The organism is Haloferula sp. BvORR071 (genome assembly GCF_000739615.1).
Lineage (GTDB): Bacteria > Verrucomicrobiota > Verrucomicrobiia > Verrucomicrobiales > Akkermansiaceae > Haloferula.
Window position 1 is genome coordinate 57,672 of record NZ_BATP01000056.1, and the last position, 57,196, is coordinate 114,867.

Below are 57,196 nucleotides of genomic sequence, written 5' to 3' on the forward strand. Positions count from 1 at the left end.
TCGCTCGCGGCCTGATCGGGGTCGCCCGCTTGCTCGAGTTCCTTTGCGAGTCGCAGCCATGCCATCACCATGCTGGGATGGACGGGCCCCATCCCTGCCTGCCGCAAGGCCTTGAAGTCGTCGAGCCGGGCCTGCAAGCGGGCTTTGGCCGCCTCGTCGGCGTCGCGCCCATATTGCTCCATCGTCAGCTCGGCCCTCGCCATCAGGTTGTTGCGCAAGCCCTCCGGATCCAGAGGCGCGGCGTCGCGGTGGGCTTCCAGCGGCGGCCGCTCGGTCTTGCCCGCTGCCTGGCGAGTACTGTCAGGAGCCGCCGCAGCACCTCCCTCCGCCGGAGCGATGGAAGCTGCCGCCGCCCCGCCGCCTGTGCCCTTAGCGCTATTTTTGCCCTGCCAACGGAAGGCCAGAAAGGCTCCGAGGACGATCACCAGCACCAGTGCGGCAGTTTTAGATTTCATCGATTTTGTTAGAGCTAGACCGCCTTGCCCGTCGCCGTCTTTCAACTCTCAAATTCTCCGGGCCGCCATCTACGAATCGTTTCCATTCAAGCAGAAGCCGCACGGATCGCTGCCCACGGGCCACCTGGCTCTTCCCCCGGCATCCGACTAAAGTCGGATACGCTGCCGCATTTTTCGGATGCGCGAAACAAAACCCCGCGCGACGGTCGCTCAACTGATGGAAAAACCATCGTTTGAATTCTTAGAAAACAAGCGCTGCCGATCCACCAACCGACAACGAATAAGACCATGAAAGTCGTCCGTAAGACCCCCAAAGGCGAAACCCGCGAGCTACTGCTCAAGGAGTATTTCCTGAATGCCTACCTCATCGCTGCGCTCAAGGGCATGGGTGAGCAAGTCGCCCGCCACACCCGCGGCGCGCTCTCCACCCGGCAAGCCGTCCGCGTCCGCGCCGGATCCTGATTGGGAGGCAATTGTCCATGACTAGGCACTATTTCGGAACGGATCGGTGTCGCAGGGAGGATTGGCCTCGCCACAGTGGCTGCGCCCTGTGGTTCGTCGCAGATCAGTTTGAGAATTAGTGCTTAGGAACTAGTAAGTTGATTGCTCCAGTAACTCGCCTCGACGCGCCGCGGCCTGCGGACTTCGAGGTGCTACTCCGCCTCTTCACCGAGCCCGCCGTGCGGGCCCACCTCGGTGGTCCCTTGTCGCCAGCGGATGCAGAGCGCCGCGTGAATGGCATCCTCGCCGACCGCACCGGCGAAGTGCAGACAGTCCGCGCCTCGCAGGAGCCTGACGCCGAAGCCATTGGCCTCGTCTGGCTCGCCCCGCATCACGAAGAAGCGGATCTCGAGTTTTCAATCCTCCTGCTCCCCGAATGGCAGGGCAGGGGGCACGGCTTCCGCTCCGGCACCCAGGTGCTGCGGCGCGCCTTCAGGGAATTCCGCCTTCTCCGCGTGGTCGCTGAGACCCGCTCGGCAAATGCGCCCTGCATCGCTCTTCTCGAGCGCCTCGGCATGCGTTTCGACCGCAGCTTCCAGCGCTTCGGTGCGGAACAATCGCTCTACGCCATCTCGAATCCCGCGTTCTGACCCCCACGCTTCCCCCCGATTGGGAAGTGGCGGCTTCTTCTAGGTTGCTACTCCGGCCCTTATCCCCTAGCGTACGGGCAATGGAAGACCTCCGCATTATGAGGTCCGCTCTGGGCTGGCTTGAACTGGGTTTACCAGAGGAAGCCTTGTCTGAACTCACCGGCCTCTCCGCCCGCGACCGCATGCGCAAGCATGCCCTCGAGCTCCGCCTGCTCGCGGAAATGGAATCCCGGCGCTGGAATGCCGCCGCAGACACCGGCCGCCTGCTCTGCATGAAGGAGCCCAAGGAAGCCCGCTTCTTCATCCACGCCGCCTACTGCCTCCACGAGACCGGCGACACCCTCGCCGCCCGCGATTGGCTCCTGCGCGGCCCCGCCACCCTCATCGAGGACCCGCTCTTCCACTACAATATCGCCTGCTACCTCGCCGTCCTCGGCGACCGCAAGCGCGCGGAATCGCACCTCGAGCGCGCCTTCGAAATGGACGCCTCCCTCCGGGTGACCGCCCAGGAAGACACCGATCTGGCGGCGCTGCGGAAGGAGGACTGAAGTAGTCCGCACAGTCCTCTGTGCGGACGAGCGGTCCCCGGCAGCCCGCTCCACGGACGGCCCCTTGGCAGCCCTTATCTCTTCCTGACCTCCCAATCCCTCTTCCTCTCCTCTGCCCTCCGCCTGATCTCGGCATCTGAAATCTCTTCAACCACCGCCTCCCAATCTCCGCCCTTCTTCAGTGTCTCCTGCGCCAGGGCGGCGTATCCCTCATCCCTCTGCCAACTCCCTTCCGGCAGGCTCTCCAGCCATGCCCGGCCCGCTTCGGGATCTTTCGTGAGCTTCGGCAGGATCGCATCCGCGAAATAGCCTCCTACTTCCTCGCGATGCGGCAGCGTCAGCGCCCACTGCGCCAGTTCCTCCGGCTCGCCTTTCATCAACTGCGAGCTGAAGTACTCCGCTCCGCCATTGTCCCGCAGGGTCTGCCACTGGCCTCCCTCGATCGCGCGATCGACCGCGAATCTGATTCCCGGCAATTGCTTGCCCACTTGATTCAGAAGCAAGCGCGCCGCCTGCGCCCGGTCCGCCGTCGGTATCTTCTCCCATTCAGCGCCGATCGTTGCAGGATCTTGGTAGCGCAGGCCACTGGCCCAACCGGTCATCGCATGTAGGCGTTCCGTCCCCGCGGGCAAATCCAGCCAGCCATCGACCCGCACGCGGTCTTCGGGCAACAGCGGTGCACTCAGCCAAGCCTGCCGCAGGTGCATTTCCATCTCCTCCTCGCTGGCGTCGATCCGCAGCACCTTCTCCTTCAGCTTGTTTGCGGCTTCATCGCTGTCCACATCCTCGAACAGGAAGCCCGCCGCATCCCTCCGCAGCCGCGGCGGCATCTCCCCGAGCACCGCTATCATCGCATCGGGATCCTTCAGCGCGACCATCTGTGCCCAGCGTGTGGTCAGCTCCATCGATCCCAGGCCCAGCTTTCTCAGCGCGGTCCACGATTCCCGGGGATTCGCCATGAAGGCCTCGTCGAAGGCCCCGCTCGAATTGAGGAATCCTTCCTCCTTGGCTGCCGTCAGAGCACCTTCGATATCCACCATTGCCCACGCCTTGAGCAGTCGCCACTGGATGTCAGCGCGGCGTGAGGCACTCATCGTCTCCTCGGCGAGGTCGTCCCAAGCCTGGCGATATTCATCGGCCCGGGTCTTCCCGCCGCCTCGCGCGGCGCTGCGGTTAGCGGCCTCTGCTCCGGTATTCGTAGTACTTCGTGCCGGCCCCTTGCCTGGGACTTCCGTCTTCGTTCCGCCGCGCGATGCCAACGCAGCCAAGCCCAGGCCGGCCAGCAAAGCCAGCACGTGGGTGAAAACCCGGGGCAGATGCGAACTCGTCTTCATGGCTGCGAAGGGGAGGGGATTCGTTGCTTCAATTCCGCATCCGTGATCTGCGCGCGCAGGCTCTCAGCCAAGTCCGGATACCTCCCCGCGACCACGCGTGCCAAACTGAACAGGGCCATCTCGCGATCGATCCCCGGTGGCAACGCCTGCACCCAAGTAGTGTAGTTTTCGCGCTCTTCCTCATCGTTCTGCCAACTGCGGCGGTTCCAAGCATCCAGCCGTGCCTCCCGATCCGCCTCTGTATCCGCGGGCACCTGCTGCAGCAGTTCCAGAAAGCGGTCGGGCTCCGCGTGGTCGAACTCCCGGAGCGCGGTGTGCAGTACCCGCGCGTTGCGTTCAGCCGCCGGCAAGTCCGCCAGCAAGATCATCGCTCCGGCGGGATCTTCACCCACCAGCCGCTCGAAGACGCGATCCCGCAGCGCTTCCGGACTGGCCGCCGCCAGCTCCGGCGTGGCCGCCCGCACTGCCTCCAGAACTTCCTGCGCCGTCGCCTCGCCACGGCGGAAGGCGCGCGGCCAATCGTGGTCATTGCCCAGCACCTGATCCACATCATGCCGGCAGATCTCCGCGCGTGACTGCGCGTCGTCCTGCTTGCCGGCATAGGCTAGCCGCTCCTCCAGGCTCAGCGTGGTGTCACTCGCCAAGGTCTCCTGGAGTTTCGGATTGGTCCGGATGCCCTCACGGAATTCAGCGGGTAAACTCTCGTCCGCCATCAGCTCCCGCAACCACTCGGCGCGGGGCTTTCCGGGATTGAAGTAGGTCAGAAGTCCCGGCTTGTTCTCCGCCGCCGCCAGCTTCGCGAACTCGGCGCGACGTTCCGCCGGCCAAGTCTGGTAGAGGCTACCGATAAACTCATTCCAGCTCTCCTTGCTCGCGCTCGACTTCACCTTCGCGATCAAGTCCAGATCCGCTTCAAGCGCCACGACACGGGCGAAGCTGTTCGCCACGCTCCGTCCCATGCCGGTCTTCTCTGCGCTCGCCAGCATCGGCAGCAGCGCGGCGGCGCCTTTTGCTTTCAACTGCAACTCAACCGCTTTCCAAAACTGCTGCCGCACCATCGTGCCGGTCGGGCCGTCCAGCGACTTCGCCCATTGGAAGAACTCCTCCGGATCCTTCCCCAGCCAGTGATAAATCAAGGCCACCGCCTCCGGGGAGTCCGGTCGATCTCCAGCCGGCTCGACCACATATGACAGCGCCAGCGTATCCAGCGCCGCCGCGATGTCCGCCGGGGGGCTCATCGACCCGATCCGCTTCATCGCCTCTGTCCTCGCTTCCTGCTTCAGCCCGGGCACGAAGGTCTCATCCGCCGCAGCCTTCGCCGCAGCCAAAACCTTTGCCGCTCCCGCTGAAAGCTCATTCCTCCGCTCTGCCCCGGAGACTTGCGATTCCGGGGCGGGTTTCCTGTCGCCATCGCTCGTCCCGCCGGCTTGGTAGATCGCCCAACCCGCACCCAGCGCCAGAGCGTGGGTCAAGATGTTACGGAGAGGATGGCTCATCCCAATCCCCTAACAGGCCGCGCGCCGTCCGGGGAAGAGAAGATTGAAGACTTCATCTCTTCTTCACAGACCTGCTCTAAGATTTGCACTTGGTGACTGGTAATTCTCATCACGCCATGTTCGCTCGCTTTCTTTTCCCTTTTCTGGCGCTTCCCCTCTTCGCGGAGGAGGCTGCGCCAGCCCAATCGATCAGCCACTGGCAAAACCCTGCCGGCACCGTCACCGTCACCTGCTCCGACTCGAAGGTCGAAACCCTCATCCAAGACCAAAAGCGCGAGCTCGATCACCAATGCTGGCTCGTCAATGGCCAGCCCGTTGTCTGGAACACCGTTCCCGCTATCGACCGCGAGATGCACTTCATCGGCTTCCCGCTCGCCGCCGGGGACCAGAGCTACTGGCTGGACGACCGCTTCCTCGTCTTCACCACCGCCGCGGCATCGAGCGCTGCCGGGCAGGAAAGCGTCGCCGTCATCGATAGCCAGACCCGCGAGGTCCTCGTCTCCAACTACGTCGCCAGTTGCAGCACCGCTCCCGATCGCAAGAGCTGGGCCGCCATCGCCTACCGCTCCGCGCCCCGCCGGGAAAGCCGCACCGGCAAGGAAATGGACACCCTCTACCTGATCGAGCCCGCCGCCATGGCCCGCGATCTCGCGAAGGTCGTTGCTTACTCGAGCCCCTCGGCCCACATCCCCGCCGTCCAGCTCTACTCCCTGGCGATGACCAAGCCGCTCTGGACGCCCGATGGCAAAAACATCCTGCTCATCCTCTGCAAGCCCGATGGAGCGATGCAAGCGGCCCGCATCGACGTCGCGGCACGCAGCATCGCCAGGCTCATCCCATTGTCCTCGCTCCAGGCCAGCTACGAGGACCGCACCGCCTACGACATCACCGCGGAGATCGACGCCCGCTACCAGCCAGCCCTTCGAGCCGTGCGGGAGCAGCTCCTGCTGCCCGGTCCCGCGCCGCTCATCGAAGAAATTTGGCCGGCGATTTACAATCCCACGGACTCCAGCCCGCGTCGCGACGGAGGACCGCCTGAACCGGAGATCTACGAGGACAGCGCCAAATTCATCGCCCACTTCCACCAGCGCAAGGATCCCGGCTTCATCACCGCGAACGATGCCAGCGCAAACCTGCAATGGCGTGCCGAGCACGTGATTATCATCAATGCGGATCTCGTCTCCGTCTCCATGTCGGAAGGCCACATCGACGTCACCGGCATCTATCAGCGCAACCACAGCGGCAAGTCCTGGGACCTCATCGCCGAGCAAGGCGGCAAATTCCGCGACCGCAGCCTCAAGGATCTCCCGCAGGAAGCCCAGCCAGCCAAGTAGCGAAACTAACCTTCGTGTTGCCCCATGCCCGCGGCGCAGCCGCCTTCGGACTGCTGGGATCATTCACAGCTTTCGAGTGCATCCTCACGGCGCGCTGCTCTATCAGAATGAACCAGCCCCACCGCTCCGGCACCGCCAGCCATTTCGTTTGCTTCTCGCCGGAGTATCACCGCGAATCACACGGCTCCAAGCACCCCAATCTTCTGCCTGTCCACCCGCAACTCAATCCTCCCCTGTGAAAACCAGCCACTCATACTCCTCCTCGGTCATCGCCCAGTAACCTTTGCCATCTTCGCGAATCACGACGAACTCCCGGCATTCGCCAAGGATCGCGAAGATGCTCTTCGCCTTGTCACGAATCCCGAAAACCCCCTTCGGATTTCTGCCGGGAGCATGGATCCAAACGACCTCATCAAGCATGTAGGCATCCAGCGATGCTTCCGCAGTCGAGAAGTCCCTTGGATCCGAGTCCGGAATCCTGAGTAGCGGGACCGCGTCGTAAGGGGTGATCCGATCCCAAACCTCCCGGAACCGGTCCTCAGACGGGGGCTGGTTTTTTGGTCCTCCGATCTCTTCCTCCATCCGCTCTTCAGGAGATTTTCCCGACATCTTGCGCGCAAGCTAACACCCTTCACGCCTCAAACAATCCCATAGGCAAAGCAAGCTCACTTACCCGTCTCTTCAAAATTCGCGCCCATTCGCGGTTAGGAAATCTCCCTACTCCGCCTTCTTCTCTTCTGCTGCCACCACCACCGGCCGCCTCTCCGTGATCGCCACTATGCTGCCGAGTCCCTGCCGCTCATCATTGAACCACAGGAAGCTCCCTTCCACCGTCATCACCCCATTCTCCGCCTTTGAGATCCGCGCCGGATCCGCGAAGGGCGAACTCTCCAGCACCCAGATCGAACGCTTCGAGTTGTCCTTCCCGATGTCTTCCTTGGCCGGCGCGAATTCAGTCCAGACGAAGCTTTCGGCATACCCGCTCAAACGCACCCGCTTGCCATCGTAGCGCGCCGGATTCGCCAGCAGGGTGGGGAAGTCGATCGCTTGTGCCTTCACCGTCTCGCCCTCCATCTCCCGCGTCGCGGTTTTCATTTGCTCCTGCGGCACATGCTGTCTCAGGAACTCCTCCACACAGGCCTGCCATGCCTTCCGTGATGCCTGATCCGCCGACGCTCTGACATCCCGCCGCTGGTCATCCAGGATGATCAAGCCATAGCAGCGGCGCGGCTCCGCACCCACGCTCTCAAGGCCCTCCACCGGGAGCTTCCGCAGCTGTTCGAGGAATGCTGCGACCACATCTTCCGATACCTCACCGCTGTGGGCATGCGTGGTGAAGCGGAAGGAGTCCTGGTGCACCCCGCGGAACTCGTAGCCCGCCGAGTAACTGATCCGCAGCTTCTTCCCCAGCTCGGGGCAACGGATCTCCAAATGCTGGCGATAGTCGTAGTCCAGCGTCGCGCTCTTCGTCTGGTCAGAAAGATCGAGGTAAAGCTCACACAGCCTCCGCTTCGCCTCCCGCTCCCGGCTCTCACGGATCGTTGGGAATTTCATCCCGGGATAGGCCGCGATGTCGGTGATCTTGAAGACATCCGGCGGCAGCGCATCCACATCAAAGCGCTTCTCCAGCCAACGGCCATCCTCGAAGCAGCGGACTGTCACCACCAAGTTCGAATTCTCCGGCAGCTTCTCCGGCTCGGTTAGAGTCTTGAAGATCGCCAGGCACTTGTCCCCATTCTCCTGACCGCCCGGCTGCGTGCCGCCGCCACCCTGGTGCGCCCAGTTGTAGATCTCCCGTTCGTTTCCCGTGCCCTGCTTGGAAAGCCAGAAAGTATACACCGTGTGGAAGTCCTCCGTCTGCGGCCGATCGTCATTCGCGTAGATGACCTCCACCAGCCGCTGGTCGGGCACCTCGGCAGGCGCCGCCTCCTGTGCATCCGCAGCAGCAAGAGCCAAGACCGGCAGCAGGAACAACGACGACGACAGCAAGAGCTTCCTCACACCGCCATTGTGCCCGCAGCCCACCTTGAAGGCAATTCATCACCCGCATCTCAAAAATTCGCGTCCATTCGCGGTTTCAAATCCAAGTCCCTTGAACCTACCTCATGCGTTAGGGAATAATCGAGCCACGCGCGACCAGCTTGCCCGCACGGCAGGCCGGACAAGATTCATCCTCCTCCGGGCGTGGCGTGATCTGCCCCTTGGTGGAGCAGGTGGGGCAAACCAGGTCCGGCAGCACCGTGGCGAGGAATGCCTGATAGACTTCTTCCGACGGATGCGAGGTCCCGGTGAAGGGCGGCAACCACCAGCCCGTCACCCGCCACTTCCCATCGTGGAAGCGGCGGACGCGGAGAGACTCGCCGGGTTCCGGTGCCCACTCCGAGGTCCGGGAGTGAAACATGAGAAACGCGGCACAAGCGCGGCAGTAGGCATAGCTGCCAAAGGCCTGGTGCGACCAACCAGCGACAGTGCTGAAGTCACATGCCGTGCAGCCGTATCGTGGAAGGATGCCGTTCATGCTCCAAGCATCGTCACCACAAAACCCACCGCCACCATCACATGCAGCGCCAGGAAAGCCCGGCACGCCCACAGCATCCCGTGGTCACCCTTCGCCTTCGCGATCTCCCCGGCCTGCTCCCAATCCACCCACATCGTCACCCCCACATTCGCACCCGGCGTGAAGCCCTGCCGGTTGCGAATGCAATACGGCCGGATCCACCCCAGCCAAAGCAGGATGGTGCCGATCAGGTAGATGAAGAAGACTGGGCCCATAAAAGCATGCGCATGCGCTCCAGCTTTGAACCGCCCGGCGCGGTTTATGTCACTCCGGAAATCCGTGGGATCGACATGCATGCCTATCTTCAGCCAAACTCGACTCGTGCGAACCACTCTCCTGACCATCATGGGACTCTTCTCCTTACTCTCCGGCACCCGGGCAAAAGACGAGGAGACACCTGCACCTGCACCGGCCCCAAGCGCAGCACCCGAGCCCGCCGACGCGAAGCCCGAGGATGCCGGGCGCGAGCTGCGGAAGAAGATCCTCTCCCAAACCGCAAAGGACCTCGGCATCGCGCCGAGCCCGGAGTTTCCCCGCATCTACGGGGTGCTCGTGGAGTGGCCCTTGGGCAAGACCACGGCCACCATCCTTTCCATGAGCACGGGTGCGGCGAGCCTCTACACCACCTCCAGCTACGGGATCATCGGCGGCGAGCCCCACGAAAGGGTCGCCGGGGCTGCCAAGGCCGCGGTCCGCGCTGCCGACAAACATTTCGACGCAGCCAAGCCGGTGAAGGAGTTCCCATACCCCGCTGCGGGCCGCGTGAATTTTTACCTCCTGGGATTCGATGGCGTCAGGATGCTTGAGACGGATCTAGCCGGCATCGAGGACGAGAGCAGCCCCTACGTGCATTTGTTCTATCAGGGGCAAAACGTTCTCGGCCAACTCCGGCTCGTGGCGGAGAAGAAGGACCAAGAGCAGGGCAAGAAGTAGTCCTGACTGGCACTCAGCTAGAGTGGTATCGCATGGGCGCCGGGATTTCCTCCTCTTCTCCCGCCTCGATCGGCTGGATGCTCGTGATCCTCACCAGCTCGCCCCGCCACCCGCCCATGTGGCCGCCGCAGCCATTGCAGAAGTCGTAAGTGCCTTCCACCCTGATGGGCGTGTCGCCGAAATCGTATCGCTCGATTTTCTGCTCGGCGTATCGGGACATCCCCCCGAGCCAGACGCAGTTCCCGTCGTGCCAGAACTCGTCCTTGCTCGCGGAGAAGCTGCTGTTCTCGAATCCGTGCTGATAGTAGCCGCTCATGGCGATCCGTTTGCCGTCATAGATCGCGGGGTTTTTCAGCAAGGTCGCAAAGTCGAGCTCGAGTGGCTTCACGCCCTCGCCCTCGATCGTCCGGATGTTTTCCCTCCACTGGTCAGCAGGCGCGTAGGTTTTCAATCCATTGTCGAAGAAGTCCTGCCACTTCCGCCGGGCCTCCCGCTGAGGCCCTGCCGTGATCGGGTGAGATTTTCCGTTGATCCTCAAACAACCCTTGGGCTGGTCCCCGTCTTCTTTACCCACGTCCAGCTCCTTCAGCGGCAGCTCGCAGACTTCCTGCAGCAGGCGCTCGCAGCCATGCTTCGACAGAGCGCCACAGTAGCTCCGGGTCCTCAGGGTCAGGCTTTCCAGCATCAGCCCCCAGATCCAATATCCTGTCGAGTAACACAGGATGCCCTTCTCCTGCACTGGGTAATAGATGAGGCCCAGCGACTGCGTGAATCGGAGCTGCTGGTTCTCCGAGTGCGTATCATCATTGATGCTAATGTGGAAACTGCCTTCGTGCGAGCCCGACTGGGTCGCATGGAACATGGGCACGACGATTGGCCGGGGATTCATCATCCCACCATGACGGTCCCCGCGGGATCTGCAAGCCGCCACGAATTCGTTTGAAAATCAGAGCTTAGAAATTAGTCATTTCTCCCCCGTGTCTCCATCCGCGCTCGGCGAACTGCTCTCTATCTTCGAGGAAAACTTCCGCACCCGCGGCGAGATCGGCGCCTCCGTGAGTGTCTGGTGGCGGGGGGAGGAAATCCTCTCGGAAGGCCATGGCTGGTGCGAAAAGGAGCAGCAGCGGGCATGGACCACGCAGACCCTCGCGCCCGTCTACTCCGCCACCAAGGGCCCCTCCGCCGCCACGCTCCTGCTCGTGCTCGATGAACGCGGCCTCGGCCCGGATACCCTGGTGCGCGAAGTCTGGCCCGCCTTCCCCGTGGCGGAAGCCACCTTCGCCCATCTGCTCTCCCACCAGTGCGGACTCGCAGCCCTGGACCGCAAGGCCTCCGTATGGGATCACGCCGATGTCATCGCCGCCATCGAGGCGCAAACGCCGGCATGGCGCCCCGGCGACGGCCACGGCTACCATCCCCGCACCTTCGGCGCGCTCGTCGATGAACCGGTTCGCCGTCTAACAGGACAAACCCTCGGCCAGGTCTGGCGCGAGAAAATCGCCGCGCCCCTCGGCCTTGAATTCTGGATCGGCCTGCCCGAAAGCGAGCACCACCGCGTCGCCCGCCTCTACCCGGGGAAGGCCGGCGCGGAGGACATGCAGAGTGGCTTCTACAAGGAATTCAATACCGAGGGCAGCATCGTCCGCCGCGCCTTCGGCTCACCGCGCGGCCTTCACTCCGTGCAGGAGATGAATGACCCGAAGGCCTGGTCCGCCGGCTTGCCCGCGATGGGCGGCATCGGCACCGCCAGCGCCCTCGCGAAGTTCTACCAAGCTGCCATCGGTGCCATCGCCTCGCCTCTAACAGACGCGGTCAGGCAGGCCCTCGCCCAAGTCCGTATCAGCGGCGATGACCGCGTGCTCGTCCGCCCCACTGCCTTTTCTTGCGGCTGCCAGCTCGATCCCGTGGACGCAAATGGCCACAAGCTCCGCGAACTCTACGGCCCCTCACCCCAGGCCTTCGGCCACCCCGGTGCCGGCGGCAGCCACGCGCTCGGCGATCCCGATAGCGGCCTCAGCTTCGCCTATCTCATGAACCAGATGGAGCTCAACGTCTTCCCCGGGCCGAAGAGTACCGACATGGTTCGCGCCTTGTTTTCTACCTAGGCTGCCCCTAACATCTCCTCCGATCTCCTCCGATCTCCTCCGATCTCCTCCGATCTCCTCCGATCTCCTCCGATCTCCTCCGATCTCCTCCGATCTCCTCCGATCTCCTCCGATCTCCTCCGATCTCCTCCGATCTCCTCCGATCTCCTCCGATCTCCTCCGATCTCCTCCGATCTCCTCCGATTCCAATCCCGCCGACGCTGAAGACAGAAGCGAAGAGATCCGCTGGATCCGGCAGCAGCACGAGGTGGTGGTGAATTACCTGCAGGCCCAGGGTTGCGAACACGGCGGCGTCGCCACCTGGCCCGCTTTTCACCTCCTCGATCCCCACCTCGCCCTCTGGGCCGTGCAGTCGGTCACGACCGCCGGCAAGATCGGCTGGTGGGCGATCAGCGGCGACCTGCCGACCGACTACATGAGTAGTAGCAGCGGCTACCACCCGCGCGATGCCATGCGCCACTTCAGCCGTGAGTGGCTCGACGTCGCCGCCCACATGCGCGAAGGCAGGGAACACCCGCGCACCAAGATCGGCCGCCCCGAGCTCTGGCCCACCATGGCACCCATTCTCGAAAAGCGGACCGAACTCCTGCAAGAGTGCGCCGACGACGAGGACATGTGGGACGGCTACTGACTCGCCCCAATCCCAGCGCCCTGCGGAGAGCGGACACTTCTGTCAGCACAGAAAAAGAAGAACGGCAAACCTGCCGCCCTCCCATACTGCCCTCAACCCCTTCCTTCCGCGGAGCGCGCGCCACTCGATGATTGGAAGATTAGCGATTGGTGATTTCCTCCGGCATGGGCCTCTTCGACGAATTTATCCCCGATCCCTCGATCGCTTGCCCGAAGTGCGCTGAAGGAGCTCTCGAAGGCTTCCAAGGCAAGCATTCCGGACACGCCCTGTTCGTCTGGCGCCAAGGCATCGCCCACCCGATCCGCCAGATGGTCGACGAGGAGATCCGTTGGAGTGACGAGCAACTTGAGAAGTTCCGCCTTCCCGCCGATGAACCAATCGCGGCTGGTTTCGGCACCTGCGACTCCTGCGGCTATCAGAGCTCCTACTGGGTCGATATCGTTCTCAGCGATGGCATCTGGACCGGCGTCAGCGCAGACGGCCCGCCACTTCCCGCCATCCACCTCAACCATGGCTGGATCCAGTGCCCAGGCTGCACGGCTGCCTACTTTCTAGGCATCCGCGGCCTCTACTTCTGCGAACCCTGCAAGCGCCTCCTCCGCTGACCTGTCAGCGCCCTGCGGAGTGCGGACACTTCTGTCCGCACAAAAAAAGAAGGACGGCACCAAGCCGTCCTTCCCCAAATCACTTGACGATTCCTTCCTCAATCAATCGAGGAAGCGGATCTTCCCCGGGATCTTCGGCAGCTCCCCGCGTGCCATCGCCGCGTGTTGCTCATCGCTGCAGGCCGAGTTCGTCGGCGCATCCGCCTCCGCTTCGCTGGCTTCCAGCAGGCCGTTCTTGATCAGGTAAGCCTCTACCTCATCGCCGGACACATCCGCCAGCATCGTGCCATTCACCTCCACACAGGGGGAGAGGCCTTGGCCGCTGCGCTGCTCCATCTCCCAGCGGAAGGCCGGATTCTTGATGATGTCCTTCTCTTCGAACTGCAGGTCATACTTCCGCATGATCGCGCGCACGCCTTCGCTCCAGCCGCAGAAGGTCTTCAAATAGGCGGTGATTTCCGGTTGGGGCTTGCTCATGGCGCGCAGCATACCCGGATCTCCCGCCCCGGCAAGTGCGGGAATAGCGTAGAAAATCCAGCCTCCACCAAGGCCCCCACAAAACAAACTCCCCAAAACCGCGGCCCTCCTATTCAATCCTCCACCATCAATCTCCAATCTCCATCGTCGTCCCCCGCGACCGTCCCCATCGTCACCCGCGACGATGGCTGGATCTACCTCTGCGCCTGCCTCCTGTCCGTCATGCCGGTGATCTGCCTCACCCTCGAGTGGCTCGCCGCCTGCCTCTGGCTCGGCCATGCCCCCGACCCGAAGCTGCACCGCCCCATGGCGATCTCCGGCCTCTCCTCCATCCTCCACGGCCTCACCCTTCTCGCCGTCACCGCCTTCCTGCCCACCAGCATCGGCGTCACCATCGCCGCCTTCATGGCCTGGGGGAATCGCCCCCGCGCTTGGCGCACCCTCGGCGCCATCGCCTTCCTCACCACCGGCAGCGCCGCCATCTGGATCGCGAATCCCTTCGATGCCGTCCACTGGTGGCTCGCCTGATGCCGCTGTGAGGCCCCGCTCGCCCCATTCCCAAGTCCCAGCCAGATCCAGCGGCTTTCACCACAATTTCACCGATCCTCCCTCACCGCGATATCTGACGCGTGCGAACCTATCCCACCGTCGGCCCTCGCAGTGAAATGAATACCTGGCATCCATCGGATCCTCTTCCCTCGCCGTCCCAGCCTCTGGATGAGGAAATGCTTCCTCAACCCTTCCGCTCGGCCGACTTCATCCGACCGCTCTTCAAGATCGCCCTCTTCGCGGTCGCGCCCTTGCTCATCGCTCTCTTCGAGGCCGCCTTCGAATTCTTGCTTGGACCCGATGGCGTAAAAAGCGAGGTGGGGAAGTTGATGGTCCTTCTCCTTGTTTCCCTGCAGATCTGCGCCGGGTTTTTCATGATCCCCGCCTTCCTAGTGGTGATCATGCAAGCCGTCTATGATCGCTACATCGGCCGCCGTGAGATTCTTGCCTTAGTGATGGTTTCTGTCTTCGTCGTCGCGGGCTACGTTGCCGGCATTATCTTACTCGCAAGTTGGGACACCCCTCCTTGATTCGTCCTCCCTCAGACCATGCTCCCCACGGACACCAGTGACGATCCCGCCCCCGGGCTCCGCTACCGCTCACGTCCCTTCGTCCGGCACCTCATCCTCGCCGCTGTCTTCGCGGCTCTGCCCCTCGCTTTCATCCTGCTCGGATTCGGCATCGTGCGACTGGGCGACGCCTACCCTCAATCCTTCCTCGACGAACTTGGCGTCAAACTCGCCATCGCCGGAGCCTGCCTGATCCCACTCGCCCTCCTCCTCTTGTTGGGGCTTCTCAGCATGGTCGTGGAATTCCAGCAACTCGAGCGCCGCGAACGCTGGATACTCCGCTTTGCCATCCTTTTCCTTACCCTCGGCCTGCTCGTTTCCGCGCCGCTTTCCCTCATGCTCATCCGCTAGCCGGACAGGTTGCATTCGCCCGGCTCCAGTGCTAATGCTGCCAGTCGTAGTCCCCGGACATAACGTGATGTGATATGACCAGCCAACTCATCGCCTCCCATCCCGCCCGGGTTCTCAGCCCGCAGCGCTACCGCTCGCCGGTCTTCGTCCGCTACCTCACCGCCCTGGTTCTTGCCGGCACCTTGCCCGTCGTCTTCCTCTACCTTCGCTTCCTCGCGCAGAATACCCTGGCCACCCGCTGGGCCCAGGCAGGCGAGCTCATCGACGGCGTCCTCGCGGACTGCCACCGCACCTTTTTTGGTGTCGCCTTTCCCTTCGTCTTCATCCTGCTGACCTTGGCCTACAGCCACCCCCGGCTCCAGCGCGCCGAGTGCCACGCCCTCCTCCTCAGCGCCCTCTTCCTTCTCGGTGGCTGCATCAGCTCCGCCGCGTTCATCCGGTTCTGAGTTCCACCTAACAGAACCCGTGCCCCCTTTGCGGCGCAGCCGCTATCGGAGTGCGCACGAGCATCGCCCCTTCTCCGGAATTTCACAGCATCCTCCTTGGACTTCCTGTGAGGCCTCATTAGCGTGATCCAATGCCATCGACTCCCGAGGCACCCGCGATCCCGCAAGAACAAGCGCCGCCACCGCCGCGCTTCCGCTCCCGCGAATTCACCCGCCACCTCGCGGAAGTCATCGCCCTCGGCAGCACCCCGCTGATCCTCGGCGCGATCAACTGGGCCCTCTGCACCTGGCAGGGGATCGATCCCATCCCACCCAGCGGCCCCCTTTGGTTCAGCTTGCTCTGCCTCCTCGTCGTCCTCTCCGCCCTCGCTGGCGCCATCGGCTACCTCATCATCGCCATCCGGGTCTGGCACTCGTCTTTCCTCGATCCCGGTGAACGCCTCGCCATCTGGGCCGCCGAATACTTCTTCATCTCCGGCTACGCCGCCCTGATCATCCTACGGTAAGCATCGTAGCCCGACCTCCGCACTCCGCGCTTCCCTCCGTGTAAAATCAGCGTCAATCGGCCCTCTGTGATCCCGGCCTCCTTGACTCGTCCGCAGCGATCTCCTGTCCTCGATGGCAATTAGGATCGGCCCTTACCATGAAGCCTTCCGCAAAATTCGTCGCTGGCTTGGCTGCCGTGCTCGCGCTCGCGATCTCTGCACTACTCACACTGCGGCCCGCCAAGCGGGAAGACAGGGAACCCAGTCCAGCACCCATCCGTGCCTCCGCCCGGGAGCCTGCCGCAAGCGCCACCACCGCGGGCACCGATCACCACCGGACCGATGCCAAGCTTTCAGCCGCCGAGCGCCAGGCCGCCCTCGATCTGATAGAGCGCATGCGCGGCCCCGCGCAGAAGTTCCCCGTAACGCGGATGGCCGACGAGGGAGAGGCATTTCCCCGCGAGCTGCTGGATGAATTGGCGGCCATGAATGCCTCGCAATTCCAGATCGTGCTGCTCGCCATGGGGAAGGACCAGACGATCCACTTCGGATCCCGGACCACGATCGCGGTCCACGGGATTATCGCCTGGATGAAGGAGCAAAAGCATGCAGGCCGTCAGGAGCTGGAAGTGGTGCTGGGATGCATTGAGGAACTCCTGCCGGAATTTCCACGCGGCCACAGCACGCTCCTGGTGATGAACACGATCAACTCGGGTGCCCGCTGGGATTGTGAAACGATGGGCGACTTCATCCTGAAGCACTCGGATCTCTGCGGCGGGCCAGATAGCCGGGACTTCGACCTCTTGAGGCAGTCCATGCTCAGATACGCCAGTGGTCCCGAGCTGGCGCTGGCGCAAATCAAGCAACTCGGCATGCCCGCCGACCTCCAGGAAGCCGGCAGGCAGATCGCGTATTGTGGCAGTGCCAGCGGCGCCGAACCACAGACCGTGATGGCTGCATTCCAGCAAATCCACGCGGAATACGGCGATGGTCCCCAGACCGCAGGGCTGCGTGCCGGAATCGTGGCCGGCTTGGGCGAGCGCCTCACTGCGTGGTCACCCGCTCAGGTTGATCCCTGGCTACAGGCCTCCGACCTCAGCGATGCGGAGCGGGGGATACTGCTGGAGAGAATCTCCCTGCCACGGAATCCGCAGACCGCACTGGACTGGATCCACTGGATCGAGCCGCGACTCCCATCGGACAAGACTGCACAGCAGATCACCGCGCTGGGAAACCAGTGGGCTTTCGAAGACCAAGCCGCTGCGGAGCGCTGGATCTCCGCACTGCCGGAAGGCCAAACCCGCACCCTGGCCGTGCAGGGCTTCCTGCAAGTGGCCAGGGATCCCGCCGCGCGCGAGCGCGTCGGCGCCCTCGCGGCGGAGTGAGAGACCCCGCCGACTCCTCTGTCATATCCAGTCCCCCCCTTTGCGGCGCAGCCGCTCTTGGAGTGCGCGCGAGCATCGCCGCTTTGCGGGCGGAGCTTCTCATTACGACGCCATCCAAGTTCTCGCTTGGCTCGCCCCGACCGAAATCCCATCTCTTCATCCGTGTAAATCCGTGCCCATCCGTGGTTAGCTGAAATCTTCCCAACCATGAACCGCCTCCTCTTCATTTTTCTCCTCTTCATCTCCAGCGCCCGCGCCTGCTACTGGGATCGCGATACCCTCGCTGAGGAAGCCAAGGGCCAGCTTGATGTTGTCAAAGCCAGCATCGGCTGGTTCGACCGCTACCCGCCGCACTACTACGAAATGCGCCTTGAGCGCGTGACCAAGGAAATCACCGCCGATCCCAAACAGCTCGATCTCTACGATGACGCCGGCGTCGCCTGCAGCCGCCTCGGTCAACACACCAAGGCCATTGCATGGATGACCTTGAAGAAGGCCATTCTCGACACCCTGCCACAGGACGCCAGCACCGCCGAAGCCCGCTACCGCTACCTTTCCAACACCGGCACCTTCCACCTCGTCCGCTGGATGACCGCGCCGGAAGCCGAGCGCAATGCCGACCTAACGGACCTCCGCGAATCCGAAAAGCTCATCGCCGCCGCCCTCGAACTGAACCCCGACGCCCACTTCGGCCGCGAGAAGTTTCAGCACATGCTCATCACCTGGCTGCTGGATCCCGCGCTGGATCACAAGCGGTATCAAAACAGCAACTTTCTCCGCCAGAACACCGCAGGCAACCACGGCGGCGAAGGGCAGGAAAAGCCTCAGGGCGGCGCGGACTACACCTATGCTGAGTCCACCCGTGGCATCACCGGCCTCATCCAGCTTGGCGCTGCTTGGGAGAGTGTGGATACCTTCCGGGCTTTGCAAACCAGCCTCGGCGGCGAACACCGCAACTACCTTGCCAAGCTCGCCGAACTGCGCCTCGAGCAATTGCGGAAGGCGGGCAATACCTCGCTGCATCCCTCCGCAGCGATCCGCGAGCTCGCCGCCGAGGGTTCGGAGAGCGGCATGATCTATGGCGAGAGTACGATTGCTGGCTACTTCCAAGGCGCCCGCGCCGCCGCCACCGAACGCGAGACGGCATGGCTCGCCTATCAGGAAGAATGCTTCGCCAAGGGCGAACATCCCGACACTCACCCGCAATTCTGGTCTGCCTGGAAAGAACCCGTGTTCCCCGAAATACCCGAGCGCGGCTTCAGCGATGAAATCGAGCGCAATCCCATAGGCTTCTTCATTCTCGTCCTCGGTACTATCGGACTGCTGGTCCTCGCCGCGATCGTCAGCCTCATCGTCCGGGCGAAACGAAAGCCCCGTCCCATCCCCACTGCGCAAGAGGCCGACTAACAGAAGGCGCGTGCAATCGGAAGCACGGAGCCCCCAAGGAAGTGTTGTTCTCCAAGCGTCAATTGAGTGTCGCCCTCCGAACGTCATTTCGCGGGCAAGCTTCTTTCAGAAGCGGGACCAAGCCCCACACCCGCTGCGATCTCATCGGTAAGGATCATCCGCAAGCAGCTCCTTGCCCTTGATGCACTTGAGCCCATCGCTCCCCAGCTGAAACTCCATCAGCGCGCGCCCGCCCTTCTCCACCACGAAGACCTCTTCCTCGTGGCCCGTCTTCCAGCCGATCTTCAGATCGCGTTCCCAGGGAATGGAGGTCTGCTGTCTCGCATCCATCCCTTCGTCCTGCTGCACTAACAAGCGCAGGCAGCCATCCAGGGCAGGCGCTTCGCTGCCCTCGTAGCATAGCCCGTATGCAAGGGTTCGCCCGGAAGGGGACCAGGCCTCGACCCGGAAGCGGATCGGCACACAAAAAAGCACCACCGTCCCGATCACCATGGCCACAAGCATCACAACGGCCAGAGCGATCACCAGCGGCTTCTTCATGCTTCACGGAAACGCTTTGGTTTTGGAAAATCAAGGCACCCGTCACCGCAAAGCTGCTTTTTAGGGACAAGGCCCCCCACGCGAACCGGAACCCCCATCCGGTCTCCTCCTCATCATCTTCATCCGTCCTTCTCCCCATCTTCTCTTGGCTCACGCCGCCATCGGGCTAGATTGAATCCCTCTCATCATGCTCCGCCTGCTAGCCATCCTCCTTCTCTGCATCTCCGGCGCCCGCGCCTGCCTCTGGGACCGCGATACCCTCGAGGAGGAGGCCAAGGGCAAGCTCGATACCGTCAATGCCATCGTCGGCTGGTTCGACCGCTACCCGCCGCACTACTATCAGATGCGCCTCGACCGCGTGACCAAAGAGCTCGCCGTCGATCCGCAACTACTAGACCTCTACGATGACGCAGCCGTCGCCTCCAGCCGCCTCGGCCAGCATACCAAAGCCATCGCCTGGATGACCTTGAAGAAAGCCATCCTCGATACCCTCCCGCAGGACAGCACCACTGCCGAAGCCCGCTACCGCTACCTCTCGAATACCGGCACCTTCCACCTCATCCGCTGGATCGGGATGCCGCAGGCGGAGCGCAATGCCGACCTCGCCGATCTCAGGACATCCGAAGACTTCATCGCCCGTGCCCTCGAGATCAACCCCGACGCCCACTTCGGCCGGGAGAAGTTCCAGCTCATGCTGATCCGCTGGTTGCTCAACCCGGATCCCGTGGCGGACGATTATCACGATGCGAATTTCCTCAATTTGGAAACGAGTATCCGCATGCATCTGGGAGTCGATCAGATGCCGAAAGAATTTACCCTGGAGCAAGCGCGCCTGGGGATCACAGGCTTGGTCCAACTCGGCGCCGCTTGGGAAAGCGTTGATGTTTTTCAAACCTTGCAGGTCTGTCTGAGTGCCGAGAAAAACGGGACCTTGGCACGGCTGGCCCGTCTGCGGGTGCAAGAGCTGCTGGCGGAAGGAGCCACTTCGCTTCATCCTTCCAAGGAGGTCGACGGGCAATATCGGGAGCCCTTCAACTTCAAGGACACGGTCGCTGGCGAGAAGCAGATCGACCGCTTTTACCTGCACGCCCGCGCCGCCGCCAAGCAACGCGAAGCAAAATGGATCGCCTATCAGGAAGAACGCTTCGCCAAGGGCATGCATCCCGATACCCAGCCGGACTTCTGGAGTAGCTGGCAGGAACCGCCTTTCCCCGAACTGCCCCTGCGCCAGTGGATGGAAAGGAATCCCGGATTCTCTCTATTGCTAATCTTGGCTGGACCGGCCCTCGGTCTCTGGATACTCGCAAAAGGGAGCAAGCTACTCGCGAAGCGCTCAAGCAGTGGTCCTCAAATGGCCTCATGACCCGCCCCACGATCAGCATCAACTTCGCCATCTCCGCCGATGGCAAGATCTCCAGCGCGGCCAAGCGTCCCTCCGGCTGGACCTCCGCCGCCGACAAGGCCCGGCTCAAGCAACTCCGTGAAGGTGCCGATGCCCTCATCGTCGGCCGCGGCACCCTCGAGGCCGACCGCATGACCATGGCCGCCCCGGCGAATCCCTGGCGCTGCATCGTCTCCCGCAGTGGCCGCCTCGATCCCGCGCACCCGCTCTTCCACAGCCCCGGCGGTCCCATCCATCTCCTCATCACCGATAGCGAGGCCGAGGCACCCTCCATCCCGGGCATCGCCATCCACCGCGGCAGCTTGGGCGACTTTCTAACAGAACTCTCCGCCGCCGGCATCCGCCACCTCCATTGCGAAGGGGGAGGGGAGCTCGTCCGCGAACTCGCCACCCAGGACCTCATCGATGAGATCCACCTCACCTGGGCCGGCCACACCCTCTTCGGCGGCCGCGAGGCACCCACCATCACCGGCATTCCCGCCGACTTCCTACCCGCCTCACGCGGCTACGAGCTCACTCACTTCGAGCCGCAGCCCGATACCGGCGAGTGCTTCCTCAGCTACCGCCGCGTGCCCTAGCAAGCCTAGCGCCCTGTGGAGGGCGGACACTCTTGTCCGCCTGCGAACGGGCACACGCCGCCCATTCTGAATCGTTTCCAAGCCAGCGCCACCTCATGCCACAGGCAGACAGAAGTGTCCGCCCTCCGCAGAGACTGCCACGTGCTTCACAGATCTGCTCAAACAGGCAGTCGCCAAGAAGCTCAGTGCTTCTCCTCGACCTTGTGCTCCGGAGCAGCGTGCTCGCCGCCTTCATGCTTCTCAGCACCTTCTGCATGCTCGGCGCCTTCGGCGTGCTCGCCACCTGCATGGTGACCGCCGTGGCCGTGCTGCTCGTGAAGCTTCTTCACCTCGTCCCAGGAATGCCGCTCGCAGGACACAGAGCAAAGGAAAAGCCCGGTAGCAGCGGCAGCGAAGAGCGTGGTCAATTTCATCCCGCCGCCGGATGTAGGTGCATCCCCCCGCAATGGCAAGCGGCAAGGATTCCCGAAAACAACCAAACGCCCACGCACCGAGGCCGCCATGGCAGCCGGGACTCCGGGATCCACCATCTCCCGTGTATTCCGTGCTTAGCCTCTGCCATCTCCCATTCGCCGCATCCGCCCGATTCGTGGTGCCTCTCCCCGGTCTTTTCCCGCGGTTCCCTGAAAATCAGCACCATCCGCGGCTCACTTATCCCTCCCGGGCCGCGCGAATTTCACCTCCCGCTCCTCTCCTTCCGCCAGCTCCGCCCGCCCAAACTGATCGTTCACCAAGCAGCCCGCCATCTGCCGGAACGCCACCTGGACCTTCCCGACCGGCGCTCCCTCCACCCGGAAACGGCCCTCCCCATCCGTCCAGAACTCCAAGCCATGGAAGGGGTAATCATCCCACCCGAATCCTTCCGTCTGGATAAACCCGCGTGCGAACCTCAGCGGCTCCGTCTTCGAATACTGCTCCAGTGCCCGGCCGAAGAGCACTCCCGTGCCCGCCAGCCGCAGCTCACCCACATCCAGATCCTTATCCGCCTTCACCACTAGCGGCAGCGCCAACGGTGTCGCGTTCTTGCCGCGGACCTTCAGCACGTAAGCTCCCGGTCGCAGATCCGCGATCACCAGCGGCTCCCCGCGCCGCAGCGAGGCTTCCACCAGCGCCAAGCGAAAGCGCGCCCCAAACGGGGCCGGCTTCTCCTCCCCACGGGCAGCCGCCTCCAAGCGCACTTCGAAAGGCCCCGCAGCCCGCTCCGGCACCACCAGCCGCGCGCTGAGCTTCCGCCCCGCAGGCAGCACGATCTTCCCACCATTCCAGCCGGAGCCTCCCTCGACCACCACTTGCTCCCAAGGCGCCGCACCCACCGCGCGGATGCCTAGCCAGTAGCGTCCCGATTCCTCGATGCTCTTCGGCCGGATCACGAAGCTTCCCGCCGCGTCCTTCACCTGCAGTTCCGTGCAATTGACCGCCGCGGGGCTGTCTCCCGGCCCACATCGCACCACGAATTCCGTGACCGGACTACCATCCGCAAAGGCCACCTGCCCGCGCAACTCCGGTAGCGGTGCGAGGCGGATCCAAGCGCCGGCGGACCGGATCGTTTCCTCGTGGAAGCTTCCCGGCGCATAGCCATCTTTGATCGCGGTCAATCGCCAGAGATTGCCTGGATCCCACTTCTTCAAGCCGCGCAGTACAAAGCTACCATCCTCTGCGCTCAGCGTTTCCTTGCCGTTGCCATCCGAGACTTTCGCTCCCGCCAGCGGATCATCATCCGCATCCCGCACGAAGCCGCGCACCGTCTCGCCAGCCTCCAGCTTCACCTCCACCGCATCGGCGAACTGCTGGCCACGAAGGGGCACATCCTTCACCGCGAAGTCCGCATGCTCCACCCTGAAGCTCACCTTTGCCACATCCGAAACTCCCGGCAGCTCGAAGCGGCCCTCCGCATCTGTTAGATGCACCCGCTTCTCATCCGGCACGTAGGTCGGGATCATCAGCTTCATCGCCATCACCTTCGCGCCTACTACCGGCTTGCCGTCCGCTGCGGAGATCACTTGTCCCCGCACCGTCACCCCGCGGGGAATCGTTCCCGTCACCGTCGCTTCGCCCGACTTCCGCACCGCCGTGCCGCCGCTGTCATAGCCGGCAATCACCTCGCGGTGATCCAGGCTGAAGGAAATCACACACGCCGCCGGTGCCTGCACCCGGATGCAGCCATCCTCACTCGGCAATACCTGTCCCTCCGGCGAAGCAAGCCTACCGCCCGCGTGGACCAGTGTGTAGGAATACCCGAAGCGATCGAAGGGCTTCCCATCCTGGTCTTTCACCTCGATCCGCAGCGGCGTCCAACCCGCCTCCTGCGCTCCGGAATCCGCAATCCCGAGCAGCAACATCAAGAGCAAGCAGACGGTCCTCATTCATAGAGGAAAACCACCACCGCCTGCGCTTGTCGCCGACTCACCGGTTCCCATTCGTCGGATTCGCCCGATTCGTGGTGCCTCCCTGCCTTCCTCTCACCCTAACCCCACCACGAAAAAGTCCCGGGCCAGCTCGCTGTCGTGCTCCAGCCGCCGCTCCGCCGGAGGGCGGAACCGGCAGCGCGGCACCGTCCCTTGGCGGCCGAAGGCCACCTCGAATCCCACATCCCACTGACGCCCACCGGGATTGGCCAGCCCACCGCAAATCAGCCAGCCCTCGGCCCGCCACTGATTGGCCCGGCCGCTGACCTCCAGCACGATGAAGCTGTCCACCCACATCGCATCATTCAGCAGCGGATCCCCCGCAGCTCTCAGCACCGGCTCCAGGAACCTTAGAATGCCGTAATAGGCCCCGCGCAGCTCTCCCGGGATCTCGGAGATCCTCGCAAAACGGGCGCTTTCCCCGAAGCTCTCCTGCAGCGCTGCAAGTGCCGCATTCGGATCAAGCCTCTCCACTTCGCTCCGAGGTTCGATGTTTCCTACTGCCGCACCCAGCGCGCGATGGCTGCCGCGGCGCGGTAGTGGGCTCCCGGGCCGCCGAGCTTTCCGGCGGTGGCCAGTAGCTTTTCCCGCGTTTCCTCGCGGTGGCTCTCATCGGTCAAAAACTTCAGCAGCGCCTGCTCCACGTGCAGGGGATCCGCCTCGGACTGGATGAATTCCTCCACCACCTTGCCGCCCGCCAGGATGTTCACCAAGCCGATGTAGTCCAGCTTCACCACCGCCTTCGCCACCATGTAGGTCGGCCACGCCACCTTGTACACCAGGCAGTAAGGTAGGCCGAAGTAGGCCGCCTCCAGCGTCGCTGTGCCGCTCGCCACCACCCCGCAGGTCGCCCGCTGCATCAACTCGTGCGCGCCCCCGTCCCGCACCGTCACTGCGAAATCCATCTTCGCCTGCTCCACCAGCTCGCGCATCCGCAAGGTCAGCTTCGGCGAGGCCCCGCAGCACTCGAATTTCGTCTCCGGCCGCTTGTGGGCCAGGCGCTTGGCCGCCTCCAGCATCATCGGGAAGAGCCGCGCGACCTCGCGCTCCCGGCTTCCGGGCAGCAAGGCGACCAGATTTTCCTCCCGCGACTCATCGCTCCGCTCCTCCTCCAGCTCATCCACCAGCGGATGCCCGACAAAGGTGGTCCGCAGTCCCGCGCCCTCGAAGATCGGCTTCTCGAAGGGGAAGAGGCAGAGCATCTCATCCAGCACCTTCGCCATTTTCGGCAGCCGGCCCTTGTTCCAGGCCCAGACCTGCGGGCTGATGTAGTAAATGATTCTGGTCTCCGGCAGCGCCTCCCGCACCGCCGTGGCAAAGCGCAGGTTGAAGCCGGGGTAGTCGATCAGCACTAGGATCTTCGGCTTCAGCGCCTTGATCTCCGCGAGCATCTCCGCGAAGCGTTCCTTGAACCAGCCGTAGCGCTTCAGCACCTCCCAGAGGCCCATCACCGCGGCGTCCTCGACCCAGTCCCGCAGTCCCGGGCCTGCCACCTCGCGCATTTCCGGGCCGCCGGCGCCGTGGATTTCCAGCTCAGGGTGAATGTCCTTCAGCGCCCGCAGCATCCCCGCGCCATGCGTATCGCCGCTTACTTCTCCGGCGATGACATACAGCGAAACGGCCATGTGCCGCGCACCCTAGGGGCAAGACCTTCAGGCTGAGAAGTGGGAACTTCCACAAAAAGGCAGAGTGCCAGGTGATCCGTGAGCAGTGATCGGTGGAAAAACCAAAATCCCGCGCCACCTTTCCCTCCTTCCCGGCCTGCTCTTCCTGCCTTTCACGGATCACTGCTCACTGATCACCCGGCACCTGCCTTTTCCCGCTTGCCGCCCTTGGATTCCCGCTCCTTAATCCCCGCCCGCCCACAAAACGCGGCACGCACCCGGCTTTCACATGGCTGAAGATTCCCAAGACCTTTCGACGTCGCGACCGCTCGCGGAAATCTCGCACGGCCCTTCCGGCTTTGAGGCATTCCTGGACCGGAATACCAAGGGCCTCGTCGTCGCCGCCATCCTCATGGCGCTCGCCGGCGGTGGCGTGATCGTTTACCGCGGCTTGCAGGAAGCCGCCCGCGAGGAGGCTGGTGCCGATCTCGGCAAGGCCGCCACTGCGGATGAGCTCAAGACGGTGATCACCAAGCATCCGGACAGCCCGGCCGCTGGTAGCGCCCGCATGCTGCTCTCCGACAAGCAGTGGGCCGACCAGGATCAGGACGCTGCGATCCAGACCCTGCGCGATTTCCTTAGCAAGGAGCCGGAGCATCCCGCGATTCCTTCCGCCAAGGCCGCCCTCGCTTCCCGCCTGATCCAGCAGGGCAAGGGCTCCGATGCCGAGTCGCTGCTCAAGGAGCTGATCGATAGCCCGAAGGCCCGCTACCTGGCCCCCTACGCGCTGCTGGCGCTCGGCGATCTGGCCAAGACGGCCGGCAAGGCCGATGAGGCGGACGAGTACTACAAGAAGATCCAGGAAGGCTACCCGCAGAGCCCCTTCAACAATTACGCCGGGGTGCACCGCAAGCTGGTGCGCTTCAAGATGCCGACCGAGATCGACGCACCGCCGGCGACCACCCCGCCCGGTGCTCCCGGAGCTGGCGCCGGCACCCTTAATATCCCGGGTGCTGACAAGCCGGATGCTCCCCCTCCCGCAGGGGAGGGCGCTGGCAGCCCGATGCTGGATATCCTGAAGGGCGGCAACCCCGTCCCGGCCGCTCCGGTCGAGGAAGATCCGAAGGACGCACCGAAGCCGCAGGAAGCACCGCCTGCCCCGCCCGTGGCCCCGCCGCCGGCGGAGTCTCAGCCGCAGCAAGCCCCGCCTCCCTGAGAGGCCCGCGGGGAAGGGGATTCCCCGCAGAAATGCCCGCCCGTGAGGGGGGAATCCAATTGACTTTCAATCAAACTTTAAGCCTATTCCACCAGTCGCTATGAGCAATAGTTTCGGATTTCGCAAGTACACCGGCAACAAGCCGGAAGAGACGCCCGCCGCTCCCACTCCTGCTGCCGCCCCGGCTCCGGCCCCGGCGTATGCCGCTCCTGCTGCCCCGCAGCAGAGCTACGTGGAGCCTGCCGCCGCCTCCGCACCCGTGACCCCAGCCGCCGCGGCCGCCCCGCAGCGCGCCGTCGGTCCGTCCCGCAACGTCCTGAGCTCGGACGTGGAGATCAAGGGCACGGTCAAGTTCACCAATGACCTCGTGGTCGATGGCCGCATCGAGGGCGAGATCCAGTCCGATGGCAACCTGACCGTCGGCGAGAACGCCCGCCTGAAGGCCGAGATCAAGACCGGCACCGTGGTCGTTTACGGCAAGGTCCACGGCAACATCATCGCCGCTGACAAGGTCGAGCTCAAGGCCAGCGCCGAAGTCGTCGGCGACATCAAGGCCAAGACCTTGACCATGGAAGCTGGAGCGATCTTCGTCGGTAAGTCCGCAATCGGCACCCCGAGCACTCCGGCCGGCTCCAGCACGCCCGCTGCCAAGCCCGCCGCCGCTGCTCCTGCCCAGGCCGCCAAGCCCGCCGAGACCAAGAGCGAGCCAAAGGCCGAGCAGCCGAACCTGAGCGGGGTGAACCCGTAAGATTCGGGGCCCGCGACACCTGATTTTTCCCAGCCCGCCCCGGTTCGCCGGAGGCGGGCTTTTTCGTGCCCGGAAGGAAGGGGGGCTTGGGGGTAAAAGGGGGATTTTTGGGGGGAAGTGGAGGGTGCATTGAGGAGAGGGGAGGGTGAGGGCAGGGCTGCTTGGATCGGGCGGTGGGGGTGGATACGCGTTTCACTTCGAGGGCCGATCTTGGGGGAGCCGGCGGGTGAGGCGTCACGGGCGGAAGTTGGGGTTGCACGCACCTGATTTAGGTTCAGGTGCGCCTACCGCGTTGACCCTTGGGGTTGGGATTCCTAGGGTGCGCGCCTCCCCTCGGGCGACGCATCCCTGCATGTTCGAACAAGCCTTCAAAAACATCGACGACGCCCTGCGCAAGGACGCCGGTTGCACCACGGAGCTCGACTACACCGAGCAGACTTCCTGGCTACTATTCCTCAAGTACTTGGATGCGCTTGAGAAGGAGCGCGAGGTGGAGGCCAGCCTGAGCGGCAAGAAGTATTCCTTCATCATCGACTTCCCCTATCGCTGGGAGACTTGGGCCGCGCCGAAGGACAAGGCCGGGAACTTCGATCACAACCGCGCGATCACCGGGGATGACTTGCTGCAGTTCGTCAATGGCCAGCTCTTTCCCTATCTGCAAGGATTCAAGGTGAAGGCCGCGGGGCCGAATACCATCGAATACAAGATCGGGGAGATCTTCGGTGAGATCAAGAACCGGGTCCAGAGCGGCTACACCTTGCGCGATGTCATCGAGCATGTGGATGAACTGCGCTTCGGCACGCAGACGGAAAAGCATGAGCTCTCGCACCTCTACGAGGCGAAGATCCGGAACATGGGCAACGCCGGACGCAATGGCGGTGAATACTACACGCCGCGCCCGTTGATCCGCGCGATGATCAAGGTGCTGAACCCGCAGATCGGTGAGACCATCTACGATGGCGCGGTGGGCTCCGCCGGCTTCCTCTGCGAGGCTTACGAATACCTGCTGCGGGAGAACCCGAAGCGCAGCACCGCGCAGGACCGCATCCTCCAGCAGCACACCTTCCACGGGAAGGAGAAGAAGTCCCTCGCCTACGTGATCGCGATCATGAACATGATCCTGCACGGGATCGAGGCTCCGAACATCATCCACTCGAACACGCTCACGGAGAATCTCGCGGACATCCAGGCGAAGGACCAGTTCGACATCGTCCTCGCCAATCCGCCCTTCGGCGGCAAGGAGCGCCCGGAGGTGCAGCAGAACTTCCCGATCCGCACCGGCGAGACCGCTTCCCTTTTCCTCCAGCACTTCATCCGTATCTTGAAGGCCGGTGGGCGGGCTGCCATTGTGATCAAGAATACCTTTCTCTCGAATACCGACAATGCCTCGGTGGCGTTAAGGAAGAAGCTTCTGACCGAGTGTAATTTGCACACGGTCCTCGATTGTCCACAAGGCACCTTTCAAGGAGCGGGTGTGAAGACGGTGGTGCTTTTCTTCGAGAAAGGTTCTCCGACGCGAAAGGTATGGTACTTCCAACTCGATCCCGGGCGAAGCTTGGGAAAGACGAATCCCCTAAACGACGTGGACTTGGAGGAGTTTGTGGGGTTGCAGAAGGGCTTCGCGGATTCGGACAAAAGTTGGAGCTTGGATGTCTCCGCAATCGATCCGCGGACTTTCGATCTGTCTGCAAAGCATCCAGACGGTGGCGGCGATGTGTCTCATCGCAGTCCCCTGGAGATCATGGATGAGATTGTAGCGCTGGATGCTGATAGCGCGAAAGTTTTTCAAAACATTAAGGCGCTGCTGTGAATATGGAGTGGCGGACGAAACCATTTGAAGACTGCATCGAAGCGGTAAAATATACGCGGAAGATCCCGCGGGCAGATTTTCTTGGAGAAGGTTTGTATCCGGTTGTCTCCCAAGAGGCGGAGTTCGTCAACGGCTACTGGAATGACAAGAACGATGTATTTGAGATTTCAAGTCCTCTCATCATCTTCGGTGACCACACTCAAGTCATTAAATATGTGGACTTCGACTTTGTCCTTGGGGCGGACGGAGTGAAGATTCTGCAGCCCCGCGAATTTCTTCATCCGAGATTCTTCTTTTATCAGCTGCAGGCAGCCGATTTCCCTTCGCTTGGCTACGCGCGGCACTATCGTCTCCTTAAAGAGTTAGCGATTAGGTTTCCCGCGCCTTCCGAGCAGCAGCGCATCGTCGCCATACTCGACGAAGCCTTTGTGGCCATCGCCACCGCCAAAGCCAACGCTGAGAAGAATCTCTAGAATGCCCGAGCTCTCTTTGAAAGCCATCTTCAATCGATCTTTGGCGAACGCAAAGCGGGATGGCTGGATACCACAGTTGGTGAGCAGCTCATGCTTCAGAGGGGCTTCGATATCACGAAAAGTTTGCAAGGGGCTGGAACCGTTCCGGTAGTATCGAGTGGAGGCATCAAGAGCTATCATGATCAAGCTGCCGCGAAAGGTCCGGGTGTTGTGATCGGACGGAAGGGGACACTCGGAAAGGCGTTCTATTTGGATGTCGATTTCTGGCCTCACGATACCACGCTTTGGGTGAAGGATTTCAAGGAGAACAACCCCAAGCTAATCTATTACTTTTTTGTCGGGTTGGACGTGAAGCACCTGAATTCGGGAACCGCGAATCCAGCTTTGAACCGAAATCAGGTGCATCCAATCCGAGTTTCTTGGCCGCCCCGCCAATTGCAGGACGAGATTGTGAAGGGACTGGACGCACTAGCTGAAGCAACCGAACGTCTTGCCGCCATTTACACCCGCAAGCTCGCTGCCTTGGAAGAGCTGAAGAAATCCCTCCTCCACCAAGCCTTCAGCGGGGCGCTGTGAATCCATGAAACGTTCTTTTCGCAGCTCGGCCGCATTCGGAAAGAGGATCGAATTCTATGTGGTTGGCTTGATGCTCAAGGAGGGTTTGGATGTCTATCTGCCCTTGGTGGATGACGATGCCATTGATGCGGTAGTGAAGCGTCCGGACGGACGTTTTGTGGAGGTGCAGATCAAGGCCAGGTCCAAGGATTGCGCTTTCGGAGATGCCGCTCTGTTCGCCGCGATGACGCATGAAATCCGAGCGAATTACTGGTTCGTTTTCTATTCGGAGCGGATGGACACGATTTGGATAATGTCATCGTCCGAGTTCCTCGCGAACTCCCATCAAAACAAGAACGGGAAGAACGCCGGACTTCGCACGATTTGGTTCAACGGCAAGAATACGAAGGCTAACATCGAGCACGTCAAACCTCAGTTCCTGAAGTTCGTAGCCTCGAACTTTAGTCGAATCCGGGATGAGAATCCGGACGCGTAGTCCAATGAAATCGCTCTCCATCAAGAAGACTTCGGTCCATGCCTTTCTCCATGAAGGCAAGACCTCTTGAGCTGGATAGAAAGGGGAGAGTTCGTGAGCGGCAAACCCAAGGAAAGATGACGACGATCGACAAGCGGGACAGGGCGCGGGTGAAGAGGGTTGCCGTGGAGATCGCCGCCAAGCTTGGTCTGTCGGTCAGCCACGGAGATTTGAAAATCCTCAAGCCATCTCAAACTGACTGCGTTACGACCAATAGCAGAGGATGGGCCATTGAGATCGCGCGGCTAGGACGCGGTAAGCCCGATCTGGAAATCTGGATTGATCGCTTCACCGGACATGCCGAACGAAAGCTCTATGCCTGCTTCTACAGCACGAAGCTGGATCAGATCGAAGCTCTCGCCAAACAAGCTCCCAAGGCCTGGAGGATCCGCAAGCTAGATGACGAGGATCTATCGGAAGGCAAGTTCTACGCCATGCGCCGCAGGCTGCCCGCCAAGGATTTCAATCGTCCTCTGCTTGAACTCTATGCCGACGAGGGGCATCACTTCTTCGGGTTTTACGATCCAACTGAAGATGAGGACGAATCCACGGAACAAGGTTTCTGCAACAGCGCGGTGGAGTTCTTCCGGGATGTTTTGAGGAAGCATCCCTCCGATCATTCCGAGGCGCGGGATTACCCGAGGATCGAGAGGAGACTGCTGAAGAAACATCTCCTCCACGAGCGGGACAGCTATCTGGCGGAGGAGTGCAAACGCCGCGACAAGTACCGCTGCCAAGTATGCCGGATGGCGTTTGCCGAGCATTACGGTGCCGAATTGGGAGCTGGCTTCGCGGAAGCGCATCACCGGCGAGCACTGAAGGATCTTCCCGATATCGTGGAGACAGTATTGGAGGATCTCATCACCGTTTGCGCCAATTGCCACCGGATGCTGCATCGCATGGAAGGTCTCGAAGGGGACGTCGCGAGGCTCTCCAAGATTGTTGCTGCTAGCGCGAAGTCGCCCCGCAAGTCATCCAAGGCCTCAGCGAGGTAGCCTCCTTCAAAAAGAAACTGGATGTGTCGAAAAAATGGGGGAATTTCGATATATCGGGCCGATATGTCGATACCATCGACTTGCGCTCAGGACAGCCAGCTTGACTGAAAACTTGACTCATGCTTGACTGGTCGCGGTGGCCTACGAACCGCTATTCACGATTGGTCCGCAGTTGCTGAGACTGGTCGAGGCGGTAGGGGCCTTGCGCGAGCGGATCCAAGGCGCGGCGCTTGAGCCGTCGTGGATCCCGGCATTCGAGAAGGGTAGGGAGACCCGGGATGTCCATGCCTCGACCGCGACCGCGGAGGCCAAAAACTTTCCAAATCAGGAAGTTCCGCGCATTCGCAGGGATCTCCCCCCTTGACCCCCGCCCTGAGCTGTCATATTTATGGATCATGCCGAAAACGCAACAGGACATCCTAATGAAGCCGCGGACACTGCGTGCATTCGTTGGCGTCCGTGGCCGTGTGAAGGCTGCAGTGGCGGCTCAACCGCCCTCGATTTCCTTGTCCGATGCTCTGGCTCAAGTCCGGAAGCCCCGGAAGGGGACCGGAACCAAGTAATCGACTGGTCCAAGCAATGGGAGGCGGGCCGTCTCCTCGAGTGGGTCGAGAGTTGCGAGCATTCCCAGTGGTCGGAGTTCACTTTGCCGCGGCTGGACGAAGGGTCCGAGCATTTGGTGTTGTTCGATGAACAGACCAGCGAGGTCGTGAAGATCACGCTACCCGGGACCTATGGGGACTATTACGAAATCATCGAGGGACGGATCTATCAATTCGACAGCACTCCCAAGGAGTATCTGCTACGCATGGGCTGGTGGGAGAAGCTCTTTTCCGCGGCTCCCGATCCCTTGGGCGTGACGGACAAGGGACGGATTGTTTCGCGACAGCGGTTCATTCAAGGTGATCCGGATCCGCCCCAGGAAGAGGTCGATCAGTTTCTTCTCGATGCGGGGGCAGTGGCAGTCCGGCAGTCGTGCTGGCTGTGGAAAAAAGCGGATCACGAATCGGGAATCGAGATTTGGATCGGGGACGCCCGTTTGGACAATTTCGTGTTGGCGCGGGATGGGATGGTTCCCATCGATATCCGGATCTGGGGTGTGCCCATTCCTGCGGGGGAAGAGCAGGCGGGATGAAAAGGTGGTCTGGCCAAGCTGTTAGTGAAGCGGTAAAAGGCCGAAGTTCATTCCCCTAACTGACCGATGAACGAAGCCGAGACCCGCGCCGACCACATCGATCCTGCCCTGAAGGCGGCGGGCTGGGGTGTCGTCGAGGGGAGCCGGATCCGGCGGGAACATCTGATCACGCTGGGGCGGATCGAAGGGCAGGGGCGGCGTGGCAAGGCGCTCTCCGCTGACTATGTGCTGGAATACCGCAATACCAAGCTGGCGGTGCTTCCCGACGCCGGATGAGCTGTGGAATCTAACATTCGCGCAGCAGAATGCCTGGCGCGACCGCTTCGCGGCCGTACCGCTGGTGGAGAAGGGCAGCGGCTGGAGCGTGCGCTACTATCAGGAGATCGCGATCCAGCGGGTGCTGGAGCGGGTCGCGGATGCGGTGCCGCGGATCCTGCTGACGCTGGCGACGGGGACGGGCAAGACTTCGATCGCCTTTGAGATCGCGTGGAAGCTTTTCAAGGCGCGCTGGAACCTGAGCGGCGAGCCGAAGCGGCAGCCTCGGATCCTCTTTCTCGCGGACCGCAATAATCTGGCGAGCCAGGCGCTGCGGGACTTCACCAGCTTCGCGAGCTTCGAGGACAGCGCGCTGGTGCGGATTGAGCCGGGGGAGATCCAGAAGAAGGGCCGGGTGCCCAAGAATGGCAGCATCTTCTTCACAATCTTCCAGACCTTCATGTCGGGGCCGGGGGATACGCCATACTTCGGGGACTATCCGGAAGACTTCTTCGACCTGATCATCATCGACGAGTGCCATCGCGGCGGCGCGAATGATGAGAGTTCGTGGCGTGAGATCCTGGAATACTTCTCGCCGGCGGTGCAGCTCGGCCTGACGGCCACGCCGAAGCGGAAGGACAACGTGGACACCTATGCCTACTTCGGTGAGCCGGTCTTCATCTACTCCCTGAAGGACGGGATCAACGATGGCTTCCTGACGCCCTTCCGCGTGAAGCAGATCTCCACGACGCTGGATGAGTATATCTATACGCCGGGCGACCGGATTATGGAGGGCGATGTGGAGCTGGGGAAGCGCTACGAGGAAAAGGACTTCAACCGCACACTGGTGATCGATGAGCGGGGAGCGAAAGCGGGTGGACATCTTCATGGGGCAGATCAAGCAGAACGAGAAGACCCTCGTCTTCTGCGCGACCCAAGAGCACGCGGCGGCGGTCCGTGACTACATCAACCAAACGAAGCTCAGCAAGAACCCGGACTATTGCCACCGGGTGACGGCGAACGATGGGGCACTGGGGGAGGTCTATCTCCGCGACTTCCAGGATAACGAGAAGAGCATCCCGACGATCCTGACGACCTCGCAGAAGCTCTCGACCGGCGTGGATGCGCGGAACGTGCGGAACATCGTGCTGATGCGGCCGGTGAACTCGATGATCGAATTCAAGCAGATCATCGGCCGTGGCACCCGGCTCTACGACGGGAAGGACTACTTCACGATCTATGACTTCGTGAAGGCGCACCATCATTTCCAAGATCCGGAGTGGGACGGCGAGCCGGTGGTGGAGGAGGATTGCAAGAAGTGCGGGCAACGTCCCTGCGTGTGTGTGGTCACGCCGCCGAAGCCTTGCAAGGAATGTGGGATGCATCCATGCGAATGTCCCAAGGAGCCCTGCGAGGTTTGCGGCAAGCTGGACTGCGAATGCACGAAGCGGAAGCGGGCGAAGGTGAAGCTGGCCGATGGCAAGGAGCGGAGCATCCAGCACATGACGATGACCAGCTTCTGGCACCCGGACGGCACGCCGATGTCTGCGCAGCAGTTCATGGAGATGCTCTACGGCAAGCTGCCGGACTTCTTCGCCGATGAGGATGAGCTGAGGGAGCTATGGAGCGTGCCGGATACTCGGGCGAACTTGCTCCAGGGTTTGGAGGAGAAGGGCTTTGGTCGTGATCAACTGACAGAGATGCAAAAGATCATCGATGCGGAGAAGAGCGATCTCTTCGATGTGCTGGCGCACGTGGCCTATGCCTTGCCGCCGCTGACGCGTGAGGAGCGGGCGGTGAGGGCAAAGCTGCAGATCAGCAGCTTCTTCAACGACAAGCAGAGGATCTTCTTGGACTTTGTGCTCTCGCACTATGTCAGCGTGGGCGTGGACGAACTGGATCAGTCGAAACTCGCGCCGCTATTGCGGCTGAAGTATCACAATTCGATCAACGACGCGGTGGCCGATCTGGGAGCGGACATCGGGCAGGCGTTCTCGGGATTCCAGAGGTTCCTCTATGAGGAGGTGGCTTAGCGCCTGTAAATCAGTCATTACCACCTCCACAGTTGCCCGGGTCGGAAAGGCGTTCTAGGGTCCCGGCATGCCCGCCGCTGCCCTAGACCTGAAGGAAGCCATTCTCGCGCTGAAGAAGGAGCGCAATGCCGTGATCCTGGCGCACAATTACCAGACGGGGGATATCCAGGATCTGGCGGATTATGTGGGGGATTCGCTGGGGCTGGCCTATCACGCGAAGGAGACGGATGCGGATGTGATCGCCTTCTGCGGGGTGCACTTCATGGCGGAGACGGCGAAGATCGTGAACCCGGGGAAGATCGTGGTGCTGCCGGATGCGGATGCGGGTTGCTCGCTGGAGCAGAGTTGCCCGGGGCCGGAGTTGGAGGCCTTCCTGGAGGCGCACAAGGAGAAGAACTACTACGTCATCGCCTACATCAATTGCTCGGCGCACGTGAAGTCGCTGTGCGATGTGATCTGCACCTCGGGCAATGCGGTGAAGATCGTGAACAAGGCGCCGGCGGATCGGCCGATCCTCTTCGTGCCGGATGCGAATCTGGGCGCCTGGGTGATGGAGCAGACGGGGCGGAAGATGGATCTGTGGCAGGGCTCTTGCTATGTGCACGTGGAGTTCACGCGGAACTCGATCAACAAGATCAAGGAGGAGTATCCGGAGGCACTGGTGGTGGCTCACCCGGAGTGCACGCAGGCGGTCCGTCTGTTAGCCGATGAGGTGTGCTCGACGGAGAAGATGATCACCTTCTGCAAGAATGCGCCGGTGAAGGACATCATCGTGGTGACAGAGAGCGGCATGCTGCACCGGCTGCGGAAGGAGTGCCCGGATAAGAATTTGATCGCTGGGCCGACGGACCGCTGCGCGTGTGCGGATTGCCGCTACATGAAGATGAACACGCTGCAGAAGCTCCACGATTGCCTGGAGAAGCTGGAGCCGCGGGTGGAGATGGAGGAGGGGATGCGGAAGAAAGCGGAGGTGCCTCTTTTGCGGATGCTGGAGCAGTCGCGCTAGGCTGCCTGCCTGACCGGCTGGTCTCCGGTGTGGCGATGTTTGGAGGCGCTCTAACAGAGCCTCCGGTTTCTTGCTCCCCTCCGGTTCCGTGCCTAAGGGCTCACGCTGGGGGCTTTGGCTCCCCGACCGATGAAGCGAGGCAGGAGGCCTCGCGGTCCCAGGGGGCCTGGGTGCGGGGGCTTGTCAGAGCGCGGCGGCTGTTAGGGCGTCGTCATCCCGCGGGAACGAGGCTCTTCCGGCAGGGCGGGAGCATTGGCGATCGGCGATGGGGTTTTTTCGATCACGAATGTTCGGCAGCCGGAAGAACTCCGTTCCCGCGGGATGAGAGTCGGATCGCCGCGGATGGGGGGAGGGGAGGGAGGGGACTGAGCTGTTAGGCGGGCAAGGGCAGGGTGGCGCGGACGCGGTGGAGGCCGGCGAGGGCGGGCATGTGGCGCTCGGCGACGATGATGATGGGGAGGCAAAGAAGGAGGCAGAGGGCGGCCATGCCGGCGATGCCAAGCATCACGCGGGTGTCGTCGGTGACGGGGGCGGGGGCGGCTTCGGGAGGATCGATGTAGATGAGGGCGGGGAGGCTGGTGCTGGCGCTGCTGGGGCCGCTGGAGGCGGCTTCGCGGCAGTGCTGGCGGTAGGCCTCGGCGACGGCGAGGACGGTGCGGCGGGCTTCGTCGGCGCGGTCGCAGCGGGCATCGATCTGGATGAGATTGGCGGCGGGGCCGGGGGCGACGGTGACGCTGGACCAGAGGAGGTAGGAGGCCATGGGATTGCTGGCCTGGCCGGCGCGCTGGCCGAGGGCCTCCGCGGCGCGGGTCATGACGCCCTGGGACTTCAGCTCGAGCGGGGTGCTATCGCTGGGGATCTGGAGCAGGACCTTGCTGTGGTAGCTGGCGGGGGTGGCCCAGACGATGCCGGTGCCGACGAGCCAGAAGAGGAAGGGGATGCAGCCGAGCGCGGCAATGAGGGCTGTGCGCTGCGCGGTCAGCCAGTGGTTCTCCGGTGCTTGCGGCTGACGGTGCTGTCCCGCTTCGCCCGCAACCCGGCTTGCCGTTTTGTTAGAAACCATTTCACCCAGCTCAGACCATGATCATCGGGCTCGGTTCAAAAAATGCACAAAATACCCTTCAGGATTTCCGTTTATTTTGCAAAATTTAAATGAATGGGGGCGAAGCACGTGGGAATTTTTATTAGAATAGGTTAAGGAGATCCGCTGCGGGTCGCGAGCTAAAGGGATTTGGGGCGCTTGCGGATGGCTTCAGAGGCGGGAGTGCGGGGAGAGGGGCGGGAGCGCGATGAAGATTTCGATTTTCCACCTCTGAATTCCTTGACACCCCCGGTCTGCTTAGGCTTGCTTCCCCCCCGCCCGCGCCGCAAGGCAAAGGGCGGAAGCCACCAGGCAAAAGCACCCATAGCTCAATTGGATAGAGCGTCTGACTACGGATCAGAAGGTTAGGAGTTCGAGTCTCTTTGGGTGTGCCACTTTCAAGGCCCCGCAAGTCCCTGACTTGCGGGGCTTTTTGTTGCCCGGGTGCAGGCATTCGAGATCCGCAGTGAGGCACGGGAATGCGGATTCTTGCCTGTTCTATTGCACCGTCCGTTGCGCGGAACTTTCGGGCTCGCGCGTTGGGCGAGGCATTCTCGACCTGCGCTTCCAATCGACGCAGCCAAGCATCGCGACAAGCACCGGTGGCGCGCCCTTCACGGTGACCATCATCGACCCCTACACGGGCTTCCTGCGCATCCCCGCTGAGCGCTGAGTGCGCCGCGATCGCGCCGCGGCCCAAGGAGGCGATGTGAAAGAGGGAGGTCCGGCTCTTGCTTTCGGGCCGTTTTCACCGCGCCCCTCCCGGAAACCTATTCATTCACCTCCGCTGAAGCTGCGCTTTCGGATAGCTTGGATTTTCCGCTGCTAGGAGTTTTCAATTTACAATATATTGTAAATCAAACTGTTTGATGTGATTTTGTGGGTCGTGGGAGGCTGTTTCGGAGCGTGGATCTATCTGTTGGATCGCCAAAGCGGCGGGGAAGGCCTCAAGGTGGGAACCGCAGTCGCGAGGATCCCGTTCTTGCAAAAATACTGTAACCGGCCCTCCCGCTTGTTCGTCCCATTAAGGAACATCCTCATACCAGACCCCCGCACACCCACACACTAACGGATCTGAATGAAGCCCTACCGAGGCCCGGATTCCGGGCTCTGGCGACTTGTTGTCGTATCGTTCACCTGTGTCTTTTTGCCCGGAGCGGCTCTAGCACAGGCGCAGGATGAATCCCTAGCGGACTTGCTGGCCAAGCCGGGCACGGACCTTCGGGACGATGCTTCGCGGAAGGCCGTGGTGGATGCGGTGGCCGCGACCCGCGGGCGGCGGCGGGCCGAGGCGCGCCAGCGGGCGGTTGGTCTGGGCCTGCCTCTGCGGGTGCAGCGCCCGAATGGCAGCCTGCAGGAGATCGAGGACTTCGAAGGCGACCAGCCGGTCTACCACACGACCCACAACGTGAATGCGGCGATTTCCACGGGGGCGAACCTGGTGCGGAGTTCGTATGCGATGGACGGCAGCGGGGTGGTGATCGGCCTCTGGGATGGCGGCTCGGCGCGGGTCACTCACCAGGAATTCGGCGGGCGCGTGGTTTCCAAGGATGGCGCGGGTTCGATCGATCACGCGACGCACGTGGCAGGCACGCTGAGCGCCAGTGGTGTGGATATTTATGCCAAGGGCATGGCTCCGGCGGTGAGCGTGGACAGTTACGACTGGAACGGTGACATCTCGGAAATGACCTCCCGCGCCGCGAGTGGGCCCGCTCAGGCCGGGAAGATCTATCTTTCGAATCACAGCTACGGCTACGTCGCCGGGTGGAACTACGTAGGCAATGGGACGCGGGTCTGGGAGTGGTATGGCGACGGCACCACGGGCAGCAGCGTCGAGCAGGACTTCGGGCGCTACAATAGCTACAGCCGCGACCAGGATGCGCTGGCGGCCAGCGCGCCGTATTATCTGATCTTCCGCAGTGCGGGGAATGACCGGACCGACAATCCGGGCCAGGGGGAAATGGTGGCGCTCTCAGCCGGCGGCACAGCCGTGGTCTATGATCCGGCCATTCATCCGGGCGGGGATGGCGTGTATCACGGTGGCTTCGAGACCATCTCCTACGACGCCTTGGCGAAGAACGTGATGACCGTGGGCTCCGTGGGCGATGCGGTGACGAATGGCACGCGGGATGTCACCCAGGCTGGTATGAGCAGTTACTCATCCTGGGGGCCTACCGATGACGGCCGGATCAAGCCGGACATCGTGGCGAATGGGGAGGGCCTCTATTCATCCCTGAATGGCGGCGATAGTTCCTACGGGACTTATAGTGGCACCAGCATGGCCTCGCCGAATGCGACCGGCTCGGCCGCCTTGCTAGTGCAGTACTATGGCACGGAGTTTCCCGGACAGGCGATGCGGGCCAGCACGCTGAAGGGACTCCTCATTCACACCGCGGATGATCGCGGGAATCCCGGTCCCGACTACAAATACGGCTGGGGCCTCATGAATGCGAAGGCGGCCGCCGACGTGATCACGGACCATCACGACAATCCGCTGAAGCAGCGGATCACGGAGTCGTCCGTGAGCACGAGTGTGGTCACCCGCAGCGTGCCGATCGTGTGGGATGGCAGCTCGCCGATTGTGGCGACCCTCTGCTGGACTGACCCGGCGGGCGTGGCGACGACCACTTCCGACCTGCGCTCAGCGCGGCTGGTCAACAACCTGGATCTGAAGATCACCTCTCCCGGAGGCAGCCAGTATCTGCCCTATGTGATGCCCTTCGTCGGGAATTGGAGCCAGGCGTCGATGGATTCCGCGGCGACCACCGGGATCAACAATACCGACAATATCGAGCAGGTGCGGATCAGCGCGCCGCCGCAGGCAGGCACCTATCAGGTGGTGGTCTCCTTCTCAGGCACCTTGACGAATTCGCTTCAGAATTACTCGCTGCTGATCTCGGGTGCGGCGGCTCAGGAGCCACCGCCGCTGCCACTGAGCGTGACCGCGGTGACGCCGGGCAGCAGCTTGCCGGGAAGCGTGGGCATCGATGTGAGTGGCACGGGCTTCCGCTCTGACTCGACTCTGAAGCTGACCCGCGCGGGGCAGAGCGACATAGTTGCCAGCGGCGTCCAGTTGAATAGCGGCGTGCTGCACGGCGTGGTCAATCTCAGTGCTGCCGCGCCCGGCTTGTGGAATGTCGCCGTGGGGAATCCGGGCGGTGAATCCGCGAGCCTGGCGAATGCCTTCGCCGTGACCGCGGTGCTGTGGAGCGAGAGCTTCGATGGCGCGGCCAGCGGCTGGGCCAGCCAAGCCATCACCGGCAGCAATGCGTGGGCATTGACCACGGCACAGAGCAAGTCGACCGCGAGCTCCTACTTCGCCCCGGCGCCGGATACGAAGTCCACGGTGAATCTGACCTCGCCGCAGGTGAATGTGCCAGCCAATGTCAGCAACCTGCAGTTGCGCTTCTGGCAAAATTACAACCTGCAGCAGGGCCAGGATGGCGGGAAGCTGGAGTTCTCGGTGGACGGCGGCACTTGGTTCGACGTGAGCGCCTCCGGCTCCGGCGCGAGCTTTGCCGCGAACGGCTATAACAGCAGCATCTCCTCAAGCGGCCCGCCGTCGGGGCGCAGTGATTTCGCCGGCCAGAGTGCGTGGTCCGGCAGTAGCAACGGCTTCATCGAAACCGTGGTGAACCTCACCGATACGGCAAAATTTGCCGGTCACTCCCTGCGCATGCGCTGGCGTCTCGCGACGAATGGCAACACGGCCAGCACGGGGTGGTATGTGGACAGCATGATCCTGACCGGGGGGGCGGAGGCGGCCAATCAGGCGCCGACGATCACCACGGCGGCGAATGCCGCGACGGCGGAGACCGTGACGGATCCGGATGGCACGGTCTTCCGCATCGTGCGGGGGACCTCCGTGGGCTTGAACGTCAGCGCCGGGGATGATGGGGGTGAAGCGTCGCTCAAGTACACTTGGTCGCTGCTGAGCGGTCCCGGGGCGACGGTCGGCTACTCGGCGAATAGCAATAACGCCGCCAAGGCCACCGAAGCGAGTTTCCTGGCCAGCGGTGATTACCGTTTCTCGGTGTTGGTTGCCGATGCCGCTGGTCTCACAACTTCCAGCACGGTGAATGTCCGCGTGCTCCAGACCGCCACGGATTTGGCGGTGAGTCCGGCATCTACGACACTCACCGTAGGAGGCACGCGGAGTTTCACGGCTGCCTTGCGCGACCAGTTCGGCACGGCGATGACCACTAGTGGCACCACTTGGTCGGCGAGCGGTGGAGGCAGCATCGATAGCTCCGGTCTTTTCGCGGCAGGCACCGCTGGCGGTCCCTTTGTGGTCACTGGCAGCGCCTCGGGAATCTCGGGGAATGCTTCCGTCACCGTGACCCCGGCGGCAGCCACGCTGTCGCTCGCGAATCTGAGTCAAGGCTACACTGGCGCGTCGCGGCCGGTGTCCTACACCACCACTCCTCCGGGTCTCGCAGTGGCGATTACCTACAACGGCTCGAGTTCGCCGCCGGTGAATGCGGGGACCTATACGGTGGCGGCGAATATCACGGACCCGAACTACCAGGGCACCGGCAGCGGGGTGCTGCAGGTGGCCAAGGCAAACGCCACCGTGAGCCTGGGTGACTTGTCCCAGACCTATAGCGGCGTGCCGTGCGTGGTCTCCTGCACCACGACTCCCGCGGGTCTCGCGGTTGGCTTCACCTACAATGGCTCGACCTCGCTGCCGGTGAATGCCGGGACCTATGGCGTGGCGGCGAATATCACGGACCCGAACTACCAGGGCACCGCCAGCGGGGTGCTACAGGTGGCCAAGGGGAGTGCCATCGTGAACCTGGGTGACTTGTCCCAGACCTATAGCGGCGTGCCGTGCGTGGTCTCCTGCACCACGGCTCCCGCGGGTCTTGCGGTGGGCTTCACCTACAACGGCTCGAGTTCGCTGCCGGTGAATGCCGGAACCTATGGCGTGGAAGCGACCATCACCGACAACAACTACCAAGGCACCGCCAGCGGGGTGCTACAGGTGGGGAAGGGGACTGCGACGATCACCTTGGGGAATCTCCTCCAAACCTACGATGGCAGCCCGCGGGCGGTCTCCAGCACGACCACTCCGGCCGGTCTAGTGGTAAGCACGACTTATGACGGCGGCGCGGCGGTGCCGGTGAATGCCGGGAGCTACGCCGTGGCGGTAAGCATCACGGATAGCAACTACCAAGGCACTGCCAGCGGGGTGCTAGAGGTGGCGAAGGCGACTGCGACGATCACGCTGGGAGATCTCACCCAGACCTACGATGGCAATCCGCATGGGGTTTCGTCCACCAGCAGCCCGGCGGGTCTTGCCGTGGAAACGACCTACGATGGCGGAGCAGCAGTGCCGGTGAACGCTGGAAGCTATGCCGTGGTGGCGAGCATCACGGACAGCAACTACCAAGGCACTGCCAGCGGCGAACTCCAGGTGGCGAAGGCAACTGCCGCGATCACGCTGGGAGACCTCTCCCAGACCTACGATGGCAATCCGCATGCGGTCTCATCCACCACCAGCCCGGCAGGTCTTGCGGTGGCTACGACCTACGATGGCGGTGCGGCAGTTCCGGTGAATGCCGGAAGCTATGCTGTGGCGGTGACGGTTCAGGATTCAAACTATCAGGGCAGCGCCACTGAGGTCCTGCAGGTGGCCAAGGCCGATGCAACCATCAGCTTGGTCGATCTCGCCCAGCCCTACGATGGCGCTCCGAATCCGGTCACGGTCATCACCACGCCCGCAGGCTTGGCGACCATCGTGAGTTACGATGGGGCTGCCACAGCACCATCCGAGATCGGTAGCTATGAGGTGGATGCCAGCATCGACGATCCCAACTACAACGGGAAAGCCACCGCAGCACTCAAGATCATGGGCATGAACTTCCTGACCTGGCAGGCCCAGCACTTCAGTGTTGAGCAAGTGCTGGCGGGTGATGCTGCTCCCGATAGCGATCCCGACCATGATCGCTTGGACAACCTGGCCGAGTATGCGCTGGGCGGCGATCCACTGGTCTACACGGCGGGCCCCGTGATGCAGCTCGATGGGACTCATCTGGCGCTGGTCTTCATCCGGCCAAAGGGCCTGGCGGGTTTGAGTTACTCCGCCGAATGCGGTTCGGACTTCAAGGGGTGGTCGGCGGTGCCGCTGGAGGTCATCGGGGAGACGCAGGACACCGAAACGATGCGGGCCCGTGTGGCGCGTCCGGCGGATGTCCCCGGGCTATTCCTGCGCCTGCGGTTTGAGGCGCCCTGAGCGGATCAGGCCAAGTGACAACAAAGGGAAGCCCCGTCGGCGCAGCGATCCATTGGATCACGCCGGCGGGCAAATTTCCCTAGAGTTGCTTTCGCGACTCCCACAAGTGTGCTATTTCCCCACCGCTTATCCACACGGTAGGCTGAATTGCAAAACGGCGCGCAATCTCAGGAAGCGCTTGGTTCTAATTGTTTGATTGGTTCGGTGATTGCCGGACCTACGGATAGATAGAGCTGTGGCTTAAGTGGCGATGAGCAAATTTTTTTAGCCCGGTCCGGAACGGAATAGGGAGTTCCGGTCGGTTTGGGATCGCTTGTTCCCGGTCGATTCAAACGCCGTCAGCTTGAGGGTGGGTTGCGTGGTGTATGCGTAAAATGTTGTTGGTCAGTGAATTTTGGTGGTGGTGAGGGCGGCTTTACTCATGGTTGTACTGAATGTTTGGAGTTTGTAATGTTCGGGTAATGGTGAACTATTTAGGATATGATGAATAGTTTTTGAGCCGCCTAACTGTTCAAATTTTCTATATCTTGAGGGCGCGTCCGATTTTGGGGTAGCAAGATGCATCGCAGGTCGCCTTGGCGGCTCGCCGATATCCCCCTCTTTCCCCGCCCCCACCCCCTCCCCCCGATGTCTGAACTCGTCTGGTCTTGGATCGTGATCCTCTGTGCCTTGCCTCTGTCGATGGCAATGACCCGGCTCATGATCCATTTGGGGCCGAAGATGGGCCTGGTGGACCAGCCCGGAGAGCGCCGCATTCACCTGACGCCGATTCCGCGGGCAGGGGGGCTGGGACTCTTCCTGACCATGGCGGTGGGGATGCTGGTGCTGAACTGGAAGAGTGATGCCTTTACCGAAATGCTGGGACCGCGCTGGTTGAAGCATTTCATGGCGGCGTCCGTCCTGCTGGTGCTGGTGGGAGTGAAGGACGACCGCGGCGGGATCTCTGCCTATTTCAAGCTCGCCGCACAGGCCACCGCGGCGGTGATCATGTTCTTCCATAATCCCTCCGGCGCCGGGGTTTTCATGGGCTATCACATCCCGTGGATATTCGATCTCGGGATCCACGTGGCTTGGACCGTTTTGCTGATCAATGCCTTCAATCTCATCGACGGCATGGATGGTCTCTGCGGCGGGCTGGCGATGATCGCACTGCTGATCCTGACCGTGCTGGCGATGGCAAAGGGGCGCGTGGAAAGCGCCTTCGTCATCGCCCTGATGGCGGTCTGCCTGATTGGCTTCCTGCGCTACAATTTCCATCCGGCGAAGATCTTCCTCGGCGATACCGGCTCGATGTTGATCGGCTTCTTCATCGCCTCCGTGGGCACGGGCATCGTGGGGCGGAATGCGGTGGTGGCCGGGCTCCTGCTGCCGCTGCTGGTCGGTGGCGTGCCGCTGCTGGATGTGGCCTTGGCCGTGTGGCGGCGCGCGGCGCGCCGGGTCTCGGATTCCAAGCCGGGGATCAAAATTTTCGGACCGGACCGCGATCACCTGCATCACCGCTTGCTGCGCTGGGGCTTCACCCAGAAGCAGGCCGCGCTGCTGATCTACGGTCTCGCGATTGTCACCTCCACGCTTGCGCTGTTGCCGATCGTCGGCGGTGCGAACCTTCTCACCTTGTCGGTGGTCGGCCTGGTGGTCATTGGGCTGGTGGGCCTCCGCTATCTGGCACCCGTGGAGTTCCTGGCGAGCGGCCGCGGCCTGCGGACCCTGACCCGGAAGCCGCAGGGCTACCGCCAGTCGATGCTGCGTTACCTCGCCTACGACATCGTGGTGCTTTTCACGGCGGTGCTGGCCGTGTCCTGGGCGCAATCGAAAGCGATGATTCAACCGGTGGATTGGAAGGCCGATCTGGGGACCGCGACGCTTTTCACTACTTGTTCCGTAGTCGCCTTGTCCTTGGCGAGGGCCCATTCCCGCCGCTGGACGCGGGCTTCCGCGCATGACTTCGCGGAGTGCGGCTTGTGGCTGATGTGCGGTGTGGCGGTGAGCTTCGGGCTGAAGGGTTCCGCGCGCTATGACCTGAGCTTCAGGGATGCTCTGATTCACCTTTCCGCCTTCACCATTGGTGGGATCGCGGTGTTCGCTCCGCGCTGCATCGGCTTGATGCTGCAGGAGAGCGTGATCGACACGATGCACCGCAAGCGCCGCCTGCGTGGCAAGCACTCCTCGCGCACGACCTTGATCTACGGGGCGGGGGACCTTGGCGAGTTGTTCCTCTGCCACTTGCGCCTCTCACAACCGGAGACTTGGCAGGACTATCACTTCATTGGCTTCATCGACGACAGCTCGAAGCTGCGTGGCCGCCGCATGCGGGGCTTCCCGATTCTCGGTGGTTTCGCAAACCTGCGCGAAGTGGTCCAGCGGACCCGGGCGAATAGCATTCTCATCACCTCCAGTGTCCTGCCGGAGGAGCGTTACGAAGAGATCCTCAGCATTGCCCGCGAGCTCGGCATGGAGATCAGCCGCTGGCAGCCGGAGATGAATCCACAGCGCATGCTGTTGCCCACCTCTTTCACGCCCCGCCCGCAAGTTGTCCCGGAACCCGTGGAGGTGGATCACCCCACGCCGACCAGGCCGGTGGAGTTGCGGCACGCGTGATCGGCGCGTGGCCCGCTCAGTGCGGCCGCGCCAGCAGGCGTGCGACTTCCCGGGAATTCCTGCGCTTGTCGAAATGATGGGCGGAGAAGGCCTTCGCGAAGGCACCGCGGAATTCGCACTCGCCGGGATCCATGGCGTGCTCGAGGGCGGCCTTCATCGCTTGTAAATCCCCGGGCTCAACGACCCAGCCGCCACCGCTCTCCCGGACCCAGGTCCCGATCGATGAAGCGTGGCTGCCGATGAAGATGACCGGGCGTCCGGCGGCGAAGATTCCCTGGAGCTTGCTCGGCACCATCGTCCCGTCCCATGCGGGTTCAAGCGAGGCAAGCTGGGCATTCGCGCTCCGCAGGTGCCCGGCCAGTTCATCGCGGGGGACGTAGCCATGAAGCTCGATCGGAGCTTCCGGATGACGGGCGATGAACTCTTCGATCTCCTTCCGCCGCTTCCCTTCGCCGAAGAAGACGAAGCGGATCCCGGAGCCGCGACGGAACTCGGCGGCGGCGGACAGGATCTCGCCGAAGCGATGACCCAGACCCATGTTTCCGGAATACATCACGATGGTCTCATCCTCACTCCAGCCACGCTTGAGACGGAGCGCGCGGGCGTGCTCCTCGGCATCGGCATCGCTCTCGGCCACCGACTCCGTGCCCCACAGCGGGATCCACGGAAGCGCCACATCATCGGGAGTATAGCGGCCGGTGAGCTCCGCCATGTCCGGCCCCAGGGTGATGACCTCCGCACAGCGGCTGCCACCGAATCCGAAGCGGGCCAAGCGGGAGAGCATGCGATAGGGGAGGCTGCGTGGATCCAGCAGACCATGGGCGGCCATCACATCCGGATAGAGATCCATGACCCAGTGGGCGTGATCCGCACCGAGGAATTTCGAGAAGACCCGCGCGAGGACCGAGAGATAGGGCGGGGTGGTTAGTGCGACCACGCGGTCCGGCCGGTGGCGGGCGGTGCAGAGTCCCCATGCCACGCCGAGATAGAAGGAGGCATAGTCCGCGATCTTCCCGAGGAAGCCCCGGCGGCCATACGCGGTGGACCAACAATGGACCACCTCCACTCCATCCGTCGCCGCGCGTGCGCTTGCCGCTTCACCCTTCTGCCCGCCATAGCCCCCGCGCGAGCAGAGGATGGTGACGTGGTGGCCGAGCGCCGCGAGTTCTTCCGCCACCGACTCCAGCATCAATCCCGTGGGGGCGACGTCGGGCGGATAGTACTGGTTGATCAGGATGAGATTCACGATTTCCTCGGGGGGAGGGAAGGCGGGCGCTTTCTAACCGGAATGGCGCGGCGGCGGAAGGGCAAAGCGTTGCCGCGGGAGAAGCGGGGCGCGCATCTTTTCGGCTTCATCTGGTGGGGATAGGCCGTCATCTTCCGTTCGAGCTAGAGATGCGAAATTTTCCCCCATCCGTCCGCTGGTTCCCCGGCCAGAGCTCGGCCATCGCTTTTGCCGTCGCGCTGGCCTTGGCGATGGTGGCCATCGCCTTTCCGGAGATGCCGGCGCAGCTCCTCTTGGGGCTGTCCTGCGCGGGAGCCGGGCTGCTTTTCCTGTTCTTCCCTCCGGTGGCGCGGCTGCCGCTGGTCTGGTGGATTCTCGGGCTCGGCTTCCTGGGCTTATCGCTGGCTGGCTTCATGCCGCGCGGCTGGGCCGGCATGCCGGGCTGGCGTCAGGATCTGGAATCCTTGGGGCTGGATACCGGCCCGCTGGCAATCGTGCAGGTGCCGCTGGCGGCAGAGGCCTTGGGCGGCATCGCCGTCGTCGCCTTGCTGGCGCTCTTTCTGTTAGGTCATCGCGTCGATAGCCGGATGCAGCGTGGCCTGGCGCTGGCCTTCGTCATCTTTTGCGCGCTGTGGGTGGTGGTTGCCCTGGTGGCCTATCATCCGGGGGGAGAGGAAGTGTTCGGCTTTTTCCCGAACCGGAACCATACGGCCACCTTGCTGGCGATGGCGGTTCTCGTGGCATGGGGATGCCTGATGCATGCGATCACCCACAAGCACATGATCGAGGTCGCGGTCTCGGCAGTCGCGCTGTTGCTCTTCCTGTATGTGATCCTGTGCGTCTCGGTCAGCCGCGCGGGAGTGCTACTCGTGGCGGTGGGCATCTTCAGCTGGCTGCCATTGGCAGGGATGCGCTACCTGCGTGGTGACTTGGGAAAGGCGGTCTTGCTCCTGATCTTCGGGTTGGTGGTCGGATTGGTGGGGATCGATACGCCCGTGAAGCAGCGGTTGACGGCCTCCTTCGCGACGGATGGTACGCCAGGTGTCGTAGTAAAGGATGCCCGCATTGGCATCCAAAGGGATGCCCTGGGCATGATATCGGCGGAGCCATGGTGTGGCGTGGGCCCGGGGCAATTCCCGTGGATCTTTCCGCAGTACCGCAAACTCACCCCGGTCTCCAGCGAGATGCCTTGCCTGCACCCGGAGAGTGATTGGCTGATGATCGCGGCGGAGCACGGCTGGCCTGCCGCGCTGTGCCTGGCCGCAGGAGTCGCAGCGGTTTTTTTCGCGGGCTTCCGTGCCGCAAGACAGGGCCACAGCCGTGCCCTGCGCATGGCCTGCATGGTCGCGGCCATGCTGTTAGGCCTGCACGGCTTACTGGACATCCCGGGGCACCGTGAGGGCCTGGCACTGGCCGCGGTCCTGCTGCTGGCGCTTTCCTTGCGCCCACTGGAGCATGGGACCACGCGCGGTGCTGCGCCCCCTTCACGGTTCGCGAAGATCGGCTGGCGGGCAGCGGGACTGGCGATGGCAGCGCTCGGCGCCTTGCTACTCCATGCCCAGTGGAGCGAGCGGCCGCTCTTGCCATCGGCGATCGCGAAGGCCGAGCGCCAGTGGGCGGAAAAGCTGCGCGAGATGGATCGGGTGGCGAGTGCGGCAGCCCGTGAAGCCGGCACGCCCTACCGGCCCGCGAAGGAAGAGGACCCCTTGCGCTTGGCGCGGACCCGCATCGACCGCGCGACGATGATCGAGCCGCTGGACCCTTCGCTGCAATTCGCGCGCGGGGTGATCGCGCTCCACTTCAATGGTGGCGAAGACAGCGCGCGGCAGGCCTTCGCCATCCAGCGCCGGCTTGAGCCGCAGCAGAGCCTCTTGCTCTTGAAGCAAGCCGCCACCTGGGGGAAGCGGGATCCGGTCCACGTGAAGGAGCTCTGGGAGCTCGCCCTGCAGCATGCCGCTGTGGAGGAACAGCGCCTGCCGGAGACGCAGCACGCCGTGAAGAATATCTACGAAGGACTTTTCTCCGATGCCGCGGCGAACCCGGATCTCGCGCCGCTTGCCTTCGAATTCTCAGGGCATGACTTCGCGCGCTTGGAGAAATGGATCCGCTTCACGCCGCCCGCGGCGATTGACCGCTACTTCCCGCAGCTTCCCGCTGACAAGCTGAGTGGAGATGAGCGCGGCATGCTGCTCACCGAGTGGTCCCGCCGCGGTTCGCCACAAGCGGTGGAGGACTTCAAGCGAGAGCACCCGGACTTCGCGCCGCCCTCGCCCGGCGCGTCAGAGGGCAAGTGAACGATTCCGTGGCATGGCAGCCCCCAGTCTTGACCGGAGACACAACTTCTAACTATAAGAGCCGCGATGAAAGCATCCCCCGTGCTGAGTCTAGCGCTCTTGATTGGCCTTTCTTCTTCGGCCATGGCGACCAACGCCACCAGCTACTCGTGGTTGGATTTGTTCTCTTGGTTCGGAACTTCCACTAACAGCAGTAGCAGCACTACTACCACCACCACGACCACTACCTCCGGTAGCAGTAGTAGCACTAACACCAGCAGTGGCAGCCGGGATAGTGATCGCAGCTCCCATGGCGGGAATGATGATCGTTGCGACGATCCGCCCAAGTCATCCTGGGATTGCGACCCGCCGAAGCCGTCGCCGGTTACCCGTTGTTGAGAGAATGGCCACTGGCCATTTTCCCGAGGGGACAGGACCGAATCGGACCGCAGGCTGGGCTCCGGTCACCGGGGGAGCGCTTGATGGCGTCAGGGTAGGGGAGGCTTGCCCGCCGCGGTGTTGAGGCCCTTCGGAGGGGTCATCAGTTCTCTCGTTTTCGCCGCGAACGCATCTGGTTTTTCCGATTCGATTGGTTCGGTTTGTTCGGGAGCAATGGAATTTTGAGCGGGGAACCCAAGTTTCCTGAGAGTGCTCTCCTCGTTGGCAGAAGGCTTGGCGGAGTCCAGAGACCGTCTCCAGAAGGGGCTCAAGCGCTTGATTTGAAAAGAAAAGGGAGCGATCGCGATGCAAGTGGGGCTACTGCTTCACTTTTATTAAAATTACATCTCAGTGTTTTTACTGATTGAGTTTTCTATAAAAATTTGCGGAACTTGGCGCTGTCAAAGCTGTGATGCGATCGATCAGTTGCCGCCAGAATGATCGATCGGACCGCGATATCCAAGACTGCCCGCCTTCCGTGACGCCTCCACGCGGAAGGACCAAGATGACGATATCCGGATGCCCTGCTAGGCGGCTTCACCTGACTCTCCAGGTAGCCTGAGATCGAAAGATCGGAAAAACGGGCTGCTGGGATGGGTCGCTTGTCCCAGCCATGCCAGCCAATATCCCTGTACGTCTGTCCCTTGCGCTTGCCGTCGCCGCCCTCGGAGGGGGGCTCTCGCAAAGCGCTGATGCCGCGGTAACACCGCCTGCGCCACCGGCACCGCCAGCCCCGAAGGGCCGGGCACTGCTGCCGCCGCCGTCTGTCCCTTTTTCCAAGGCCTATCGCCTGTGGCGGCCGGTCGCTCCGTACGACACCGCGCCGTCATGGCTGCACGAGACCTACTGGACCTACGGGCCGGAAGGAAAGGTCTACGACACCTGGCACCCGGCGCGGGTGACGAATCCCGAGACCGGGCAGCTGGTGACCTTCGGCCATGAGCATGGCGACGATCCATCGCTATCCCATCTCTACCCGTCGAATGGAGCCATCGCCTTCGGCTACGTGAACGAATTGATGGCCACCTGCGGTTGCACGACTCCCGGGCTCTGCAGCCGCAATGAAGACCACGTGGGTCACAAGGTGACGGTGGTGAATGACAACTACCTCGAGAAGGGCGGCGTGGTGGACATGCTGATCAAGCTTCACCAGGGAACCCACTCGCCGGACGCGATGACCAATCCGGCGCACGAGCTTGTGATCCTCGCCAAGGCCAATTCAGGCCCGCTTCAGGTGAAGTGGCGCACCATCCATCCTTTCGGATCGGTCAATGAGTTCGACGACGCAGCGGCCGGGGGCAAGCAGAAGGTCGCGCTGACGGGGCCGGTGCCAGCCCCCTTGCAGCAACCCTACGGCAACGTGTTGCGGATCATTCCCTCGCTCCGCGCGATGAGGGAGGCTTCCGCGGGTTGGCCGCATCTCGAAACATGGAACGGCGGCCCGGAGCGCTGGGCATACGATGGCGCGAGCCGCGTGGTGAACTTTTCCCACCACATCTACTTCAATGTGGTCGATCCCAGCCGCTACTACAGCGAGACGACGGCCAATCACCTCGGTCGCACGGTCGATCTCTGCTACGATCCGACTTCGCCCTTGTTCAACCGCGTCGGGCAGGGGCCTTACGGCCTTCCCGCGACTTTGCCGAGTGGTGCCGCAGTGAGGGCGCTGCCTGGTCCGCATCCGATCGCATGGAATGATCCGCGTTCGCCCTTCCGGGGTGCCACGCGATACATCGAGCTGGATCGCATCAATCTCCAGAACACCAGTGGCAAGACCAAGATCTGGACCAATTCCTACGGGACTGAGATGCGGGTCGCGCAGTCACCGGAAGAGGGAGTCGTGGTCGAGCAGTACTTGTCGGTGGACATGTCAGGCGCGGATCAAGGCGGTAGCACCCAGGGGCCAGTGACCAAGGGGGTCACTCCGATGATTGATTACTCGGACGGAGGAAAGAACGGCGTGCATGCGCCCAACTGAGGAAGAGGCAAGCGAATGATCAAACTTCACACACCTATGAACCGCTTTTCCCTCTGCCAGCTTCTGAGCTTCCTGCTTTTGGCCGTGGCAGTCATGCCGATGGCCGATGCTGCCAACGGCCTGATTACGCCGCCCGCCATGAGCGGCTTCCAAGCCGTGGCCGAGACCGCGGATCTCAACAGCCCGGTCTCCGGGGCCGCGGGAGCCGTGGGCCCTTCGCACGTTTTCTCGATGCAGGAAACGGAGGTCCACGTGCAGACCAAGACCGGAGTATCCGTCTTGCGCCAGAAGCTGGACCTCTGGTGGCAGGCGCTGAATCCGGCCTTTGCCGCAGCTGATGTCAGCCAGCCGCGCGTGACTTATGACCCGTCCAGCCAGCGCTGGATCGCCGTTGCTGCGGCGCGGGTCGTACCGGAGAGCTCGTGGGATGCGCGGACCTTCGCATTGCTGGTCGCTGTTTCCAAAGGCAGTGATCCGACGGGTGGCTGGAATTCCTGGCGCTTTGACATGGCGGCCATCGGCAGCAGTGCCTTCACGCCCTCCATTCAATCGCTCAACCTCGGCTTCAACAAGAACTGGATCGCCGTGGGTGCCTTCGTCCTCGATACGAGCTACCGCACGAGTGTCCATCGCACGCTGGTCTTTTCAAAGGCAGGAGCGCTCGCTGGCCAGGCGATCACCCCCCGGGTTTTCGAGGACAGCGTCTCCACCAGCGTCACCCCGGTGCAGACCCTCGATCCGACCGAAGAGCGCCTCTATCTGGTCCAAAGCTGGAATTCGAACAGCGGCGGTAGTGGCTACCTGCGCGTGATGGCCATCCAAGGCGCAGTGGGAGCGGAATCACTGGTCGAGGTAGGCTATCCCAAGGCTCCGGCGTGGGCGCCCAGCGACAACGACGCGGATTCCTACTTTGGCAATGCACCGCAACTCGGCGGGTCCGAATTGATTGCGACTTATGACGACCGGGTGCAAAGCGCGGTCTTCCGCGATGGCTCGCTGTGGGTGGCCCAGACGGTGTTCCTGCCGGCGGCGAACCCGACCCGCAGCTCGGTCCAGTGGTGGCGGATTGCTGGCAGCACCGGCGAGGTGCAGCAGCGGGGGCTGATCGATGACCAGACCGGAGCGCGTTTCTTCGCCTTCCCCTCGCTCACGGTGAATGCCGACAAGGAGTTCTTCGTCTCCTACAACGCCTTCTCTGCGACGACGAATCCGAGCGCCTATGGCCAGATCTTCGTCCCTTCTTCCGGTGGTGGTTATGCGCCGAAGCCGGAGGTCCTGATCAAGAGCGGCGAGGCGTATTACTTCAGGCACGCGCAGGTGAACCCGTGGGGGCCCTATTCGGTGGCTAGCCTGGATCCCTCCGATGCAACCCGCTTCTGGTCCTTGCAGCAATATTCCATCCCGCTTCCGGAGACGACTGCGGCTTGGGGCACTTGGTGGGGTTCGGTCTCGGCGCCCTTGGTTAGCGTGAATTCGCTGGATGCCTGGCGGGCCTTCCAAGGCTTGCCCGCAGACGGTTCGCGCGACCTTGAGAGCTCTGGCGATCAGGTCCCGAATCTGGTGAAGTATGCCCTGAACCTCGCGCCGAACAGTGGCGATCTGGCACGCAGCAGCGTCGCGGAGTTGCCGAATCCCGACGGGACCACCTTGGCGGAATTGACGGGAATGCCGGCGGCGAGGCGGGATGCCGGCGGTCGCCTGGCGCTCACCTACTTGCGGCGGAAGGCTGCGACCTCGCCGGGAGTCGTCTATCAGGTGGTCTTTACCGACAATGCCTCCGGAAGCTGGGTGGTGAATCCATCCGCGGTGGAGAGCGTGCTCTCGATCGATCCGACCTGGGAGCGCGTCAGGGTCACCGATAGTTTCAGCTCCCCCGGCAAGGTGAAGCGCTTCATGCGGCTCAAGGTCAACGTCAGCCAGCAGTTTGAAGGAGGCTTCTGAGGAAAGGCCTGACCCCGGAAACAAAGAGGGCTGGTCCTTGCGGACCAGCCCTTTGTGATTGGTTTATGTTGTCGATGGACTCTTAGCCCCTGCGGCGGCGGGAGCGGAAGAAGGCGCTGGCACCGACGATGCAACCCAGAGCGAGCGTGCTGCCCGTTTCCGGAATGGCGGTGATGGCGATGTTGTCCAGGTAGATGTAGCCGCCGGTTGCACCGGGGGATACGTCCACAGCATCGAAGAAGAAGGTGATGGTCTGACCGACACCCAGAGTGATGCTGGTGAGATCCACGAGGAAGTCCTGGAAGTCTCCGATGGTTGGATTCGTGGGAGTCACGAAGGTAACCGCCTGGTCATTGAGCAGGTTGGGGACTGCGGGTGGAACGGGAACGACGGCTCCGCTGGTGATGACGTAGGAGACATCCAAGCCGAATGCCAAGTGGCTCGTCGCAGCATCGAAGACAAGGTAACCCAGTCGCTGGCTGAAGCTATTGGCCGTAAGCGACACGCTAAGCATCGCATTCTGGAAATCCAGAACCGCGGCGTTACCATTGGCGGTTGGTGGCGTGGGCGATTCCGCGAGGGGACCCCAGGTTCCATCATTGGAACCACCGGTGGTTTGGACACCGGTATTCGGGGGTGGGGGGGTCAAGGAGTAGCTTCCGGCGAAGCCAGTTTCCAAGACGGTGCTCGGCGGGGTGTTGGAGATCGGACTTCCGACAGCGAAGTCCGAAATACCCAGCAATAAGCTGGCCGATGAGATCTGCGGCGCGATGAGCAGGGCAGACCCTAGTAGCAATGAACGTAGTGACGATGTCATGTTGTTTCTGGGGGTTGTTGGCTAGGTGATCCGGCTGACCATCCGGGAATCATCATATTGGGGGCGTTGCGGAAAATTGAAGTCCATCGACGCAGGCCGGACGCAAGAAGAGAAAAAGGCGCGATCCGGCCAAGGGATGATGAGAGGGGGATGCGAAAGGGGGCGGAGGGGTAGTTCAGGGGGGATGAAATTCTTGGCCCGGGGAGGTCAAAGAATCCGGCTAAAACCTAGATGTCGTAGCCCCTCCGTGAAAGACCGATTTTCTCCTGAAAGCTCAGCGAATTTTCGGATTCTTTGTAACTGATTGATCTTCAAAAGTTTGATTGGTGGCCTCGTAGCCGGGAACGCGGAGCTCGGGAAGCTGCTCCATGCCAAGTCCGCCTTTTTTCCCGTTCTGTTCAGCACGTTCAAGACCTTTCCTCCATGCTGGAACTTCAGCCGATGAGATATCTGTTCTCTTCTTTTCCCAATCTGCCAGTGAGGTATCCGGGGTGGTTTCTTTCTTCTCCTTCTTCCCGTCCATCAGGTTGGCGAAGACGGTTTTCTCTTGGGGCAGGAAGCCGCTCTTATCGATGCCATCGTAGAGTTCCCTGGCCTTCTGCTCTTCGCCGCTCAGCTTGAGTGCGAGGGCGCGCAGCATTGCCTTGGTCTCCGGGCCGACTCGTTTGGTGCTCTCGATCTCGGGGAGGCGGCTCGTGGCCTTCTGGGCATCACCGGCGAGGAGATCCGCGAGGATGAGCGTGGCGTTCAGTTCGACCTTCTCAGGTTCCTTGCTTCTTACTTCCTCGAGGGTCCGGATGACCTCGACGGGTTCCGTCGAGTGAAGGATCAAGCCCAGGTAGGCGGTGTTATTGATGAGATCGGTGTTGCGGGGCTCCAAGCGCAGCATGGATTGGGACATCGCGAGGATGTCCTCCGCGCGTCCTTGCCGATAGAGGATGGAGATCGGGCGGGCGAGAGCTGCATAGACCGGCAACTGGCCGAAGCCGGTGCGGACCGCCGCGAACCAGGCGTCTGCTGCCGGGATCAACTCGCCCTGCAATTCCGCTGCCCTGGCTACTTCAATGAAGCGGTTCCGCCGGGTATCGTACAAGGCCTGCTCGAGAGCCGCGTTCCATGAAGTATTGGCCGCTCCCCGGTCTCCGCGATTCTTCGCCAGAGTGGCACGCACGATCTCAAGCTCGACGGGATCTGCCGCCGGCGGCGGGTTTTTGAGCGCTTCGGTGAGATCGTTCTCGCGTTTCAGTTTCAGCAGCGAGTGAAGGCGGACGATGTAGGCGTCGGAGCGTTGCTTTGCCGGTTCTTCGAGAATCTTCAGTGCATCCTCGGGGCGGTTGTGAAGATTGAGCCAGGTGGCGGTGGCCGCGGGATCAAGCGATGAGAAACGGTTGATCGCTGACGCGAAGATCGCCTCCTTGCCCACTGGGTTCTCCGCAATCTGCGGGTGAAGCGCGAGCAGATGGTGGATCACCTTGGCACCTGCTTGGTGCGAGATCCAGTTCTGCAGATTGGGAAGTGGATCTCCAGGTGCCAGACCGCCAGGAGTGTTCCCTAGAAGTTCCAGCGCCTTGAGGGATTCCGGTGCTCCTTCCGAGATCAGGGCGGCAAAGTGTTGCCGTGCTATCGGCACGTCCGCAGCATAGCCCCCGGCGGCGATGGCCTCGATCAGCGCGAGGCGGACCCGGGGAGAGGGCGCAGCCGGCATGAACTCGAGGAGGCCTTGGCGGGCGGACGCGATGCCTTCCTTGCCCATGATGAGGAGCAGAGGAGTAATGGCGGCATTGAGTTCCGCATCGTGAAGCTTGGGCTCGCCTTTGTCCAGGTAGCGGTAAGCACTCAAGGCGATGGCGGCCGGTCCGTGCATGGCGAGGATCTCCAGGGCATCGAGTTGATCCTGGCGGGTCGCTTCCGGATGCTTGATCAAGGACACCGCCCCGAGGAAGGCAGCGGGATCATCTGTCTTCGCCAGCGAACGGACGTAAATGTTGAGAGAGCGGTAGTCTCCGTTTCTCATCATCAAGGCGGCGCGGGACTTCTCGCGCGCCGCTTGCCAGTCCTCCAGCCGCATCGCCTCCTCGCCGCTTTCGATCAAGCCCTTGATCCGGTTTTCGCGGAAGGCGCGGTAGGCTGGCCGGGCGGCAAGTGCCAGGACCACCAGTGGGATGAGGATGGCAAGGCCGATCTTGAGGCGGCTGATCGAACGCCGCTGGCCCTGTGTGCGTTGTTCTGGGGAATTCGACATGGAGGAGAAGGGGTGGAAGGATTTCTGCGCCTCGAGACCGGGCGATACCGTTAGCAGCGGGCTAGAGAGGCTGGGCTACCTGCTGCCGGTTGGAAAAGAGAGGAAGGATGGGTTCCGAGATCTTGGGATCGGGAAAAAGAAGATACCAGAAGGAAAGGTGGGAAAGCTTATGAAAGAGTTTCGAATGGGCTATCTCCATTCGAGGCTTTTGTTCAGTTTTTCCTGAACTAAATTCCAAGCCTTGGCCTCGTCCGGCTCGCCAAATACTCCCACTTGGATGACGCGGGCAGCACCGGTGTGACGGATGAAGGAGCGCGAGA

At 62.4% G+C, this 57,196-nt stretch carries 52 protein-coding genes, 1 tRNA gene and 1 pseudogene (2 of these 54 only partly in view); 35 read left to right on the forward strand and 19 right to left on the reverse strand.

The genetic code is table 11. The annotated features are described in order from the left end of the window. Positions 1 to 455 carry the 5' portion of a hypothetical protein gene (locus BV071_RS33740; protein ID WP_265594935.1) on the reverse strand. The gene continues 232 nt to the left of window position 1, outside the view, so only the first 455 of its 687 coding nucleotides appear in the window; the start codon lies at positions 453 to 455; its stop codon lies beyond the left edge, outside the window. Between the two features lie 288 nt (positions 456 to 743). Between BV071_RS33740 and BV071_RS35835 the strand changes: the two genes are divergently transcribed. From BV071_RS35835 to BV071_RS26650, 3 genes are all read left to right on the forward strand, one after another. Then, on the forward strand, positions 744 to 917 hold the full coding sequence (locus BV071_RS35835) for a hypothetical protein (protein ID WP_265594936.1): 174 nt from the start codon (positions 744 to 746) through the stop codon (positions 915 to 917). 137 nt (positions 918 to 1,054) lie between these two features. Continuing rightward, positions 1,055 to 1,546 carry a GNAT family N-acetyltransferase gene (locus BV071_RS33745; protein WP_052573922.1) on the forward strand — a complete coding sequence of 164 codons (492 nt, stop codon included), beginning with the start codon at positions 1,055 to 1,057 and terminating at the stop codon, positions 1,544 to 1,546. A gap of 98 nt (positions 1,547 to 1,644) precedes the next feature. Beyond that, on the forward strand, positions 1,645 to 2,094 hold the full coding sequence (locus tag BV071_RS26650; protein WP_265594937.1) for a hypothetical protein: 450 nt from the start codon (positions 1,645 to 1,647) through the stop codon (positions 2,092 to 2,094). A gap of 74 nt (positions 2,095 to 2,168) precedes the next feature. On the opposite strand, the gene BV071_RS26655 is transcribed toward BV071_RS26650, so the two are convergent. Together BV071_RS26655 and BV071_RS26660 are read right to left on the reverse strand one after the other, a co-directional pair. Continuing rightward, the gene (locus BV071_RS26655; protein WP_035613879.1) at positions 2,169 to 3,428 is read right to left on the reverse strand and encodes a hypothetical protein; all 1,260 of its coding nucleotides are present in this window, start codon (positions 3,426 to 3,428) and stop codon (positions 2,169 to 2,171) included. After that, positions 3,425 to 4,900: a hypothetical protein gene (locus BV071_RS26660; RefSeq protein WP_265594938.1), complete on the reverse strand. Its 1,476-nt coding sequence runs from the start codon at positions 4,898 to 4,900 to the stop codon at positions 3,425 to 3,427. The genes BV071_RS26655 and BV071_RS26660 overlap by 4 nt, the downstream gene beginning before the upstream one ends. Positions 4,901 to 5,040: 140 nt before the next feature. Here BV071_RS26660 and BV071_RS26665 point away from each other — a divergent pair, with 140 nt between their 5' ends. Continuing rightward, entirely contained in the window at positions 5,041 to 6,258 is a 1,218-nt protein-coding gene (locus BV071_RS26665) for a hypothetical protein (protein WP_035613883.1), read from the forward strand. A 222-nt stretch (positions 6,259 to 6,480) separates the two neighbouring features. Here BV071_RS26665 and BV071_RS26670 read toward each other — a convergent pair whose 3' ends face one another. The 4 genes from BV071_RS26670 to BV071_RS26685 form a co-directional block, all read right to left on the reverse strand. Next, the gene (locus tag BV071_RS26670; RefSeq protein ID WP_035613885.1) at positions 6,481 to 6,840 is read right to left on the reverse strand and encodes a hypothetical protein; all 360 of its coding nucleotides are present in this window, start codon (positions 6,838 to 6,840) and stop codon (positions 6,481 to 6,483) included. 135 nt (positions 6,841 to 6,975) lie between these two features. Continuing rightward, positions 6,976 to 8,259 (reverse strand): hypothetical protein, encoded by a 1,284-nt coding sequence (locus BV071_RS26675; protein ID WP_265594939.1) that lies wholly within the window; start codon positions 8,257 to 8,259, stop codon positions 6,976 to 6,978. A gap of 109 nt (positions 8,260 to 8,368) precedes the next feature. After that, complete coding sequence (locus BV071_RS26680; protein ID WP_265594940.1) at positions 8,369 to 8,776, reverse strand: hypothetical protein; 408 nt, start codon at positions 8,774 to 8,776, stop codon at positions 8,369 to 8,371. Next, entirely contained in the window at positions 8,773 to 9,030 is a 258-nt protein-coding gene (locus BV071_RS26685) for a hypothetical protein (RefSeq protein WP_035613891.1), read from the reverse strand. The genes BV071_RS26680 and BV071_RS26685 overlap by 4 nt, the downstream gene beginning before the upstream one ends. A 106-nt stretch (positions 9,031 to 9,136) precedes the next feature. Here BV071_RS26685 and BV071_RS26690 point away from each other — a divergent pair, with 106 nt between their 5' ends. Next, entirely contained in the window at positions 9,137 to 9,748 is a 612-nt protein-coding gene (locus tag BV071_RS26690; RefSeq protein ID WP_265594941.1) for a hypothetical protein, read from the forward strand. 13 nt (positions 9,749 to 9,761) lie between these two features. Here BV071_RS26690 and BV071_RS26695 read toward each other — a convergent pair whose 3' ends face one another. Then, a complete protein-coding gene (locus tag BV071_RS26695) occupies positions 9,762 to 10,610 on the reverse strand; it encodes a hypothetical protein (protein ID WP_035613895.1) in 849 nt (282 codons plus the stop codon). A gap of 115 nt (positions 10,611 to 10,725) precedes the next feature. Here BV071_RS26695 and BV071_RS26700 point away from each other — a divergent pair, with 115 nt between their 5' ends. The 3 genes from BV071_RS26700 (at position 10,726) to BV071_RS26710 (ending at position 13,089) form a co-directional block, all read left to right on the forward strand. After that, positions 10,726 to 11,853: a serine hydrolase domain-containing protein gene (locus tag BV071_RS26700; protein WP_052573923.1), complete on the forward strand. Its 1,128-nt coding sequence runs from the start codon at positions 10,726 to 10,728 to the stop codon at positions 11,851 to 11,853. 229 nt (positions 11,854 to 12,082) lie between these two features. Beyond that, the gene (locus BV071_RS35840; RefSeq protein WP_265594968.1) at positions 12,083 to 12,484 is read left to right on the forward strand and encodes a DUF4826 family protein; all 402 of its coding nucleotides are present in this window, start codon (positions 12,083 to 12,085) and stop codon (positions 12,482 to 12,484) included. 149 nt (positions 12,485 to 12,633) lie between these two features. Next, entirely contained in the window at positions 12,634 to 13,089 is a 456-nt protein-coding gene (locus BV071_RS26710; RefSeq protein WP_265594942.1) for a hypothetical protein, read from the forward strand. A gap of 102 nt (positions 13,090 to 13,191) precedes the next feature. Here the strand turns inward: BV071_RS26710 and BV071_RS26715 are convergent, their stop codons facing one another. After that, positions 13,192 to 13,566, reverse strand: coding sequence for a glutaredoxin (locus tag BV071_RS26715; protein WP_035614210.1), 375 nt, complete (start codon positions 13,564 to 13,566; stop codon positions 13,192 to 13,194). Between the two features lie 222 nt (positions 13,567 to 13,788). On the opposite strand from BV071_RS26715, the gene BV071_RS26720 reads away from it, so the two are divergent. The 7 genes from BV071_RS26720 (at position 13,789) to BV071_RS26750 (ending at position 18,758) form a co-directional block, all read left to right on the forward strand. Continuing rightward, positions 13,789 to 14,094 (forward strand): hypothetical protein, encoded by a 306-nt coding sequence (locus tag BV071_RS26720; RefSeq protein WP_035613906.1) that lies wholly within the window; start codon positions 13,789 to 13,791, stop codon positions 14,092 to 14,094. Between the two features lie 197 nt (positions 14,095 to 14,291). Further along, on the forward strand, positions 14,292 to 14,645 hold the full coding sequence (locus BV071_RS26725) for a hypothetical protein (RefSeq protein WP_265594943.1): 354 nt from the start codon (positions 14,292 to 14,294) through the stop codon (positions 14,643 to 14,645). Between the two features lie 18 nt (positions 14,646 to 14,663). Next, a complete protein-coding gene (locus BV071_RS26730) occupies positions 14,664 to 15,035 on the forward strand; it encodes a hypothetical protein (RefSeq protein ID WP_035613911.1) in 372 nt (123 codons plus the stop codon). Between the two features lie 74 nt (positions 15,036 to 15,109). After that, entirely contained in the window at positions 15,110 to 15,481 is a 372-nt protein-coding gene (locus BV071_RS26735; RefSeq protein WP_035613914.1) for a hypothetical protein, read from the forward strand. 131 nt (positions 15,482 to 15,612) lie between these two features. Continuing rightward, positions 15,613 to 15,987 carry a hypothetical protein gene (locus tag BV071_RS26740; protein WP_035613917.1) on the forward strand — a complete coding sequence of 125 codons (375 nt, stop codon included), beginning with the start codon at positions 15,613 to 15,615 and terminating at the stop codon, positions 15,985 to 15,987. 137 nt (positions 15,988 to 16,124) lie between these two features. Beyond that, on the forward strand, positions 16,125 to 17,351 hold the full coding sequence (locus BV071_RS26745) for a hypothetical protein (RefSeq protein ID WP_035613920.1): 1,227 nt from the start codon (positions 16,125 to 16,127) through the stop codon (positions 17,349 to 17,351). A gap of 207 nt (positions 17,352 to 17,558) precedes the next feature. Next, positions 17,559 to 18,758 carry a hypothetical protein gene (locus BV071_RS26750; RefSeq protein ID WP_035613922.1) on the forward strand — a complete coding sequence of 400 codons (1,200 nt, stop codon included), beginning with the start codon at positions 17,559 to 17,561 and terminating at the stop codon, positions 18,756 to 18,758. A gap of 141 nt (positions 18,759 to 18,899) precedes the next feature. Here the strand turns inward: BV071_RS26750 and BV071_RS26755 are convergent, their stop codons facing one another. Further along, on the reverse strand, positions 18,900 to 19,298 hold the full coding sequence (locus BV071_RS26755; protein WP_035613925.1) for a hypothetical protein: 399 nt from the start codon (positions 19,296 to 19,298) through the stop codon (positions 18,900 to 18,902). Between the two features lie 187 nt (positions 19,299 to 19,485). On the opposite strand from BV071_RS26755, the gene BV071_RS26760 reads away from it, so the two are divergent. Beyond that, positions 19,486 to 20,661 (forward strand): hypothetical protein, encoded by a 1,176-nt coding sequence (locus BV071_RS26760; protein WP_035613928.1) that lies wholly within the window; start codon positions 19,486 to 19,488, stop codon positions 20,659 to 20,661. After that, on the forward strand, positions 20,658 to 21,278 hold the full coding sequence (locus tag BV071_RS26765) for a dihydrofolate reductase family protein (RefSeq protein WP_035613931.1): 621 nt from the start codon (positions 20,658 to 20,660) through the stop codon (positions 21,276 to 21,278). The genes BV071_RS26760 and BV071_RS26765 overlap by 4 nt, the downstream gene beginning before the upstream one ends. Before the next feature lie 182 nt (positions 21,279 to 21,460). Here the strand turns inward: BV071_RS26765 and BV071_RS26770 are convergent, their stop codons facing one another. The 4 genes from BV071_RS26770 to lpxB all read right to left on the reverse strand — a co-directional run bounded on the left by BV071_RS26770 (position 21,461) and on the right by lpxB (position 25,308). Further along, positions 21,461 to 21,691: a hypothetical protein gene (locus BV071_RS26770; protein WP_035613934.1), complete on the reverse strand. Its 231-nt coding sequence runs from the start codon at positions 21,689 to 21,691 to the stop codon at positions 21,461 to 21,463. A 234-nt stretch (positions 21,692 to 21,925) separates the two neighbouring features. Continuing rightward, positions 21,926 to 23,641 carry a carboxypeptidase-like regulatory domain-containing protein gene (locus tag BV071_RS26775; protein ID WP_265594944.1) on the reverse strand — a complete coding sequence of 572 codons (1,716 nt, stop codon included), beginning with the start codon at positions 23,639 to 23,641 and terminating at the stop codon, positions 21,926 to 21,928. A 96-nt stretch (positions 23,642 to 23,737) separates the two neighbouring features. After that, positions 23,738 to 24,157, reverse strand: coding sequence for a hypothetical protein (locus BV071_RS26780; RefSeq protein WP_035613939.1), 420 nt, complete (start codon positions 24,155 to 24,157; stop codon positions 23,738 to 23,740). Between the two features lie 23 nt (positions 24,158 to 24,180). Further along, positions 24,181 to 25,308 (reverse strand): lipid-A-disaccharide synthase, encoded by a 1,128-nt coding sequence (gene lpxB, locus BV071_RS26785; RefSeq protein ID WP_035613941.1) that lies wholly within the window; start codon positions 25,306 to 25,308, stop codon positions 24,181 to 24,183. Between the two features lie 268 nt (positions 25,309 to 25,576). On the opposite strand from lpxB, the gene BV071_RS26790 reads away from it, so the two are divergent. The 10 genes and pseudogenes from BV071_RS26790 to nadA all read left to right on the forward strand — a co-directional run bounded on the left by BV071_RS26790 (position 25,577) and on the right by nadA (position 36,048). After that, entirely contained in the window at positions 25,577 to 26,503 is a 927-nt protein-coding gene (locus tag BV071_RS26790; protein WP_035613944.1) for a tetratricopeptide repeat protein, read from the forward strand. A 100-nt stretch (positions 26,504 to 26,603) separates the two neighbouring features. Then, entirely contained in the window at positions 26,604 to 27,251 is a 648-nt protein-coding gene (locus BV071_RS34485; protein WP_075091011.1) for a polymer-forming cytoskeletal protein, read from the forward strand. Positions 27,252 to 27,603: 352 nt separating this feature from the next. Further along, the gene (locus BV071_RS26800; protein ID WP_035613947.1) at positions 27,604 to 29,061 is read left to right on the forward strand and encodes a type I restriction-modification system subunit M; all 1,458 of its coding nucleotides are present in this window, start codon (positions 27,604 to 27,606) and stop codon (positions 29,059 to 29,061) included. Positions 29,062 to 29,063: 2 nt separating this feature from the next. Further along, the gene (locus BV071_RS26805) at positions 29,064 to 29,534 is read left to right on the forward strand and encodes a restriction endonuclease subunit S (RefSeq protein WP_052573924.1); all 471 of its coding nucleotides are present in this window, start codon (positions 29,064 to 29,066) and stop codon (positions 29,532 to 29,534) included. Positions 29,535 to 29,624: 90 nt separating this feature from the next. Then, positions 29,625 to 30,110: a restriction endonuclease subunit S gene (locus BV071_RS26810; RefSeq protein WP_052573925.1), complete on the forward strand. Its 486-nt coding sequence runs from the start codon at positions 29,625 to 29,627 to the stop codon at positions 30,108 to 30,110. 4 nt (positions 30,111 to 30,114) lie between these two features. Then, positions 30,115 to 30,585, forward strand: coding sequence for a hypothetical protein (locus BV071_RS26815; RefSeq protein WP_035613950.1), 471 nt, complete (start codon positions 30,115 to 30,117; stop codon positions 30,583 to 30,585). A gap of 164 nt (positions 30,586 to 30,749) precedes the next feature. Continuing rightward, positions 30,750 to 31,619 carry an HNH endonuclease gene (locus tag BV071_RS33750; protein WP_265594945.1) on the forward strand — a complete coding sequence of 290 codons (870 nt, stop codon included), beginning with the start codon at positions 30,750 to 30,752 and terminating at the stop codon, positions 31,617 to 31,619. A gap of 682 nt (positions 31,620 to 32,301) precedes the next feature. After that, positions 32,302 to 32,754 carry a hypothetical protein gene (locus BV071_RS26830; protein WP_265594946.1) on the forward strand — a complete coding sequence of 151 codons (453 nt, stop codon included), beginning with the start codon at positions 32,302 to 32,304 and terminating at the stop codon, positions 32,752 to 32,754. Positions 32,755 to 32,820: 66 nt separating this feature from the next. Further along, positions 32,821 to 35,042: pseudogene (locus BV071_RS36170) on the forward strand (DEAD/DEAH box helicase family protein). A gap of 67 nt (positions 35,043 to 35,109) precedes the next feature. Next, entirely contained in the window at positions 35,110 to 36,048 is a 939-nt protein-coding gene (nadA, locus tag BV071_RS26840) for a quinolinate synthase NadA (RefSeq protein ID WP_035613961.1), read from the forward strand. A 373-nt stretch (positions 36,049 to 36,421) separates the two neighbouring features. Here nadA and BV071_RS26845 read toward each other — a convergent pair whose 3' ends face one another. Beyond that, positions 36,422 to 37,111, reverse strand: coding sequence for a hypothetical protein (locus BV071_RS26845; protein ID WP_035613964.1), 690 nt, complete (start codon positions 37,109 to 37,111; stop codon positions 36,422 to 36,424). A gap of 336 nt (positions 37,112 to 37,447) precedes the next feature. On the opposite strand from BV071_RS26845, the gene BV071_RS26850 reads away from it, so the two are divergent. From BV071_RS26850 to BV071_RS26865, 4 genes are all read left to right on the forward strand, one after another. Continuing rightward, positions 37,448 to 37,524, forward strand: a tRNA-Arg gene (locus BV071_RS26850). A gap of 71 nt (positions 37,525 to 37,595) precedes the next feature. Continuing rightward, positions 37,596 to 37,802, forward strand: a complete 207-nt coding sequence (locus tag BV071_RS26855; RefSeq protein WP_035613967.1) for a hypothetical protein — start codon at positions 37,596 to 37,598, stop codon at positions 37,800 to 37,802. Between the two features lie 405 nt (positions 37,803 to 38,207). Continuing rightward, positions 38,208 to 43,364: an MBG domain-containing protein gene (locus BV071_RS26860; RefSeq protein ID WP_081886250.1), complete on the forward strand. Its 5,157-nt coding sequence runs from the start codon at positions 38,208 to 38,210 to the stop codon at positions 43,362 to 43,364. Between the two features lie 627 nt (positions 43,365 to 43,991). Then, positions 43,992 to 45,962, forward strand: coding sequence for a hypothetical protein (locus tag BV071_RS26865; RefSeq protein WP_035613973.1), 1,971 nt, complete (start codon positions 43,992 to 43,994; stop codon positions 45,960 to 45,962). Between the two features lie 16 nt (positions 45,963 to 45,978). On the opposite strand, the gene BV071_RS26870 is transcribed toward BV071_RS26865, so the two are convergent. Further along, positions 45,979 to 47,208: a glycosyltransferase family 4 protein gene (locus tag BV071_RS26870; RefSeq protein ID WP_035613980.1), complete on the reverse strand. Its 1,230-nt coding sequence runs from the start codon at positions 47,206 to 47,208 to the stop codon at positions 45,979 to 45,981. Between the two features lie 149 nt (positions 47,209 to 47,357). Here BV071_RS26870 and BV071_RS26875 point away from each other — a divergent pair, with 149 nt between their 5' ends. The 4 genes from BV071_RS26875 (at position 47,358) to BV071_RS26885 (ending at position 53,817) form a co-directional block, all read left to right on the forward strand. Then, on the forward strand, positions 47,358 to 49,481 hold the full coding sequence (locus BV071_RS26875; protein ID WP_035613983.1) for an O-antigen ligase family protein: 2,124 nt from the start codon (positions 47,358 to 47,360) through the stop codon (positions 49,479 to 49,481). A gap of 123 nt (positions 49,482 to 49,604) precedes the next feature. Continuing rightward, positions 49,605 to 49,859 (forward strand): hypothetical protein, encoded by a 255-nt coding sequence (locus BV071_RS35860; protein WP_265594950.1) that lies wholly within the window; start codon positions 49,605 to 49,607, stop codon positions 49,857 to 49,859. Between the two features lie 652 nt (positions 49,860 to 50,511). After that, a complete protein-coding gene (locus BV071_RS26880) occupies positions 50,512 to 51,876 on the forward strand; it encodes a hypothetical protein (protein ID WP_035613985.1) in 1,365 nt (454 codons plus the stop codon). Between the two features lie 36 nt (positions 51,877 to 51,912). Next, positions 51,913 to 53,817: a hypothetical protein gene (locus tag BV071_RS26885; RefSeq protein ID WP_035613988.1), complete on the forward strand. Its 1,905-nt coding sequence runs from the start codon at positions 51,913 to 51,915 to the stop codon at positions 53,815 to 53,817. 82 nt (positions 53,818 to 53,899) lie between these two features. Here BV071_RS26885 and BV071_RS26890 read toward each other — a convergent pair whose 3' ends face one another. The 3 genes from BV071_RS26890 to BV071_RS26900 form a co-directional block, all read right to left on the reverse strand. Continuing rightward, positions 53,900 to 54,466, reverse strand: a complete 567-nt coding sequence (locus BV071_RS26890; RefSeq protein ID WP_265594951.1) for a hypothetical protein — start codon at positions 54,464 to 54,466, stop codon at positions 53,900 to 53,902. Positions 54,467 to 54,908: 442 nt separating this feature from the next. Continuing rightward, positions 54,909 to 56,876, reverse strand: a complete 1,968-nt coding sequence (locus BV071_RS26895) for a hypothetical protein (RefSeq protein ID WP_035613994.1) — start codon at positions 56,874 to 56,876, stop codon at positions 54,909 to 54,911. A 189-nt stretch (positions 56,877 to 57,065) separates the two neighbouring features. Further along, positions 57,066 to 57,196 carry the 3' end of a hypothetical protein gene (locus BV071_RS26900; RefSeq protein ID WP_035613997.1) on the reverse strand. The gene runs 505 nt beyond the window's last position, so only the last 131 of its 636 coding nucleotides appear in the window; its start codon lies off the right edge, out of view; the stop codon is at positions 57,066 to 57,068.

Coding starts and splice junctions, on each gene's coding strand:
- BV071_RS26735 (WP_035613914.1), top strand. CDS start 15,110: ATGACCAGCCAACTCATCGCCTCCCATCCCGCCCGGGTTCTCAGCCCG.
- BV071_RS26845 (WP_035613964.1), bottom strand. CDS start 37,111: ATGGTTTCTAACAAAACGGCAAGCCGGGTTGCGGGCGAAGCGGGACAG.
- BV071_RS26745 (WP_035613920.1), top strand. CDS start 16,125: ATGAAGCCTTCCGCAAAATTCGTCGCTGGCTTGGCTGCCGTGCTCGCG.
- BV071_RS26715 (WP_035614210.1), bottom strand. CDS start 13,566: ATGAGCAAGCCCCAACCGGAAATCACCGCCTATTTGAAGACCTTCTGC.
- BV071_RS26880 (WP_035613985.1), top strand. CDS start 50,512: ATGCCAGCCAATATCCCTGTACGTCTGTCCCTTGCGCTTGCCGTCGCC.
- BV071_RS26740 (WP_035613917.1), top strand. CDS start 15,613: ATGCCATCGACTCCCGAGGCACCCGCGATCCCGCAAGAACAAGCGCCG.
- BV071_RS26655 (WP_035613879.1), bottom strand. CDS start 3,428: ATGAAGACGAGTTCGCATCTGCCCCGGGTTTTCACCCACGTGCTGGCT.
- BV071_RS26680 (WP_265594940.1), bottom strand. CDS start 8,776: ATGAACGGCATCCTTCCACGATACGGCTGCACGGCATGTGACTTCAGC.
- BV071_RS35835 (WP_265594936.1), top strand. CDS start 744: ATGAAAGTCGTCCGTAAGACCCCCAAAGGCGAAACCCGCGAGCTACTG.
- BV071_RS26670 (WP_035613885.1), bottom strand. CDS start 6,840: ATGGAGGAAGAGATCGGAGGACCAAAAAACCAGCCCCCGTCTGAGGAC.
- BV071_RS26815 (WP_035613950.1), top strand. CDS start 30,115: ATGAAACGTTCTTTTCGCAGCTCGGCCGCATTCGGAAAGAGGATCGAA.
- BV071_RS26760 (WP_035613928.1), top strand. CDS start 19,486: ATGCTCCGCCTGCTAGCCATCCTCCTTCTCTGCATCTCCGGCGCCCGC.
- BV071_RS26750 (WP_035613922.1), top strand. CDS start 17,559: ATGAACCGCCTCCTCTTCATTTTTCTCCTCTTCATCTCCAGCGCCCGC.
- BV071_RS26775 (WP_265594944.1), bottom strand. CDS start 23,641: ATGAGGACCGTCTGCTTGCTCTTGATGTTGCTGCTCGGGATTGCGGAT.
- BV071_RS26665 (WP_035613883.1), top strand. CDS start 5,041: ATGTTCGCTCGCTTTCTTTTCCCTTTTCTGGCGCTTCCCCTCTTCGCG.
- BV071_RS26810 (WP_052573925.1), top strand. CDS start 29,625: ATGCTTCAGAGGGGCTTCGATATCACGAAAAGTTTGCAAGGGGCTGGA.
- BV071_RS26895 (WP_035613994.1), bottom strand. CDS start 56,876: ATGTCGAATTCCCCAGAACAACGCACACAGGGCCAGCGGCGTTCGATC.
- BV071_RS26725 (WP_265594943.1), top strand. CDS start 14,292: ATGCTTCCTCAACCCTTCCGCTCGGCCGACTTCATCCGACCGCTCTTC.
- BV071_RS26730 (WP_035613911.1), top strand. CDS start 14,664: ATGCTCCCCACGGACACCAGTGACGATCCCGCCCCCGGGCTCCGCTAC.
- nadA (WP_035613961.1), top strand. CDS start 35,110: ATGCCCGCCGCTGCCCTAGACCTGAAGGAAGCCATTCTCGCGCTGAAG.
- BV071_RS26770 (WP_035613934.1), bottom strand. CDS start 21,691: ATGAAATTGACCACGCTCTTCGCTGCCGCTGCTACCGGGCTTTTCCTT.
- BV071_RS35860 (WP_265594950.1), top strand. CDS start 49,605: ATGGCGACCAACGCCACCAGCTACTCGTGGTTGGATTTGTTCTCTTGG.
- BV071_RS26755 (WP_035613925.1), bottom strand. CDS start 19,298: ATGAAGAAGCCGCTGGTGATCGCTCTGGCCGTTGTGATGCTTGTGGCC.
- BV071_RS26695 (WP_035613895.1), bottom strand. CDS start 10,610: ATGTTCCATGCGACCCAGTCGGGCTCGCACGAAGGCAGTTTCCACATT.
- BV071_RS26650 (WP_265594937.1), top strand. CDS start 1,645: ATGAGGTCCGCTCTGGGCTGGCTTGAACTGGGTTTACCAGAGGAAGCC.
- BV071_RS26885 (WP_035613988.1), top strand. CDS start 51,913: ATGAACCGCTTTTCCCTCTGCCAGCTTCTGAGCTTCCTGCTTTTGGCC.
- BV071_RS26790 (WP_035613944.1), top strand. CDS start 25,577: ATGGCTGAAGATTCCCAAGACCTTTCGACGTCGCGACCGCTCGCGGAA.
- BV071_RS26685 (WP_035613891.1), bottom strand. CDS start 9,030: ATGGGCCCAGTCTTCTTCATCTACCTGATCGGCACCATCCTGCTTTGG.
- BV071_RS26765 (WP_035613931.1), top strand. CDS start 20,658: ATGACCCGCCCCACGATCAGCATCAACTTCGCCATCTCCGCCGATGGC.
- lpxB (WP_035613941.1), bottom strand. CDS start 25,308: ATGGCCGTTTCGCTGTATGTCATCGCCGGAGAAGTAAGCGGCGATACG.
- BV071_RS26800 (WP_035613947.1), top strand. CDS start 27,604: ATGTTCGAACAAGCCTTCAAAAACATCGACGACGCCCTGCGCAAGGAC.
- BV071_RS26875 (WP_035613983.1), top strand. CDS start 47,358: ATGCGAAATTTTCCCCCATCCGTCCGCTGGTTCCCCGGCCAGAGCTCG.
- BV071_RS34485 (WP_075091011.1), top strand. CDS start 26,604: ATGAGCAATAGTTTCGGATTTCGCAAGTACACCGGCAACAAGCCGGAA.
- BV071_RS26805 (WP_052573924.1), top strand. CDS start 29,064: ATGGAGTGGCGGACGAAACCATTTGAAGACTGCATCGAAGCGGTAAAA.
- BV071_RS26860 (WP_081886250.1), top strand. CDS start 38,208: ATGAAGCCCTACCGAGGCCCGGATTCCGGGCTCTGGCGACTTGTTGTC.
- BV071_RS26865 (WP_035613973.1), top strand. CDS start 43,992: ATGTCTGAACTCGTCTGGTCTTGGATCGTGATCCTCTGTGCCTTGCCT.
- BV071_RS26720 (WP_035613906.1), top strand. CDS start 13,789: ATGCCGGTGATCTGCCTCACCCTCGAGTGGCTCGCCGCCTGCCTCTGG.